This window comes from Pelodictyon luteolum (assembly GCF_001622165.1).
In the GTDB taxonomy this organism is placed as follows: domain Bacteria; phylum Bacteroidota; class Chlorobiia; order Chlorobiales; family Chlorobiaceae; genus Chlorobium; species Chlorobium luteolum_B.
Genome location: NZ_LVWG01000031.1, coordinates 1 through 57,493, shown reverse-complemented (window position 1 = coordinate 57,493; position 57,493 = coordinate 1). Strand labels below are relative to the sequence as shown.

Below are 57,493 nucleotides of genomic sequence, written 5' to 3'. Positions count from 1 at the left end.
AACCGTGAAATCGAAATCTCTAACCGCGTGGCAGACCGCATCCAGCCACCCGGATACTCGAAAAGCATGTTGCTCGAACAGGTCACCAACGGCGTTGCCGTCCGTATGGCGGTACTCCAGACCCTGCTTGCCGATACACCTTAGCAGTACCCACACACACACACAACATTCAACCCTCAACGCCATGAAAACGACACACACACCCTTCAAGGCCGGAATCCTCGCACTCATCACAGCACTATGCATGCTCCCCCTGCAGGCAGAGGCCGCAACCAGCGACTGGCTGCATGAAGCACGGGTGGGCATCCTCGCCCACGACACCGACATCAACCTCTGGGGCGCTGTTCCCTCCGAACAGGGAGTGGATTTCAACGCAGAGCTCATTTTCACACCCGAGTGGGAGTTCTGGGGCGGTTCGGCACGCCCGAATGTAGGACTTTCCCTGAACAGCTCCGGTGACACCAGCCACATCTACGGCGGCGGCCTCTGGGAGTACCAGTGGAAGAACGGTGTCTTTTTTGATGCGGGAGTCGGACTCTCGGCAAACAACGAATCCGGCAAGGATCTCGGAAGCGCCGTTCTCCTCCGGCTCGCACTCGAGGTAGGATACAACCTCACCGACTGCAACAGGGTGTCACTCATGATGGACCATATTTCGAACGCCAACACTGCCGATCCCAATCCTGGCATCGACAACATCGGCATCCGCTTCGGCCATCTGTTCTGAACCGGAAACACGGACCAACATACCCATAACGCAAAAGCCCCTGAACTGCAGGGGCTTTTGTATTGTATAATGCGGACAGGGTGGAAGACTCAGAGCAGTGAATCGAAAAACTCGGGCACGGCACCAGAAAACCCTTCCTTAGCGCCTTTGCGTAAATAGTCAGGAAGGAACGGCGGATAGAGGTCGTAGCGATGAAGGTCCGTAACCGCCAGCCAGTCAACCCGCATGATCATCTGCTGGTCATCGGGGTATTCGGGATCCCTGCCGGTAATGGTTTCACCCCCTGTCACCTCACAGTGGAAGCCGAGAGAGACCGAGTGATGGCGCTCCCCCTGGCCCGCAACACCGGGGTAGGGATAGAGCAGCTCCTTAACGAAAATCAGCCCGCCAACATTGCAGCTGAGCCCTGTCTCCTCCATCATTTCACGCCGAACTGCATCTTCCAGCGTCTCACCTCGTTCAACCCCGCCGCCTGGCAGAATCCAGTAACTCTCCGGTAGAAAAGGGTCTCCGGCAGAAAAACTCTTATGCTCCACAAGCAGGACGTGCCCGTCCCGGATGCAGAGGGCGCTGACGCGCAATGTCACATCTCCCATATTCATATCCCCGTCAATAGTTGGTGCAGCCGCCACGGCGCAAACCTTTATATAATAGTCATATACTCTAAATGCAATACAGTGGAAAAAGAAGACAAAAAATAAATTTGCTCCTTTCCTATTGAAATACTTACATTTAGGGTTAAGTACAAGCACACACGTTCTTTTCTGTATCCGGTTCCGCTGACTTTCAGGGTCACGGGACCATTTTTCTCTGCAACGCACACACACAACCTAACGGAGAACAACACATGAAAAAAATGCTATCGCTTGCTGCAATGCTTGCAGTACTGTCATACGCATCACCTGCTTCTGCCGAGCTGAAATTCGGTGGAGACGCCAGCGTCAGGGTAAGGAGCGAATTCAACGACAGCGATACCGGGACCACGGCTGACGATGTCAAATGGCAGTACAGGATTCGCCTGAAGGGCGCAGCCGATCTCGGTAGCGGCTACTTCTTCAAGACCATGCTGATGAACGAGGAAGGCAACATCGCCGGCGGCTGGCAGACCGTAGGCTACGGTAACCATGAGGCCATCACCGTCGACATCTCGAACTTCTACTTCGGCCGCATGATGCAGGACAGCCACTACATGATGGGCCGCATGCCGCTGAACAGCTTCAACAACCCGATCCTCGACCTCTCGCTCTACCCGATGCAGGCCCTGGATTCCCCGGTCTTCAACATCAACTTCGACCGCGGCTACGGCGTCAACTACGGCACCAAGCTCGGTGACGGCGACCTGAACGCTACCGTTCTCGTGCTCGACAACGAAGCGCCGATAACCCTCATCAACAACAGCGTGAATTCCGACGGCCTCTTCAACGACGGCTACGGCGTGCACCTCTCCTACAAGATGAACATCGGCGACGTCACCATCGAGCCGCAGATGGTCACCGTGATCGGCAACACCGACATCTGGAACCAGACCCTCGTTGGCGCTGCGTTCGTTACCGCAGCAGTTACCGGACATGCTGACCCGACCACCGACGTCACCTTTGCAAAAGACGTCACGCCCTGGACCTTCGGCGCCAACGCATCCATGCCGGTCGGCGACGCCAAACTCTCCTGCAGCGCGTTCTACACCTTCTGCGAAGACAACGGCGCAGACTACCATGCAGCCGTGTACCGCCTGAAGGGCGAGGTCGGACCGTTCATGGCATGGGTCGACTACAACCCTGCAGCGGACAACAAGACCAACACCGACTACTCGAACACCTTCGTGTGGGCACAGTACAAGTACAGCGTCTACGAGTCAGCAGCAGGCACCTTCAGCCTCCAGCCAACCCTCCGCTGGCTGACCAAGTCAACGGAAACCGCAACCACCGACAGCGACACCAGCACCCTCCGTGCCGAGCTGTGGGCAACAGTAACCTTCTAAGCTTACTCGCTACGCCAGAAGCTGGAAAGGGCCGCCTCCTTGGGCGGCCCTTTCTATTTACAGCCCGGTTATGGGCATTTGCCTGAAAAGCGATTTCACCGTACATTGAAATGTATGTACTGTGCAACACGGCACTTCGGCCGGCATCCTCTTCGAACAATCAAAAACGAAAAAAACATGAACAAAGCCGTCACCTTCTTTGCGGGACTCATCGCAGGCATCATCCTCACCGGGCTTCTTGCCATGCGCATGATGCCGGGCTTGATGCTCACCACCCATGAGAGCCGCTACGCGACCGTGGAAGAAACCTGCGCTGCGCTGAAATCCTCAATCGAAGCCAACAACTGGCAGTCACCCGCAACACGCGACATGACCGCCTCGATCGCCAAGCAGGGCATCACGCTTGACAAGCAGGTCAGCATCGTCGAACTCTGCAATGCACAGTATGCCAACGATGTGCTCGCCACCAACCCTGAAGTCTCTACCCTCATGCCCTGCGCCTGGGGTGTTTATGAAGGAGAGGGCGGCAAGATCTATATCACCGGCATGAACATGGGCCTCATGGCCAAGATCTTTGGAGGCAATATTGCCAAGGTCATGGGAGGCAGCGTTGCCGATGACGAAGCAAAAATGCTTGCCCCGGTCATTGCCGAGTAACGCCTCTCAGAAACTATGAACCATCATACTCCCGGAAGCGCCTGGAAATACGCGGCACTTTCGGGAGTACTGCTTCCAGCCCTATCAACAATCGTTTATAGGCTTCCGTCCTAATCATCTTTTTCCGTACCTTACGGATATGTATGTAGTTTAGCACACACCATCACAACCATTAACAAACACCATCCATGGAAAAAGGCAAACTCCAGGAGTACTGGAAAATCAACCTCGGCTACCTCATCGGTCTGCTGGTGGTCTGGTTTGTCGTATCATACGGGTTCGGCATTCTCTTTGTCAACCAGCTCAACGCCATCCAGCTCGGCGGCTTCAAGCTTGGATTCTGGTTTGCGCAGCAGGGCTCGATCTATGTCTTCGTCATCCTGATCTTCGTCTATGTCGCACTGATGAACAAGCTCGACAAGAAATTCGACGTTCGCGAGGACTGAGGGCTTACCTGAAAGAAAAAATCCAGCACACACAACCAAACCTTAACTGTTTACCGCTATGGATGTACAAATGTGGACATACACCATCGTGGGAATCACCTTTCTGATCTACATCGCAATCGCGGTGTGGGCAAAAGCTGGTTCCACGAAAGAATTCTATGTCGCTGGAGGCGGCGTTCCGCCGGTCCTCAACGGCATGGCGACGGCGGCCGACTGGATGTCGGCGGCTTCGTTCATCTCAATGGCCGGTCTTATTTCCTTCATGGGATATGACGGCTCCGTATACCTGATGGGCTGGACCGGCGGCTACGTGCTGCTTGCGCTCCTTCTGGCCCCGTACCTCCGCAAGTTCGGCAAGTTCACGGTTCCCGACTTCGTTGGAGACCGTTACTACTCGAATGCAGCACGCACCGTGGCCATCATCTGCGCCATCTTCGTCTCCTTCACCTATGTGGCAGGCCAGATGCGCGGCGTCGGCGTGGTGTTCTCGCGTTTCCTTGAGGTCGACATCAACACCGGCATCATCATCGGCATGTGCATCGTGTTCTTCTACGCCGTTCTCGGCGGCATGAAGGGCATCACCTACACCCAGGTGGCTCAGTTCTGCGTGCTGATTTTCGCGTACCTCGTGCCCGCAATATTCCTTTCCATCCAGATAGCCAACAACCCGATCCCGCAGATCGGATTCGGCGGCGCAGGCGCTGACGGCATTCCCCTTCTTGAGAAGCTCGACATGCTGCACAAGGATCTCGGGTTCGCAGCATACACCAGCGGCTCGAAGCCGATGATCGACGTCTTCGCCATCACCTTTGCGCTTATGGTCGGTACTGCCGGCCTGCCGCACGTGATCGTCCGCTTCTTCACCGTACCGAAAGTCCGCGATGCACGCATCTCGGCAGGCTGGGCGCTTATCTTCATCGCGCTGCTCTACACCACGGCTCCGGCGATTGCGACCTTCGCCCGTTTGAACCTCATTGATACCGTCAGCAACAAGAGCTACGAGGAACTTCCCAACTGGTTCAAGAAATGGGAGAACACCGGCCTGCTCGCATGGATGGACAAGAACGGCGACGGCTTAATCCAGTACACCGGCAAGAACATCGGCGGCGGTGATGCGTTCGAAGGCTCAAAGCCCGCATTCACCAAAGAAACCGGCGCACACGGAGAACCGCTGCTCAGCAACAAACCCAACGACAACAGCAACGAGCTGTACATCGACAAGGACATCATGGTGCTGGCCAACCCGGAAATCGGCGGACTGCCGGACTGGGTGATCGCTCTTGTGGCGGCCGGCGGCCTTGCAGCAGCTCTTTCGACTGCAGCAGGCCTTCTTCTGGTCATTTCGACCTCCATCGCGCATGACCTTGTCAAAAAACAGCTAAATCCGAACATCAGCGAGAAATCCGAACTGCTGTTCGCCCGCGTTGCCGTTGCCGTCGCCATCGTGATTGCAGGCTACTTCGGCATCAATCCTCCGGGCTTTGTGGCAGAAGTGGTGGCGTTCGCCTTCGGCCTTGCCGCTGCATCGTTCTTCCCGGTCATCATCCTCGGTATTTTCTCGAAGAGGATGAACAAGGAGGGCGCCATTGCCGGCATGCTCGTAGGCCTCATCTTCACGGCGGCCTACATCGTCAACTTCAAGTTCCTGAACCCCGGCATGAACAAGCCCGAGTTCTGGTTCATGGGCGTTTCACCCGAAGGCATCGGAACCATCGGCATGCTCATCAACTTTGCCGTCAGCTACGTGGTCTCCAGATTCACGCCTGCTCCTCCGCAGGAGATCCAGGATCTGGTCGACAGCCTCCGCTACCCGAAAGGCGCAGGAGAGGCCGTGGAACACTGAGGATCTTGAGAGGTCACCATTCACTAAAAAAGGCGCGGAACCAACCGCGCCTTTTTTTGTTTACTTTCATGGGAACCGCTTCACACCCCAACTTCACCTTGAACGCCCTGCATGGCTGCCGAAACTGACACCACGTCCCCCGAACTCCGCGAAACAGTCGCATCACTGCCTACAGGCCCCGGCATCTACCAGTTCAAAAACAGTGCAGGAAAGGTTATCTATGTCGGAAAAGCCAAGAACATCCGTTCAAGGGTTCGTTCCTACTTTCGCGATCCCCGGCAGCTGACAGGCAAAACACAGGTGCTGGTTGGCCATATCACCGATATGGAGATCATCATAACCTCTTCTGAGGTTGAGGCGCTGATCCTTGAAAACAACCTGATCAAGGAGCTGAAGCCCCGGTATAACGTCAACCTGAAAGACGACAAGACCTACCCGTGGCTCGTCATCACCGGCGAACCCTTTCCCCGCGTCTTCATCTCGCGCAACCGCATACGCGACAATTCAACCTGGTTCGGTCCCTACACCGAAGCAGGTCAACTGCGTTCGATTCTCGAGCTTATCGGTTCCATTTTCCCGGTCCGAAGCTGCCGGTACAGCCTCACGCCTGAAAACATTGCCGCAAAAAAGCACAGGCTCTGCCTCGACTACCACATCGGCAAATGCAAGGGCCCTTGCGAAGGGCTGCAGGATGAGGCCGAGTATCTGGAGATGATCGGCGAGATTGTGCGGCTTCTGAAGGGACGCACCACGGGACTCCTCAAGGAACTGCACGAAAAAATGCTCAAGGCTGCCGCAGAACTGCGCTTTGAAGAAGCCGCGGAGCTGAAGATGCAGCTTCAAAGCCTCCGCAGATACGCCGACAGGCAGAAAATGGTTGCCGCCGACGGCATGGACCGGGACGTTGCGGCCATCGCTTCCGGAGATGACGAAGCCTGCGGTGTGGTGTTCCGCATCCGTGAAGGCAAGATGCTCGGGGCACGGCACTTCATCCTCACCAACACCGCCGGTGAACCCGAGAAAAAACTGCTCGGGAAAGTACTCGAGGGGTACTACCTGAAAGCACCCGAAGCAATGCCGGAAGAAGTCCTTCTCTCGGCGCAGCTTGATCTGGACGACACCGAAAGTCTCCAGGCCCTCTCCAGAGAAAGGGCGGAAGAGAACCCGACACGGAAAAAGCCGGTGAAGTTCACGGTACCGCAGATTGGCGAAAAAGCCCAGCTGATGGAAATGTGCCGCCAGAACGCCCGCCACCATCTGGCAGAGTATCTGGTACAGAAACAGAAACGCGGGGAAGCCGCTCGCGAACACTATGGGGTAAAAGCACTCGGAGAATCGCTGCATCTTGAGAGCCCCCCGAAACGGATCGAGTGCTTCGACAACTCGCACCTTCAGGGAACCGACTATGTCAGTTCGATGGTATGCTTCGTCAACGGAAAGCCCCTTAAATCCGCGTACCGGAAGTTCAGGCTCCAGTCACTTGAAGATGCTTGCGGTACAGGAAGTTCCGATGACTATGCCGCCATGGAACAGGTACTCGGACGCCGTTATGGGGGTTCGCTGCGTGATGAGCTCCCGCTCCCGGACCTCATCGTGGTCGACGGAGGAAAAGGCCAGGCCAACAGTGCTAAAAAAGTGCTTGACCGGCTGGGAGTCACGGTCCCCGTCATCGGGCTCGCAAAACGCCTGGAAGAGATCTTTACTCCGGATGCGGACGGGCCGTTCAATCTGCCGAAAACATCCCCTGCTCTCAAGCTTCTCCAGCAGCTGCGCGACGAGGCGCACCGGTTCGCCATAACCTACCATCGCAATATCCGCTCAAAACGGACACTCGAGACCGGACTCACCGCAATCCCTGGCATCGGGGAAAAAACCGCATTCGCCCTCCTGGAGCGTTTCGGATCAGTGGAAGGGGTTGCAGCGGCAAGCGCCGAAGAGCTCTCAGCATTCGCCGGCCACGTCAAGGGGGTGTCAATTTTCAGGCATTATCACCCGTAACTCCCTGTTGATGACCCGGACGAAAAGCCAACCTGCGGTAGTTCGGATATTTCTCTTATATTTATCTATGCATGCTATGACCGTGATGGATGTAAAACAATATATGCCTGCCAATGAACCTGCCTGATTTCTTCGACGATGACCATAGACCCGGAAAAGGACCGTCAGGAAAGGAAAAACCCGATCTTGAGGGTCTCGGTGCACTCTTTGATGCTGAAGAGCTGATTGACAGGATAGCGCAGCTCAATGAAGATGGTTTCACTGCTGAAGCCCTTCTTGTGGCCCGACGCCTTGAAGAGATTGCCCCATACAACACCGAAGCCTGGTTCCACCTCGGCAACTGCCTGACCCTCAACGGCATGTTCGAGGAAGCGCTCGACGCTTTCCAGCATGCTTCGCTCCTCAGCCCGGCAGACAGCGAGATGAGGGTCAATCTGGCGCTCGCCTGGTTCAACACCGGCCATCTTGAGCTGGCACTCGAAGAGATTGAGGGCATAAGAGCAGACAGCTCCGTAGAAAAAGATTACCACTACTACAGGGGAACCATTCTGCAGCGGCTTGACCGCTTCGCAGAAGCAGAGGAAGATTTCCTCCGGACCCTGGAGCTTGACCCGGATTTCGCCGAAGCCTGGTATGAGCTTGCATACTGCAGAGATCTACTGGGAAAGCTTGAGGAAAGCACCACCTGCTACAACAAGAACCTGGATCTGGACCCCTATAACATCAACGCCTGGTACAACAACGGTCTGGTGTTGAGCAAGATGAAGCGCTACGACGAAGCACTCGAGTGCTACGACATGGCTCTGGCGATTTCCGAGGATTTCAGCTCTGCGTGGTACAACCGGGCCAACGTTCTGGCCATCAATGGACGGATTGAGGATGCTGCCGAAAGCTACCGCCAGACCCTCATCTACGAGCCAGACGACATCAATGCGCTCTATAACCTCGGTATTGCCTGCGAAGAACTTGAAGAGTATCAGGAAGCCGCTGACTGCTATCGTAAATGCATCTCCCAGAGTTCTGATTTTGCTGACGCATGGTTCGCCCTTGCCTGTTGCCATGAAGCGATGGATGACTACCCTAAAGCCTTCCATACCGTCATGGAGGCCCTGAAGCTCATACCCGACAGCATCGAGTACCTGTTGCTCAAAGCAGAGATTGAATACAACGTAAACAATCTGGAAGACTCCATCGAAACATACCGCCGGGTGATTGAGCTTGATCCGGAAAGCCCGCAGATATGGGTCGACTTCGCCATGGTACTTAAGGACGCCGGCCATATCAACACCTCGATTGAAGCGCTGCAGCAGTCACTGAAACTCCAGCCGCTCTCTGCAGACGCCCATTTTGAGATCGCCGCCGCTTATTTCGCAATGGGTGACAAACTCAGTACCCTGAAAGCACTCAGCAAGGCATTCAAGATCGATCCTGACAAAAAGCAGCTCTTCCAGAGCGCATTTCCTGAACTTTACCAGCAGGATTCAGTGAGGAGGATGCTGGGGATTTCATGAGTCATGCCAAACTGATTTACGGCCTCATCGGCCGCGCCGTCGATTATTCTCTCTCCCCGCTTATCCACAACACGGCGTTCTCCCTCCTCGGGATAGAGGCATGCTACACCATCTTCAACATTGCCTCAGAAGAAGAGGTTCCGGTGGCCGTCAATGGAATGCGAGCTCTCGGCATTGCGGGCTGCAACGTCACTATTCCCTACAAGGTAACCGTTGTGCCCTCCCTTGATGCACTCTCCGATGACGCACGCTCCATCGGGGCGGTCAACACCATCGTCAACGAAAACGGCAGGCTTACGGGCCACAACACCGATATCGCCGGATTTGCGGCCCCGCTCATGCCACATAAAACCGCCATTCTCGGACGGCCGGCAGTCCTGTTCGGCAACGGCGGCGCTGCCTTGGCAGCCATAGAGGCCCTCACGCGCCACTTCAGCCCATCGTCCCTCACCGTATTCGTCCGTGACCCTGTAACGGCACAAGAGCGCCTTCTGCCTTACATTAAGAGGGGGTTTGTGCAACTTGCCCGCCAGGATGACCTGTTCCGCGGCCAGGAGAGCGCCATGAAAACATGCCGTGATGCCGCTCTCATCGTCAACGCAACACCGAAGGGCACCTACGGTCGACCCGACTCCGGGGAAAGTATCGTCCCCACCGATGCGGGACTGTTCCACAACGGCCAGACCGTCTACGACATGGTATACAACCCCGAACACACCCCGCTTCTGGCCGCAGCAAAAGCAGCCGGAGCCGGCACGATACCGGGCATCGCCATGCTCCTGGCCCAGGCCGCCCGATCCTTCCACCTCTGGACCGGCCACGAGATGCCATCCCGGGACATTGAACCCATAGTACTTCATGAACTGCAGCTGCTGCGCAGCAGGTAACAGCAACCTTACTCTCCATTCCGGCCACATGAAACTGTTCACCATGATCGCGCTGTCTGTCATCGCAGCCGACCAGCTCACCAAACAGCTTGCCGTCTCGTTTCTCCGCGACATGCAGCAAAGCATCACCATTATTCCGGGCTTCTTCTCCTTCACCTATGCCGAAAACCGCGGAGTGGCATTCGGTATGGAGTTCGCCCCTCCCTTCATCCTGCTTATGCTTACCGGCGCCATCGTCCTCGGGGTCCTCGTCTTCGTGGCCCGAAGCAGGAACCGCTCTCCCCTCTTCCTTTCTGCGTTCGCCCTCATCGCCGGAGGCGGCATCGGAAACATGATTGACCGGATTGCAAGCGGCAGGGTCACGGATTTCATTTATTTCGACCTCTACAAGGGAGAACTGTTCGGCCACTGGGTGTCGCTCTGGCCGATCTTCAACATAGCGGACTCTGCAATCACCATCGGTGCCTGCATGCTGGTCCTGTTCTACAACCGGATCTTTCCTGACACCGATGGGACCTGTCATGCTGGCTGACGCACACTGCCATCTTTCGTTCCCCGAATTCGACCCTGACCGGACGGAAGTCATCCTTCGGATGCAGGCGGCAGGGGTCACGCTCCTCATTGATCCGGGAACCGACCTTGCAAGCAGCCGCAGGTCCGTCGAGCTCTCGAAGCAGTACAGCTTCATCAAAGCCAACGTAGGCCTTCACCCGCATGAGGCCGAAGGGCCGGTGGCGGATGCAGTGTACGAAGCGCTCGAGGAGCTCGCAGGCAGCCCTGAAGTGGTCGCCATAGGCGAGATCGGCCTGGACTACCACTATCCCGGCCACAACCCCCGTCATCAACAGGATGCGTTCCGCACCATGCTCCGGATGGCAGCAGAACTCGACCTCCCCGTCGTCATCCATTCGCGTGATGCTTGGCCGGACACCCTCCGCATCCTGGACGAAGAGCGGCATTCAGGCCTCCGGGGGATTATGCACTGTTTCTCAGGCGACACCACGGTGGCTCTGGAGTGCATTCGAAGAGGACTGTTCATCTCCATCCCCGGCACCATCACATTCAAGCGCTCCATTCTCCCCGAGGTGGTTCGCTCTCTTCCGCTTGCAAGCCTGCTTGCCGAAACCGACGCCCCTTACCTTGCCCCCGTGCCATTCAGGGGAAAGCGGAACGAACCCGCTCATGTACGCCTCGTTGCCGAAGCTATTGCTGATGCGAGATCCATCACCCCCGAAGCCGCAGCTGAAGCACTCTATCGAAACACTCTCGACGCATTCGGGATCAGCGGCTGAAACCGTCCTGTCCTTTGCAATTTCCGTCAAACTTGTTTAGGTTCAGAATCAAAACACAGCCGATGGCCGCCAACACGAAATCACATCCATGAACGATAACGACATACAGCCAACACGCACCGAAGGCAAAAAGGCAGCCCTCGACAACCTGCTCTACTTCGCCATCCGCTACAAAAACCTGATATCGGGAGCTCTTATCCTGATTCTCATCGGAGGTGCCGCAGTCTTCTTCTGGACAGAGCGGCAGGCCTCGAGGGAAAAAGAGGCTGCACCGATACTTGCGGCCGCAGCCGTCGCATTCGATCGGGGCGACTTCCAGAAAGCCATCAATGGAGGAGAGAAAGAACCCGGACTGAAAACCATCGCAGAACAGTACAACGGCACCCCCAGCGGTGAAATGGCCGAGCTGCTGCTTGCCAACGCATACTACGCAATTGGGAAACCCGAAGATGCGCTGAAAGCCTTCGATGCTGCATCGCCCGGCAGCCCCGATCTGGCTGCTGCAGCCAGAGCCGGAAAAGGTGCCTGCCAGAACGACCTGCGGCACTACGAGGACGCAGCAAAAAGCTTTCTTTCCGCATCCGATAAAGCAGAAAACAACGCACTCAAAGCACAATACCTGATGGCTTCGGCTGACAGCCACCTTGCCGCCGGGGATGCAGAAAAAGCCGCTGAAATCTTCCACCAGGTCGTCGACCGTTACCCGGGATCGTCGGGAGCGGGAGCAGCCCAGCAGGCTCTCTGGAAGATCTCAGGAATGCAAGAGGTCTCTAAAAAGTAATTCACGAACAACACTCAGTAAACAGGACACACCATGGCCGCATCATACATCATCAAGACAAGCCTCGGGGACATCCAGATCAGCCTCTTTGACGACACCCCGCAGCATCGCGACAACTTCATGAAACTCGTTGGTGAGAAATACTACGACGGGATCCGCTTCCACCGCGTCATTGAAGGGTTCATGATCCAGACCGGCGACCCGCTCTCCCGCCATGACGACAAGCGTATGCTGCACGGCACCGGCGGACCCTCCTACAAAATCCCGGCAGAGATCAGCCATCCCAACAAAAAAGGGACCCTTGCGGCAGCCAGGGACAACAACCCCCAGAAGGCATCATCAGGCAGCCAGTTCTATATCAACCAGGCCGACAACGCATTTCTTGACGGACAGTACACGGTATTCGGGGTAGTGGAGTCAGGCATTGATGTTGTTGACAGCATTGCCGCGGTCAATACCGACCCCAACGACAACCCGCTGAAACCGGTCACCATCGATACAATCCTCGAAGCCCCTAAAGCCTGAGCCTATACCATGGAAGGCATTGCGTCCAACCTCAGGGAGATCCGCCAACGGGTCCATGATGCCGCCCGGGCAGCTGGAAGGGACCCGTCATCGGTCCGGCTCGTTGCCGTCTCCAAAACCAAGCCGGCCGGGATGATTCGGGAGGCGTTCGACGCTGGCCAGACACTCTTCGGCGAAAGCTATCTCCAGGAGTTCCTGGAGAAATGCGATGATGCAGAACTTGAAGGCTGCCGGCTTGAGTGGCACTTCATCGGACACCTGCAATCCAACAAAGTCCGCTCCGTCATCGGCAGGGTCTCGCTCATCCATGGCATCGACAAGGTATCGACAGCCGAAGAGCTCTCAAAGCAGGCCGTGAAGCGCGGCATCAATGCAGACTACCTGCTTGAAATCAACACTTCGGGAGAGGCTACAAAATACGGCATGCAGCCTCTGGAGGCGAAGGCGGCGGCAGAGACACTCTTCCGCCTGCCCGGCATCACCCTCCGGGGCCTCATGACCATTGCCTCCCCTGACCCGGCACAGGCCGAGACGGAGTTCAGAAACCTTCGGCTATTGCTGGATGCCATCAAAACCCAGGCTCCGCACCCCGAAGAGCTCACGGAACTCTCCATGGGCATGAGCGGTGACTTCGAAGCCGCCATTCGCCAGGGAGCAACTCTGGTCCGGGTCGGAACAGCCATCTTCGGCTGGCGCTGAGTTCCCACAGAAAGACATGCCCCCCCCACATCTCTGGCGGGGGATTTTTTTCTGATTGCCGAAGCGGTTATATTGAAGGTTTTCAGCGCGAACTCCACCGTCAAACAAAAAACACACCAACCATGATTGCACAGAAGGCAAAAATCGAGGAAGCCGTTTCGTTCATCAGGAAAAAGACACAGGACGAATACCCGGTGGGCATTGTACTGGGAACCGGACTCGGAGCCCTTGCAAAAGAGATTGATGTCGAATTCGCGCTGGACTATGCCGATATCCCGAACTTCCCCATCTCGACGGTGGAAACCCATCACGGCAAACTGATCTTCGGCACTCTGGCAGGAAAGAAGGTCGTCGCCATGCAGGGCCGCTTCCATTTCTATGAAGGCTACTCCATGCAGCAGATCGTTTTCCCGATCCGCGTCATGAAGCACCTCGGCGTAAAAACCCTCGGCATCACCAACGCCTGCGGCGGCCTGAACCCCGGATTCCAGAAAGGTGACATCATGCTCATCGACGACCACATCAACATGCTGCCGGGCAACCCGCTCATCGGGCACAACGACCCCGAAACCGGGTCACGCTTTCCCGACATGTGCGAGCCGTACTCGAAGCGCCTCCTCCAGATCGCCGAAGAAGTAGCTCTTGAACATAAAATCAAGGTGCAGCGTGGCGTCTACATCGCACTTTCCGGCCCCTGCCTTGAAACCCGTGCCGAGTATCGCATGCTGCGCACCCTCGGCGCCGATGTCGTCGGCATGTCGACCGTACCGGAAGTGATCGCCGCCGTACACCAGGGCACCGAGGTCTTCGGTATGTCGATCATCACCGACGAGTGCTTCCCTGACAACCTGCATCCGGTCAGCATTGAAGAGATCATCGAGGTATCCAACCAGGCGGAGCCGAAAATGACCACCATCTTCAAGAATGTCGTAGCAAAACTTTAATCTGCCACAAAGACCATGATCGACGCACTATCATTCAAAAACGGGACCTTCCGATACCTTGACCAGCGCTACCTGCCTCTGCAGGAGCTGCATGTCGAGACAATGGACCACCGGGAAGCCATCGAGGCCATCAAGACCCTCGCCGTCAGGGGCGCCCCGCTGATCGGCGCATCTGCAGGCTACACCGTCGTGCTCGGAGTGAACAGCTTCAAGGGATCGAAGGAAGAGTTCCCTGCCTATTTCTCGGAGCTCATCAAGGATGTCGAAGCTTCCCGCCCGACGGCCGTCAACCTCTTTTTTGCCACGAAGAAGATGAAAGCGGTCTACGATGCAAACTTCGAAGCTGACTCTCTTGAGACGCTGAAGGTGAAAATGACCGATGAGGCCCACAAGATCTACAATGACGAAGTCGACAACTGCGACCGGATTGCACGCCATGGCGTAGAGCAGATCAAGCGGGACTGCGCCGACATCCTCAAGACCCGCAAGCTCAATGTCCTGACCCACTGCAATACCGGGACGCTGGCCTGCTGCGGTATCGGCACCGCGCTTGGCGTCATCCGTCTGGCATGGCAGGAGGGGCTGATTGAGCGCGTCATCACTGCAGAAAGCCGTCCGCTTCTTCAGGGACTGCGCCTGACGGCCTGGGAGCTCGAACATGACGGCATCCCCTTCATCTCGATTTCCGACTCCTCATCGGCCTTCCTCATGCAGCGCGGCATGATCGATTTCGGCGTCGTCGGCGCAGACCGAATCACGGCCAACGGAGACACGGCCAACAAGATCGGCACCTACGCCCATGCGGTCAGCGCAAACCACCACGGCATTCCTTTCTACATCGCAGCTCCGGTATCGACCATCGACATCACCCTCAAGGAAGGAGCACAGATCCCGATCGAAGAGCGCAACGCCGACGAACTGCGCACCATCTTCGGCACCCAGGTAGCAACCCCGACAACCCCTGTGCTGAACTACGCTTTCGACGTCACCCCCGGCACGCTGCTTCGCGGCATCATCACCGAGAAGAAAGCCGTTGTGGGCAACTACGAAACAGGACTCAGGGAGCTCTTCAACTGACCCGAACCGCTACCCGTTCCGCATGTCAACGAGAAACTGGGCACCACTGACCCGGTTTCTTATTGTTTCAAAATTGGATATTTTCAATCTTGTTTTTCCGGATATCCCCTTATTGTCTTACTTTCCAAAGTGACAGACAGCAAGCCTGTCCATGAGGGCATCAATCCCGCACCCCTCCCCCATCAACAACAGCAGCAGCAACCGTAGCGCACCATGGACATTCTTTTCCTCGCCAGGCTCCAGTTCGCCCTCACCTCGGTATTCCATTTCTTCTTCGTTCCCCTCACCCTTGGCCTCTCGATCTTCACCGCGATCCTTGAAACCGCCTGGGTCCGCACGGGAAACGAGAAGTACCTGAAGCTCGTACAGTTCTGGGGACGGCTTTTTCTCATCAACTTCGCCGTGGGAGTGGTGACGGGCATCGTCATGGAGTTCCAGTTCGGCATGAACTGGTCGGAGTACTCCCGTTTCGTCGGCGACATTTTCGGTGTGCCGCTGGCTATTGAGGCGCTGCTCGCCTTTTTCATGGAGTCGACATTCCTCGGTATCTGGATCTTCGGCCGGGACCGCCTTCCGAAAGCCGTGCACGCTGCATCAATATGGCTCGTGGCCCTCGGCTCGAACCTTTCGGCACTCTGGATCCTCGTCGCCAACTCCTTCATGCAGGCCCCGGTCGGGTTCAAGATGGCAGCCGATGGTTCGCGGGCTGAAATGACCGACTTCGGAGCCCTCCTCTTCAACCCGAACGTCTGGAAACAGTTTCCGCATGTGCTTGCAGGCGGAATCGTTACCGGCGGATTCCTGGTGATCGCCATCAGCACCTGGCACCTCATGAAAGGCACCAGAGACCGCGATGCCTTCATCACCTCGATGAAGTTCGGCACCATCTACGCCTTCATCGGCACCATTTTCGTCACCATGGCAGGCCACACCCAGATGCAGCACATCATGAAAACGCAGCCGATGAAGGTGGCGGCCGCCGAAGCGCTCTGGGAAACGGAAAACCCTGCAAGCTTCTCCCTCTTCACCATCGGCAACGAAGAGAAGCTCGAGGACGTTTTCTCAATCCGCATACCACGACTGCTCTCGTTCCTCGCCTATAACTCGTTTGAGGGCGAAGTGAAAGGCATCCGCGAGCTGCAGGAAGAGTATGAGCTCAGATACGGCCCCGGCAGCTACATCCCCTCCATCATTACGGCTTACTGGAGTTTCCGGCTGATGGTCGGCGCCGGCACCCTCATGCTCCTCGTCTCCATCCTCGGACTCTGGAAAATCGCGAAGGAAGACTACCGGTTTTCGCCCTTCATCGGCGCACTCTTCTTCTGGTCGATGCTCCTGCCCTGGATTGCCAACTCAACAGGATGGATACTGGCTGAAATGGGACGGCAGCCGTGGATCGTTTTCGGCCTCCTGAAAACCGAGCAGGCGGTCACGCCGGCTTCGGTGGTCAGCGCAGGCGAACTCGTCCTCTCCATCACCGTTTTCACCCTGCTCTACCTCATGCTCGCTGCGGCCGACCTGCTCCTCATCAGGAAGTATGCCGCGCGTGGACTTGAGGCTGGCCAATAACCCGCAAAAAAAAGAACCGACAATGGAACTGCAGACACTTTGGTTTATACTCGTAGCCGTCCTCTTCACCGGGTTCTTCTTCCTTGAAGGCTTTGACTTCGGGGTCGGTATCCTGCTCCCGTTCATCGGCAGAGAGGACCGGGAGCGCCGCGCCATCATCAACACGATCGGCCCCTTCTGGGATGGCAACGAGGTATGGCTCGTCACCGCCGGCGGAGCTATGTTCGCCGCTTTCCCGCACTGGTACGCAACCCTCTTCAGCGGCTTCTACCCCGCGCTCATCCTCATGCTCGCCGCCATCATCTTCAGGGGCGTAGCCTTCGAATTCCGCAGCAAGCTTGAGCATCCGTCATGGCGGAACTTCTGGGACTGGAGCATCTTTGGAGGCAGCGCCATTGCCGCACTGCTCTGGGGAGTAGCGTTGGCCAACATCATCCGCGGTGTACCCATCGATGCCTCGATGAACTATGCCGGCGGGTTCCTGAACCTGCTCAATCCATACGCGCTGGCCTGCGGCATCGCATCCCTCTTGATATTCACACTGCACGGTGCGGTGTTCCTCACCCTGAAAACCACCGGTGAACTCCGTCTGCGGTCGATGAGGGCGGCAAAAAACGTCTGGGTGCCGGCCGTCATTCTCTCCGTCGTATTCATGATCTACACCTATGTGGAAACCGACCTCTACCTGCACCTCGGCATCAACCCCGGCATCATTCCGGTATTCAGCGTTCTGGCGCTGCTTTCGGTGAAGACGCTGCTCGATAATAACGCATCGGGCTGGGCTTTCGCCATGACCGGCGTCGCCATCGCATTCTCGACGGCAACCATCTTCATGGGACTCTATCCGAGGGTCCTCGTTTCGAGCCTCAACCCCGACTGGAGCCTGACCATTTACAACGCATCCTCATCGCCCTACACGCTCGGCATCATGTCGATGGTTGCTCTGATATTCGTCCCCCTCGTACTTCTCTATCAGGGTTGGAGCTACTGGGTCTTCCGCCAGCGGGTGACGACCGACAGCCACCATGAATACTGACATGGGGAACGGATGAACGAACAAGGCAGGCCCCGGCATGAATATTGACAGGCGCATGTTCAGCCTCATCGGCGGGCACAGGGCGCCATTCATCCTTTCGATCGCAGCATCCGGCGCTGCGGCCGTGATGGTGATCGGCCAGGCGGCATCCCTCAGCCGCCTCGTCAACGACGCATTCATTGAAAAAGCGCCTCCAGCGGCACTCCTCCCCTCCATCGGTTTTTTTGCACTCTTCAGCATGCTGCGCATGTTTCTCGGCTGGCTGGGGCACGCCGAGGCGAACCGGGGTACGATTGCCGTCCGGAAAGACCTGTTCGGGCGCCTTACCGGGGCCATCGCGCTCCGCGGCCCCCTTTACGCCCGTTCACTCCCGAGCGGACGGCTCAGCACCACCCTCATCAAGGGAGTGGAAGCTCTCGATGCTTATTTCAGCCAGTTCCTCCCGCAGCTGGTTCTCGCGCTTCTGGCGCCGCTCATTATCCTTATTGCCGTCTTCCCCGTGGATCCCGTATCGGGATTCATCCTGCTCGCCACAGCCCCCCTCATCCCGCTCTTCATGGCGCTCATAGGAAAGCGGGCAGGAGCGATGACGGACCGGCAATGGGAGACACTCAGCCGGATGAGCGGATATTTCCTCGACATGCTGCAGGGCCTTCCAACCCTGAAGCTCTTCGCAAGAAGCCGCAGCCAGCATGACGCCATAGCAGATGCCGGCGAACGGTTCAGGACGGCGACGATGAAGGTGCTCCGGGTCGCCTTTCTCTCCTCGCTTACACTTGAGCTGGTCGGAACCATCGGAACAGCCATGATAGCAGTCGCCATTGGCCTGCGCCTCCTGACGGCAGGACTTACGTTCCAGACCGCACTCTTTGTCCTCCTCCTCACCCCGGACTTCTACCTCCCACTCCGCCAGCTCGGCCTCAAGTTCCATGCCGGCATGGAGGGAACAAGCGCTTCGAAGGATATCTTCGCGGTCCTTGATGGTGCAGGTAATGGTTCAATTGATAGATCAATTAATGGCCCGATTGATGGCCCGGAACCTGAAGGACACCAGAAAGTACCTTTTGAAGGGAAGAACACTCCTGAGGCGGCTCCATTCCACCGCTCGGAGATACGATTCGAAGGGGTCTCCTACAGCTACCCCGGAAGCACGGAACCGGCCCTCAGTTCGCTCACCTGCGCCATACCGGCAGGGAGAACCACGGCCGTCACCGGCCCGAGCGGAGCAGGAAAAAGCACCCTCATGAACCTGCTCCTCCGGTTCCAGGATCCCTGCTCCGGCACCATAACTGCCGGCGGCCGCCCGATCGGGGAGTACCCGGTCGAGGCCTGGCGCGAGCTCGTCGCATGGGTCCCGCAGCATCCATTCCTCTTCAACGAAACCCTCCGCCTAAACATCATGATGGCCAACCGCAGCGCGACTGAGGAAACACTCCTTCGCGCTGTCCGTATGGCAGGGCTTGAGGAGCTCGTCGATCGGCTGCCGGCAGGCATCGATACCCCGGTCGGAGAACAGGGCATACGGTTCAGCGGAGGTGAAGCCCAGCGCATAGCCCTTGCCAGGGCGTTCATGAAGGACGCTCCGCTCCTCGTGCTCGACGAACCGACATCGCACACTGATCCGGAACTCGAGGCTACCCTCCAGAGGGCCATTGGGACCCTCATGCAAAACCGCACAACCCTCATCATCGCCCACCGCCTTGAGACCATCCGCTCCGCAGACACCATTCTGGTACTCGAAGGCGGCAGAGAGACGGCAACAGGCACCCACAGGGAACTCATGGAGAGCAGCGCTTTCTACCGGCGCGCTTTCCTGGAGCACGGGGAGAGTGTACAATGAGCATATTCTTCCGCCTCATCCGCATTGTCCGCCCCTGGGCCGGCTGGATGCTGCTTGCAGCCTTCCTCTCGTTTGCCGCAACCGGCAGCGGCATAGGACTTCTCATGACTGCAGCATACCTTATCGCCAAGGCGGCACTGCAGCCACCGCTGGCCGCACTGCAGATAGGCATCGTCGGCGTAAGGTTCTTCGGCCTCGCACGCGGCGTGCTGCGCTATCTTGAACGGCTGGCATCCCACGACACCACGTTCCGGATTCTCACAAGCCTCCGTCTGTGGTTCTATGATGCGCTCGAACCACTCGCCCCGGCACGCCTCATGCAGTTCAGGAGCGCCGACCTCCTGCAGCGGATCGTCGATGACATCCAGAGCCTCGAGAACCTCTACACAAGAGTGCTCGCACCTCCTGTGACCGCCCTTTTGACTGCACTCCTCCTCTGGTTTCTGCTCGGGTTCTGGTCACCGCTGGCCGCAGTGATCCTGCTCTCTTTCCATCTGCTCGCCGGCATCGGCGTTCCGCTCCTCACTGCCAGACTCAGTCGCGGAACGGCAAGCGGAATCCTCCGGTGGAAGGCTGAGGAACAGATGCTCGCCCTTGACTTCGCACAGGGACTCGCAGAGCTGCAGATGTACGGTGGCATTGAGCGGCACCGGAAGCGTCTCGAACATGCAGAGTCGGAGAAACTCGCACTCGAACGCAAAAGCGCCCTCGTCGACGGCATGCAGGAAACCCTCATCGGCCTCATCATGAACGCGGCAGTCCTCGGTGTTCTCTCTGCAGTCCTGCCAGAGGTGTCCACCGGCACCCTCAGCGGCATCGCGCTCTCCATTGCAACGCTGGCAGTCATGGCCTCATTCGAGCCGTTCCTTCCGCTCCCCGGCTCCGTCCGCCACCTTGAAGCCGACATCCATGCCGGCAAAAGAATCTTCGAAATACTTGACGCAACACCTGAAGTAACGGAACCATCCTCCCCACGACCCATACAGGGAGAGCTTCCGATTGAAGCCACAGCGCTCTCGTTCACCTATCCGGGAACCCTCCGCCCGGCTCTGGACGCGGTATCATTCATGATTCTCCAGGGAGCCAGGGTCGCCATCGTCGGGCCCAGCGGATCGGGAAAATCGACCCTCACATCTCTCCTCGTTCGCTTCTGGAACCCCGGCAGCGGCACTCTGAGGATCGGTCGACACCCCATCGAAGAATACAGCCCCGAAGCACTGCGGCGTCATATCGCACTCGTCTCCCAGAGAACCTATGTGTTCGCCGAAACCATCCGGGAAAACCTCCTCCTCGCCAGACCCGGAGCAACGGACCATGAGCTCGGAAAAGCTCTCCGGGCAGCCGGACTCAACCACTTTCCCACACGCCTCGGCGAGTTCGCAGGACAACATGGCATGCAGCTCAGCGGAGGTGAACGACAGCGGCTCGCCATCGCCCGCGCCATCCTGCAGGACGCCCCCGTCGTCATCCTCGACGAAGCAACCGCCAGCCTCGACGCTCCGACTGAACAGGAGGTGCTCCGGCGTATCGAGGAGGCATCAGAAGGAAAAACCATCATCACCATAACCCACCGCCTGCAAGAGATGGAACGGTTCGGGAGCATCCTGGTATTAAAGGACGGGCGGCTCGCCGAAACAGGCACGCACACGGAACTCATGAGGAAGCAGGGCGTCTATCACGCCATGTGGAACAGCCAGCATCAAAGCATCGACGGGCAGCAATAAATCAAAGACAACCATGAACGACAGACAGCAAGAAAACGCCACTGGCGCAAAAATGCGCATCTTCGTTGCAGGAGCAACCGGATACATCGGGAAATTCGTCACCAGGGAACTGGTGGCGCGGGGCCACGAGGTGGTAAGTTTTGCACGACCGCGCTCGGGGGTGAATGCCGCCACGACGGCAGAAGAGACACAGCGGCAGCTTGCAGGCTCGGAGGTCCGCTTTGGCGACGTCGGTGATCTGCAGTCGATCCTCAGGGAAGGAATCAGGGGGGAGCGTTTCGACGCTGTCTATTCATGCCTTACCTCGCGCACCGGCGGTATTGAAGATGCATGGAACATCGACTACCGGGCAACAAAAAACGCTCTTGACGCCGGTCTCAAGGCCGGCATCACACACTTCGTCCTGCTCTCGGCCATCTGCGTACAGAAACCCATGCTGGAGTTCCAGCACGCAAAGCTGAAATTCGAGGCTGAGTTGATGGCATCCGGGGTGGCATACTCGATCGTTCGTCCGACGGCCTTCTTCAAGTCAATCGCCGGACAGGTGGAGTCGGTGAAAAACGGCAAACCCTATGTCATGTTTGCCGACGGAGAGCTGACCCGCTGCAAACCCATCAGTGAAGCTGACCTTGCCCGATTCATGGCCGACTGCATCCTGGATCCCTCGATGCAGAACCGCATCCTTCCGATCGGGGGACCGGGGAAAGCCATTTCGGCCAGAGAACAGGGTGCAATGCTCTTTGAGCTGCTGGGGAAGGATCCGAAGTTCAAGCAGGTTCCAATCCAGATCTTCGACGTCATCATCCCCGTCCTCAGCCTCTTATCGAAGTTCATCCCGCAGCTTCGAGACAAGGCAGAGTTCGCACGCATCGGCAAATACTACTGCTCGGAATCCATGCTCGTCTTCAACCACGAGACCGGACGGTATGACGAAGAGGCAACGCCCTCATACGGCACCGACACGCTCCGCGACTTTTACGCCCGCGTGCTTAAAGAGGGACTCAAGGGCCAGGAACTTGGAGCCCACAGCATGTTCTAGTCTACAGGGGAAAGGGTCGGTTGCCAAGAAGTTGATCGAAATCCACCGGAAACGACGGTTCAATCCGCCCCTCGCTATCCATGCCCTCGGGCATCGGGTGCACCCCGACCGGAAACGCATCGTGGCGCAGCAGGTACTCAAGGAGCCATCCCGTCAACCGGTAGAACCCCGATGGTTTTGCCGTCGGTGAACCGGCCCCGGGGTTCGGCGGCTTTCCAACCGCCCACTCCCCGACGATACCGTCCACCAGTGCCCGGTACCGGGCTTCCCGCTCTGTATGCTCTTCCATCTGCACGCTCCTTTATGGTTTGTATATGACGGCACCGGTTGCCTCCGGCCGCTTACTGCACGCCTGAGGACACGCCGGTCTGGCTGACCTTGCGGATCCGGGATGCATCGAACCCCATCCCGGCCGCTTTTGTCCTGAGCTCTTCAAGCAGAGCAGGCTCCATCACGGGACGGCGTGCAAGGATCCACAGGAGGTCACGGTCATGACCGGAGACAAGCGCCCACCGGTAGCCTTCGTGATCGAGGGCAAGCACGTTGTAGCTCGCGTAGAAGGGGCCGAAAAACGATACCTTCAGTGCACCGCGTTCGACCGGCCCGGCGAACTTCGCCCTCCCGTTGACGCTCTTCCAGCGCTGTCTCTCGGTGTCGAACCCCCGGTTCTCCACCCTGACCGATCCATCGTCGTCAAGACGGTAGGTGGCCGATACCTCTTCGAAGTTTTTTTCGAACGAATTGTCGATACGGGCAATCTCGTACCAGGTGCCGAGATAGCGATCGAGCGAAAAGTCCTCAACGACCTGCAGCCCGCCCGGTACACCGGTGCAGCCGGCAGGCACGAACAACAGCAGGCAGAGCGCCCGTTTCAGCATTGCGGTGATCTTCATGGTGTTTTCTCCTCGTTATCGGTTATACGGCAGACTTCGCCGGGGTATTCAATTTCAACGGTCGAGTGCTCGATGCCATGGCTTTGGACAAGACCGGCTATCCGCTTTTTGAGCTCGATATAGGCGCAGGCATCAAGCTCGCGGTCCACCTGCAGGTGTGCGGTAAATACCTGGTGCATGCCATCAAGCGACCAGATATGCGCGTTATGGACGCCCTCTACGCCTTCAATGCCTTCTGCTTCCCGCACCACCGCCTGGAGACTGATGCCAACAGGCACAGCCTGCAGGAAAACGGGCACCATCGAACGAAGGTTCTGCAGGGCGCCGTAGAGGATATAGAGAGTGATGGCGACAGCAAGGATGGGGTCGAGCACGGGAATCTGCTTGAACATGAGCACCACCGCCACAACAAGCACAGCCACCCAGCCGAGCACGTCCTCAAGCAGGTGGAGGGTTACGACCCGGGCGTTCATGCCGTTTGTTTTCCTGAGGCGGAGCATGGCAAGCATGTTGACCCCGATACCGGCAACAGCAAGCAGCGCCATGCCGCCGGCGTCCGGGGTACCGGGAGCGAAGAGCTTCGGTACCGCCTGAAAGAGAACGAATATGGACCCCCCGAAAAGGATCAGGGCGCTGAGGAGCGCGCCGACAAGCGAAAACCGCCGGTAACCGTAAGAGTACCGCTCGCTGCTCCCCGACAGGGAAAGCCTTTCGAAATACCATGCCTGACCGAAAGCGAAAGAGTCGCCAAGGTCATGGACCGCATCGGCCAGAATTGCCGTACTCCCCGTCAGCCAGCCGCCGACGAACTCCACCAGCGTAAAGGCGAGGTTGAGGAAAAAAGCGGTCCCTATATCACCCGCGGCTTGATGATGATGGTGAGGGTGGCTGTGTCCTGCACTCATGAGGCTCTCCGTTCAGTCAAACACAATGGTCTTGCGACCGTTGAGAAGAATGCGGTGTTCAGCGTGCAGGCGCACTGCCCGGGCCAGCACCATCCGTTCCAGGTCACGCCCGCGGCGGATGAGTCCCTCGAGGGTGTCGCGGTGGGTCACCCGCATGATATCCTGCTCGATGATAGGACCCTGGTCCAGCTCTTCGGTTACATAATGGCTGGTGGCACCGATGATTTTCACCCCTCGCTCATAGGCCTGCCGGTAGGGGTTGCCGCCGACAAACGCCGGGAGAAAAGAGTGGTGGATATTGATAGCACGTCCGTGCCAGCGGCGGGCGAACGAGGGGGAGAGCACCTGCATGTACCGGGCAAGCACGATGGCGTCGATATCATTGGCATCCAGAAGCGCCTGCTCTTCAGCTTCAACATCATGACGGGTATCGGCCCTCACCCGAAACAGGTGAAAAGGAATGCCATACTGGGCGGCAAGAGGCTCAAGGTCGGGATGGTTGGATATCACGAGAGGAATCTCGGCAGAAAACTCACCCATGCTGTAGCGCCAGAGAAGCTCCTGCAGGCAGTGGTCGTAGCGGGAAACGAAAATGGCGAAGCGGGTGGGACGAAGGGTGAAGCGGATGCTCCAGGATGCCTCGAATTCGGTACCAAGCGGGCGGAAGGCATCCTCGAGCGCTGAAACAGGAATGCTGAGCCGGTCGGTGCTCCAGGAGACCCGGATGAAGAACATCCCCTCTGCGGCATCGACATGCTCGTCGAGGTCGATGATATTGCCGCCCCGTTCATAGATGAAATGCGAAATGCGTGAGACAAGGCCGCTCCGGTCGCGGCAGGAAAGCAGCAGAATGGCCGTGGGGCTGGGTTCTTGATGCATGGGTATGGAGAGCATGATTGAGGAGGAGTGCAAAAGAGCTCCATTTCTTGTATATTTATGTTTTTTCAACGCGAGTTCCACCATAAATAAATCCTGCCCTGCGGGGTTTTTCCGGCATGCGGCCCCATCCGCAGTCCCTAGGCCCATGAGCACACGATCCCGATACACCGCCTCCACCGCCATCATCCTTATTGCCAGCGCCCTCTCATTTGCCTTTCTGGACCGGGAAACAGCCCTGTTCTTCCACGCCCTGGACACCCCGCCGTGGCATGACGTTTTCGATACCATCACCCGGTTCGGCCAATCGGAATGGTACCTCGTGCCGGGCCTGCTCCTGTTCGTCATCTTCCGAAATTCGCGTCCACCCCTCTCCTGGACAGGCCTCTTCGTCTTCGCCGTAACGGCCGTATCTGGCATCGCAGCCAACATTGTCAAGTTCATCCTCGGCAGGGCACGGCCGGGACTTTTCTTCCACGAGGGCATCTACGGGCTCGACTGGTTCAACGCCGCACACGCATGGACCTCGTTCCCGTCCGGGCATTCGGCAACGGCCTTTAGCGTCGGCGCCGCTCTTGTCCTGCTCTATCCAGGCGCCGCGCCTCTGTTCTATGGCGCAGCGGCCATCATCGCCTTCAGCCGCATCTTCCTCGGCCAACACTACCTCTCGGACGTCATCGCAGGCTCTTTCCTCGGCATCGCAACCAGCATCTTTCTCTATCATCGATACTTCAAACAGCGCATCCATGCTCCCCAAGAGCTCAAGCCGTGAAACGGCCATCTTCGCCGGGCTTCTGGCGTTCATCCTTGCCATCACCTGCTTTGCAGTGCTCGGCCAGGCACCACTGTTCGACGTGGATGAAGGGGCGTTCAGCGAAGCCACCCGGGAGATGCTCCAGAGCGGCAACTACGTAACAACCTACCTGAACGGAGTCCCCCGCTTCGACAAACCGGTCCTGATCTACTGGCTCCAGCTGCTCTCCATCAAGGCGTTCGGAATCACAGAGTTCGCATTCCGCCTCCCATCGGCCCTTGCGGCGGCCGGATGGGCGTTCGCACTGTTCCTGCATGAAGCACGCCGCAACGGAGCGCGCCGTGCATTCCTGGCCGCAGCCATGCTGGTCCTATCCCTGCAGGTGACCATCATCTCGAAAGCCGCCATCGCCGATGCACTGCTCAACCTCTGCCTTGCCGGCACCATGCTGGCACTCCTCAGCCATTACAGGACGCAGTCGAAAAGCTCGCTTCTTCTGGCCTATGCCGCCATGGGGTTCGGCATGCTGACCAAGGGCCCCGTAGCGATCCTCATTCCCCTTGCCGCGACATTCTTCTTCCATCTCAGCCAGAGGAGCCTCGGCGTCTGGTTCCGGATGGTTCTGAACCCGGCAGGCATACTGCTGTTCCTCGCCATCTCCCTCCCCTGGTATATAATGGAGTACCGGGCCGAAGGGATGGCCTTCATAGAAGGATTCTTCTTCAAGCACAACGTCGACCGGTTCAGCACTTCGTTTGAAGGGCACTCCGGCTCACTTTTTTACTATGTGCCGGTCGTCCTTATCGGCCTGATGCCGTTCACGGGGCTCCTCTACACCGTTGTACGCAACTTCAGGACGCTTGCCGGGGACCCTGAAAACCGCCTGCTCGGCATCTGGACGCTGTTCGTGTTCGTCTTCTTTTCGCTCTCCGGCACGAAACTGCCGCATTACATGATCTACGGTTACACGCCGCTCTTCCTCCTCATGGCAAGGGCCCTTCATATGGCGAAGCGACCGGCCCTCACCCTGCTCTGGCCGCTCCTCCTGCTCGGCGCCCTCGCCGCCCTCCCGCTGGCACTTCCTGTCGCTGAGGAGCTGGCCGGTGATGCCTATGTAAGCGACGTGCTCCTTGCCGCCCGTGAGCTCCTCGACCTCCGCCATATCCAGCTCACCCTGCTTTCCGCAGCTGCAATGGCGGCGCTGGTGCTCATCCGGCCTATCCCCATAGAGTTCCGACTTATCGCTTCAGGAGTGGTGTTCGCTCTCTACATCAACATGCACGTCATGCCGATAGCGGGCCGGCTCATGCAGGAACCCGTAAAAGAGGCTGCACTGCTGGCAAAGGAGAAGGGCTGGGAAATCGTGATGTGGGGGGTCGATTACCCCTCTTTTTTAGTATATTCGGAGTCATTTGCCGAGAAACGGGACCCCGTTCGGGGCGAAGTGGTACTAACCACGTCGAAGCATCTTGACCGGCTGAATAACCCGGTCGTGCTCTTCAGGAAAAACGGCATCGTCCTTCTGAGAACCACCCAATGAATGAAACCCCTGCCATGAAACTCTCAGTCGTCATACCGGTCATGAACGAAGAGGAGAGCATCAAGCCGCTCTTCGAAGCGCTCCAGACGGCACTGTCGGGCGTCGAGCATGAAATCGTTCTGGTCGACGACGGATCCTCGGACGGCACAATCGACGCAATCGAAGCACTCAGGACACCGAACGTGAAGCTCGTGGTGCTGAACAAGAACTACGGCCAGACAACGGCCATGGCTGCAGGCATCGCAGAGGCCGAAGGTGAGCTCATCGCCACCATGGACGGCGATCTGCAGAACGACCCCGGCGACATTCCGATGATGATGCAGTACCTTCATGACCACGACCTCGACGTCGTTGCAGGAAGGCGGGCCGGCCGCAAGGACGGCATGATGCTGCGAAAGATCCCGAGCGCCATCGCCAACGCCATCATCCGCAACATGACCGACGTGCACATCCGCGACTACGGCTGCACCCTGAAGGTGTTCAAGCAGGATGTGGCAAAAAACCTCGGGCTGTACGGCGAGCTCCACCGCTTCATTCCGGTACTTGTCCAGCTTTACGGGGCGAAAATGGAAGAGGTCGACGTGCGCCACCACGCCCGGAAGTTCGGCACATCGAAATACGGGATCGGCAGAACGTTCAAGGTACTCAGCGACCTGCTCTTCATGGTTTTCTTCCAGAAATACAGCCAGCGGCCGATGCACCTTTTCGGGACCCTCGGGTTTCTCTCGCTCTTTATCGGCCTGACGATGAACATCTATCTGCTCACGGTAAAGATTCTCGGAGAGGACATCGGCAGCCGTCCGCTGCTCTCGCTCGGAATCATCCTGACATTCATCGGCATCCAGCTCATCACTACGGGCTTTATTGCCGAGTTCATCATGCGGACCTACTACGAGTCACAGAACAAGAAACCCTACATCATCCGGAAAATCGTTGGCAAACACTAGTTCCGGCATCAAAAAGATGCTCAAGGCGGCGCTCCAGATACTCGTTACCCTTGCCGCCCTCTACCTCGTCCTGCAGAAAACCGATGTCCGCCAGATCGGTGCGGCCATCGGCGGCTCCAACCCATGGTACATCATCTGTGCGGTTCTTTTTTTCAACCTTTCGAAGCTCTTCAACGCCGTCAGGCTGAACAGATTCTTCAAAGCAGTCGGGCTCAACCTCTCCTGGGCCTACAACCTGAAGCTCTATTACCTTGGGATGTTCTATAACCTCTTCCTTCCCGGGGGGGTCGGCGGGGACGGCTACAAGATTTTCGTTCTGCAGAAAAACCACCGGGTCAAGACCATCAACGTCTTCCATGCCGTATTCTGGGACCGGCTGACCGGCATCATCGCGCTCATTTTTCTCGGCCTCATCCTCCTGCTGCCCAGCTCGTTCGCCAGCACCATGCCCGAAGCTGTTCCCTATGCATGGGCGGGGCTTCTGGCCGTTTATCCCCTGGCCTACATCCTGAACCGTTTCGTCTACCGGCAGTTTCTCGACCTGTTTGCCATTACGGCGCTTGAATCCGTCATGGTGCAGGCCGCCCAGGCCGCCACGGCATTCTTCATCCTGCAGGCCCTGGCACCCGGTACCCACAGCATCGACTATCTGGCCATCTTCATGATTTCGACGGTGGCGACAATCCTGCCGATCACGGTCGGGGGCGCAGGCGCAAGGGAGGTTACCTTCTATTATATGCTAAGCCACATCAACCTTGACGCCAGCCTCGGCATAGCCCTTTCGCTGGTGTTCTTCGGGATATCAGCCATATCATCCCTGCCGGGGATACTCCTCAGGATACGGCACGAAGCCAGCATACCTGAAGAAACGAAAGAGTCCTGAACAGTTCCTACTCCTCCCTGATCAGTCGAGGGGAGTCGAAACATCAAGGTCGTACAGGCGGCACTGCAGCTGGGCACGGCCGTTCCACACTCTGTTTTCAAGCGAGTATGCCATGGAAAACACCGCCCGGGGATCGGCCTCCAGAGCATCGAAGACATCTCGGCGATCGAAACCGATAACGTCGAAGAAGCGCCCGCTGCCGTCGCGGACACTGAACTTGACATGCCGCTCCTTCAGGAGCCGCGGCCTGCCGTGAACCCGGAGTCCCTTTGTCATAAACACCGGCTCGCGGTTGCCGAACCCGTGTGGTGAGAACTGCTCAAGCACCCTGATGAACTTCTCTCCGGCATCTTCAAGCCGGAGTTCAGCATCGATCACGAGCTCTTTCTGACGCTCACGGATGCCGAGCCGTGAAGCTGAAGCAGCATCGAACCGTTTCCTGAATGCGGAAAGGTTCTCAGGAAGCAATGTAACTCCGGCCGCCTGCCGGTGACCCCCGAACTGCAGCAGAAGGTCTCGGCATTCCTCAAGCACCCCGTATACATCCAGCCCCTCCACACTCCTGACCGATCCTTTAACCAGGCCGTTCATGCCACCCATGATGACCGTCGGCAGATAATGGCGTTCAAGCATCTTCGAGGCCACGATACCGAGCACGCCGAGGTGCCATGACTCGTCGTACAGGACAATGGAAGAGCAATAGGAGGCGAAATGCCCGTCGAGCATCTTTTCGGCTTTCTCCATGATGTCGGCATCGGTTTGACGTCGCAGGGTATTGAGCTCCTCGAGTCCGTCGGCATGGCGCCGGGCGTCCACAGCCGACTCCGAGAGAAGCCACTCCATGGCCCTTTTTGCCGAACCCATGCGACCCGCAGCGTTGATGCGCGGCGCGATGCCGAAGGCAATATTGAACATGCCGACCTCTGTGGAGGCAACCTTCATGATCCGGAACATTTCCTGAAGACTCTGACTGGGAGCCGACTGTATCCGGACAAGCCCTTCACGGACCAGCACCCGGTTCTCGTCAGTGAGTTCAACCATGTCGGCTGCCGTTGCGATGGCCACATAGGCCAGATACTCCCGCCAGGCTTTTTCACCCTCTCCCGTCTCATCTGCAATGGCCTGTATGAACTTGAAAGCCACACCGCAGCCGCAGAGCTCACGGAAAGGATAGCGGCAACCGGGAACCTTGGGGTTGAGGATCGCAACTGCATCGGGAAGGAGGTCGGGTTCGTGGTGGTCACAGACGATCACATCCATGCCGAGCCCCCGGGCCCGGCTCACGGCATCATTGGCACGGATGCCGCAGTCGACGGTGATGACAAGCCCCACTCCCCTTGAGGCAGCGGCGTCAATCCCCTCCGGAGAGAGCCCGTAGCCCTCCTGGAAGCGGTCATTGATGTACCATGACACTTCGGCACCGAGCCCTCCGAGAAACCGGTGGAGCATTGCCGTTCCGGTCGTGCCATCAACATCGTAGTCGCCGTAGAGCATAATCCGCTCCCCATCCCGGACAGCTTTCAGCACCCGCCTGACGGCGATTTCCATATCACCGAAGAGGAGCGGGGAGTGCAGGCTTTCGAGTGATGCCCTGAAAAAGTTTCTGGCGGCATCAAAGGTGTCGATGCCACGGTTGAGGAGCGCCCGGGCCAGGGGCATAGAGACATTGATGGATTCCATCATGGCGGCAACCGCGGCATCATCTGCGGAAAGAATGGTCCAGCGGAATCGTTTCATGGAGGGTCTCTGGGGAAGGTTGCCTGAAGCATAAAAATTGAATGTAACGCTTCCGCCACTCCCCGCAAAAGGGGAAGGGGCCCCTCCTTGAATTTGGACAGGGATATTTCTAAATTACAGGTTTACGGCCGGGATTATCCCTGTCGCCGTCCCATCAACCATCAGGACCCATAACTCCATGAGCCAGCTCATCACCATCGAACGCCACATCCTCGAGCAGCAGAAAAACTTCCCGGAAGCGACCGGAGAACTCACCGACCTGTTGAGCGACGTTGCGTTCGCCGCCAAGCTGGTACGCCGTGAAGTGGTCCGGGCGGGACTGGTGGACATTCTCGGTTTTGCAGGCAGCACGAACGTGCAGGGTGAAGAGGTAAAAAAACTGGATCTGTTCGCCAATGACAAGATCATCAATGCCATCGGCCAGCACGGACGGTTCGCCATTATGGGATCAGAAGAAAACGAAGGCATCATCATCCCCCCGAAAAACGAAACCGGAAGCTACGCCCTGCTCTTCGACCCGCTGGACGGCTCATCGAACATCGATGTCAACGTCAGCGTCGGCACCATCTTTTCGATTTACCGGATCAAGAGCAGCAACCCCTGCAACGCCAGCATCAGCGACTGCCTGCAGAAAGGCTCAGAACAGGTTGCGGCAGGCTATGTCATCTACGGTTCCTCCGTCGTCATGGTCTACACCACCGGCAACGGCGTCCACGGCTTCACCTACGACCCGACCATCGGCGAGTTCCTGCTCTCGCATGAAAACATCACCACGCCCGAAAGCGGCAAGTACTACTCCATCAACGAGGGATCCTACGCACAGTTCAACGACGGGACCAAGCGCTACCTCGACTACATCAAGGAGGAGGATCCGGCAACCGGCCGCCCCTACAGCACCCGCTATATCGGCTCACTCGTCGCTGATTTCCACCGCAACCTCCTCACCGGAGGCGTCTTCGTCTATCCGCCCACCACGAAGCATCCCAGCGGCAAGCTGCGCCTGATGTATGAGGCTAACCCGCTTGCCTTCATCTGCGAACAGGCCGGTGGGCGCGCAACCGACGGACACCGCCGCATCCTTGAGATCGACCCCTCGGAACTGCACCAGCGTACGCCGCTCTATATCGGCAGCATGGCGGACGTAAAGGTTGCAGAGGAGTTCGAACAGGGTATCCGCTGAGCATCACGCTCTCTTCCAGCGTATCGACCACTAAAAAAGCCGCCTTGCATAAGGGCGGCTTTTTTCATTCCACTGTTTCAGGCACTCACCCTCAGAGACTCCCCTTTTCGAACTCCGGGTAAAAGAAGCGCTGGATACCAACCGTTTTTCCCGTTTGGGCATCAAGCGCCACGATGACTGCAGAGAAATGCACGTCGTCTTCGGCACACTCGTATTTATGAGGGGTCTGATACAGCATGCGGTCTGTGGCCGACTTCGTCTGCATGCCGATGACCGAATGGAACGGGCCGGTCATGCCGGCGTCGGAACAGTAACCGGTTCCTTTCGGAAGAATCCGCTCATCAGCCGTCTGCACGTGGGTATGGGTGCCGATAAGGGCCGATACCCGGCCGTCAAGGTACCAGCCGAGGGCGATCTTTTCAGCCGTTGCTTCGGCGTGGAAGTCGACAAAGACGAAGCGTGCCTGGTCCTTGACCTGCTTCAGAACCCAGTCGGCGGTCCGGAACGGGCAGTCGATGGGGTACATGAAGGTGCGTCCCTGCAGGTTCACCACGGCGATATTGCCGAGCCCCCCGGGAAGCGGATAGATACCGAACCCCCTGCCGTAGGTGCCTTTCGGGTAGTTGAGTGGCCGGAGTACCTTGGGATGGGTTTTCAGGGTATCGAAAAAGTTGAAATTGCTCCATGTGTGGTTTCCTCCTGTGACCACATCGACACCTGACTCAAGCAGCTGGTTCAGTGCATCCAGGCTGAGCCCTTTGCCGTTGTGGGCGTTCTCGCCGTTGCAGATGACGAAATCGATCTGATGGGCATTGATGAACCCCTTCAGCATCAACCCGACCATTTTCAGGCCCGGCGTACCAATCACGTCGCCGATGAACATCACCTTGAGGGTTTTTGCTGCCATGCTGTACCGTCCTTTTGTTTTCCGTTGGGGGTCTCCTCGCCTAGATTCATAAGGTACGAAGGGAAGAGCGGAATCTGAAGGACAGCCTACCCCTGAAAGCAGAAAAACCCGGCTGGAAACCGGGTTTTTCTGCTCCATAGGAGCACTGCTCTCTATCAACGGGGATGATTACATCGCGTCGATGATGGCGTTGAAGGTTGCGCTCGGGCGCATCGCTTTCGTGGTTGCCTCTTCGTTGGGATGGTAGTATCCACCCATGTCGACAGGGCTGCCCTGTGCTGCAATCAGCTCTTCATTGATCTTCGCCTCGTTGAAGGCGAGGTCTGCTGCGACCTGCTTGAAGCGGGCCTGCATGTCAGCATCGGCCGACTGTGCGGCAAGCGCCTCGGCCCAGTAGCATGCAAGGTAGAAGTGGCTGCCGCGGTTGTCGATCTGGCCGACCTTGCGGGCTGGAGACTTCCTGTTGTCCAGGAACTTTCCGATCGCGGTATCAAGGGTGTCGGCAAGAACCTGGGCCTTCGGGTTGCTGAATGCACCGGCAAGGTGCTCAAGCGAAGCGGCAAGCGCGGAGAATTCGCCGAGCGAATCCCAGCGGAGGTAACCCTCTTTCTGGAACTGCTGCACGTGCTTCGGAGCGGAGCCGCCTGCACCGGTTTCGAAAAGACCGCCACCCTGCATGAGCGGGACGATGGAGAGCATCTTGGCGCTGGTGCCGAGTTCGATGATCGGGAAGAGATCAGTCAGATAGTCGCGAAGCACGTTGCCGGTCACCGAAATGGTGTCCTGACCTGCCCTGAAACGCTCAAGCGAGAAGCACATGGCATCAACCGGGTTCATGATGCGGATGTCGAGCCCTGCGGTGTCATGCTCCTTCAGGTAGCGGGTAACTTTTTCAATCAGCTGCACATCGTGGGCGCGGTTGCTGTCGAGCCAGAAGATGGCCGGTGCACCGGTTGCGCGGGCTCTGGAAACAGCGAGCTTCACCCAGTCGCGGATCGGAGCATCCTTGGCCTGACACATGCGGAAAATATCACCGGTTTCCACCGGCTGCTCCATGACGACGTTGCCCGCAGCGTCAAGAACGCGGACGGTACCCGATGCAGGAGCAAAGAATGTTTTGTTGTGGGAACCGTATTCCTCGGCCTGCTGCGCCATGAGGCCTACGTTCGGCACGCTGCCGATGGTTGAAGGATTGAAGGCACCGTTTTTCTTGCAGTCCTCGATCATGGCCTGATACATGGTGGCGTAGCAGCGGTCGGGAATCATGGCCGTGGTGTCATGGAGCTGACCGTCGGGTCCCCACATTTTTCCGCCATCGCGGATGACGACCGGCATGGAAGCGTCGACGATGATGTCGTTGGGAACATGGAGGTTGGTAATGCCCTTGTCACTGTCGACCATGGCCAGAGCCGGACGGGTGGCATAGACTGCCTGGATGTCGGCTTCGATTTCGGCCTTTTTGGCTTCGGGAAGGTTCTGGATCTTCAGGTACAGGTCGCCGAGGCCGTTATTGACGTTGACGCCGAGTTCCCTGATGACGTCGGCATGCTTTTCAAACACGTCCTTGTAGAACACGGTGACTGCATGGCCGAACATGACGGGATCGGAAATCTTCATCATGGTGGCCTTCAGGTGCAGCGAAAGCAGCGAACCGTTCTTTTTGGTCTCGTCGATCTGCTGTGCATAGAAGCTGCGGAGCGCGTTGACGTTCATGACGGCAGAGTCGATGACCTCACCGGCAAGAACCGGGGTGCTCTCTTTCATGACGGTCGTTGAGCCGTCGGCACCAGCAAACTCGACGCGGAGGTTGTCTGCTGAAGGCATGGTGACCGATTTCTCGCTGCCGTAGAAGTCACCCGACGACATGCAGGCGATACTGGCTTTGGAGTCTGCCGACCACGCGCTCATCTTGTGCGGATTCTTCTTGGCATACTCCTTGACGGATAGCGGAGCGCGCCTATCGGAGTTGCCCTCACGGAGCACCGGGTTAACGGCGCTGCCAAGAACCTTGGCGTAACGCTTCTGAATCTCTTTTTCGGCATCGGTGGAGGGTGCTTCGGGGTATTCGGGTAAGCTGTAGCCCTGCGACTGCAGTTCCTTGATGGCTGCCTTAAGCTGCGGAATGGACGCGCTGATGTTCGGAAGCTTGATGATGTTGGCCTCGGGCTTCAGGGCAAGTTCACCGAGCTCGGCAAGGTAGTCGGGGATGCGCTGGGTTTCGGTCAGGCTGTCCGGGAAATTGGCGAGGATTCGACCGGCAAGGGAGATGTCCCTGGTTTCAACCTCGACGCCGGTACCCTTGGCGAAGGCCTTGATCACAGGCAGAAGGGAGTAGGTTGCAAGCGCCGGAGCCTCGTCGATCTTGGTATAAATGATTGTAGCGGTTTTTGCCATCTCTATTGTCGTTTTATTGAATGGTTGGTTACGGGAACTGCAGAAAAAAACACACGCTCCGCCAAGGCTGATGTCACTGTTTTAAACGGTGAAAGCAGCACTGGTGGAAAGCCATCGAAAACGGAATAAAAGACCAACACGGAAGGGACCCTCCCGTGAAGCATGATCAGCTGAAAAACATTGGAATAACTGGAACAAGGGGGGCTGCCGAAACCCGGCGGCCCCCTCAAAAATCACTTGGCAGGCTTGAAATCCTCAAGACCGACCCGTTCGGCGAGTTCCTTGTCGTTGAGTACTTCGTGGGCAAGCTTGATCATGGGAATGGTTGCACCCATGGAGCTGTAGCCGCCGTCATGGAACAGGTTCTGCATGGTGACCTTGCGGGAAAGGTCGCTGAGAATGGTCATGGCATATTCGGCACACTCCACAGCGGAAGCGTTGCCGAGCGGCGACATGAGGTCGCTGTACTCGAACATTTTTTCGAATCCGGGGATGCCGCTGCCTGCCTTGGTGTAGGTCGGGCTCTGCGAAATCGTATTGATGCGGATACCGCGGCGGGCTAGCCGGGGCCCGTAGCTGCGGACGATCGACTCGAGAAGCGACTTTGCGTCGCCCATATCGGAGTATGTCCAGTAGTTGCGCTGCGATGCGATATAGGAGAGAGCCAGTACACTGGCACCATCGTTGAGTACGTCGTTCTTCAGGGCGTAGGAGACTAGCCTGTGGAGCGAAAGACCTGAAACGTCAAGGGTGCGCATGAACCACTCGTAGTTCAGCTCCTCGTAAGGAAGCTGCTTGCGGATGTTCTGCGACATGCCGATGGAGTGCACGATGAAATCAACCTTTCCGAGCTTCTCTTTCAGTTCGCGAAAGCAGCTGTCGACATCCTCGTTCTTGGAAGCGTCGCAGACAATGACCGGGGCGTTGCCGCAGAGAGCCGAAAGCTCATCGGTGTTGCCGAAACGCATTGCTGCGGCAACGTTCGAAATAGCTATGCTGGCACCTTCCCTGTGGGCGTGGACTGCAATCTGCCACCCGATGCTGCTTTCATCAAGCGGGCCGAAAACAATTCCTTTCTTCCCTTTCAAAAGACCATAGTGCGCGTTCTCGGACATGATATAAGCTGGTTCTTTAACAAAAAATGGGGGGAGAGCCCCTTATTTCAATATTTCAAACAATGAAGATACGAGTTTCCGTGTAAAACTTAAAAGTTTCGCTTCAAATTTTATCGCCAGACCCCGGAAACGCCCGTCAGATCTTCATTCTCCGTAGCGAGCGGAGCTTGTCAAGCACGTTGCGGTTGACGTTAAGCTCGGATTCTTCCTTGTCGACCGGAATTTCACGGAAAATGACCCGCAGCAGGCTGTCTTCTCGGACAAACTTCTCCATCTCAAGACTGTAGAGCGCCCTCGGCAGGGTAATTATGCGCTGGGCGCGGTCGATGGCGACGACGATGTCGGTGCCCATACGATCCACCGTCACCTCTTCTGCATCCTTCAGGAAGGGGATCTTGATGCAAAGGATTTCACGGTGGTCCTTGGTGAGCTCGCTACGCTTCGTCTCGATCCAGAAATTCTTTCCCGAGTAGAAGATCTTGTCAGGCGCCTGCTCTCCGAACACCATCTCACTGATGCCGTAGAGGGCATCGGGCCCGATTGGCTCGGTGCGCTGCAGGTGGCAGCGGAAAACCGGTGTGGGATAGAACGAGTTGTCGATTTCCATCAGATACTTGCTGTGCAGGTCGGCCCAGAACTCGAAGTACTCACCGACGGTCCTCGATGTCGGAAGGATCTTGTTGATGACGATGCCGTCGATGTTGATACCGTAAAGATGCACGAAGGTGTATGCCCGTTTCGTCTCCAGAATCGAGAGCTTTTCGGGGTTCAGAACGAGGCGGAACGTAACCTCGGGGCTGAGGATGAACTGGTTGATGTCCTCCATCTGCTTGAGCAGCACATTGACCTCGTTGAAAAAGTCGTCGTCAGGAATGGATGTGCCGGAGAGAGGACGTGCGAGCGAAGACATGCTCTTGTAGAGCTTAAAGAACTGCTTGCCCATGTTGCCGCCGATGATGATCTCGGGATAGGCCAGAAGACGGAGCGTGTTGCCGGTCGGGGAAGTGTCGAGCACGACGGCGTCCCACTTGCCGGACTGTGCCTCGTCGAGAAGACGGCTGAGTGCGAAGATTTCGTCAAGGCCTGGCTGGGTGGTCAGCTCCGAGGCCATTCCGCTGTCAATCCCCTTGTTCTGATAGGAGGTGGAGACGAACTTCTGGAAGCCCGACATGTTCTTCTTCAGCTCGTACACCGTATCGACCTCGAGACCGTAGAGGTTCTCTTCGATTTTCTGGGGGTCGTTGCGGCTGATTCGGAGGTCGAAGACATCGGAGAGCGAGTGCGCGGGGTCGGACGACATGATGAGGACCCGCTTGCCAGACCGCGCAAGAGCCACGGCTGTACAGGAGGATATGGTGGTCTTGCCCGTTCCGCCTTTACCGGAGTATATGATGACCCGGGTTTTAGGCTGGTTTTCTGTTAAATCCCTCGACAGCATAGGCCGCTCCACGGTTTGATGGCGCAAAAATTATAGTCCCGTAAGGTACCACTTTCCCGTCTCAGAGAAAAGCGGTCTTTTTGCGGAGCGCTTCCTCGAGCAGCCGCATGTATTCGTCGTGCGGCACTTCCACAGCCCCGAGTCGATGGAGATGGGGGTTAATGATCTGGGCATCGAGAAGCAGGTATCCTTTCAGCCTGAGATGGCAGACCAGATGCCAGAGCGCCACCTGGGAAGCGTATGAGCGGCGGAAGAACATCGATTCCCCGAAGAACGCCCCCGCGATGGCGATGCCGTAAAGGCCGCCTGCAAGCTCCCCCCGGTAGCGGCATTCGACACTGTGGGCAAGACCAAGCTCATAGAGGCGTATGTAGGTTTCAACGATCTCTTCTGAAATCCAGGTTTCCGGATCATCTTTCCTCGGGGCAGCACAGGCCCGGATTACGGCCTCGAAATCCGTGTCGATGGAGACCGAGTACTCCCCCCGGCGCTGGAGACGAAGAACATCGCGCGAAGGGCGGTAGCTTTCCAGCCGGAAAAGCGCCCGCATCTCGGGACGGCACCAGTAGAGCTGGCCGTCGGAAGAATCAGCCATAGGGAAGAACCCTTCACGATACGCTTTCAGGAGGGCGTCAAGAGGGATCATCGCTGAAATCAAGAAGAATGTCCGCAAGCATCCGCTTCGGTACATGGTGAACCCCGTTCAGGTCCCGGTAGTAGCTGACCGGGTCTCCTTCGCCGATCTGGTCGATCACCACCGTTTCGAGCGGCTTGCCGAGCGCAAGGACCTGCAGTATCTGGTAGCGGTCGGGAATATGGAGCAGGCTCCGGAGGGCGGGCCGGTCAATGGAGGCGATGATGCAGCCGCCGAGGCCCTCTGCGGCAGCACCGAGCATGATGACCTCGGCGGCGATGCCGCTGTCGATGGAAAACTCACTGGCAATTGAGGTATCGCCGAGCATGACGATGCAGGCTGAAGGTCGCTCCCCCGCTTCGGGACCCGGCCAGTCGGCAAGGTAGCCAGCCCATGACAGGAGAGGAAACAGGGCCCTCGAACGGTCGGGATCACTAAGGGCAATGAACTTCAGCGGCTGGAGGTTCTTTGGTGAAGGCACATAGCAGGCCAGCTCCACCAGACCGCGGAGCACCCCGTCCTTGACGGCAACGCTCTCGTCGAATCGCCGGATGCTCCGGCTGCGGACAACGAGGTCCCTGAACTGCATCATACTCACCATCATCACCCCTTGTCGCGCCATGCAGCGCCGGCAAAATGCGAAAGATCATCCCACCGGCCGCCTGAGATCCACTCAGAGATGTAATCGACCGTGCGGGCGTAGCGGAGGGGCTTGCGCCCCGGTTGTTCAAGCCACTCACCAAGTATCTTCCGGTCAAGCGCATGCATGGCCATGCCGTAGCCGAGCTGCTCCATGGCCATAGCGTTCGAACCCTGTTCGATCTGTCCGTCGAGGGGCCTGAGCAGGAGCTTGCGGCCAAGGTGCAGGGCCTCGCCCGGCAGCTCGAAGCCTGCGTTGCATACAACACCGGAACACTCCGTGAGGTCACGGAGGAACCCCTCACGCGAATAGGCCCTGAAATGCAGGTTTCCCCTGTCGCTGTCCTCGGTGACCTTCCCGTAGATATGAAAATCGTAGTCCTCGAACCCGGAAATGAAGGCCGTGACATCGTCAATCTCCTCGAACGGCAGATAGACGAGGATTTTGCCCTTCACGGGTTCCGGTGCAGCGGCACCGTAGAGTGTTGATGGAATGACGGGAGGAAAGATCGGCTGATTGAAATGATGCCAGTGCAGGCCGGCATTATAACGGGCCGGAGCGAAATTAAGGAGGGTATACTTCTCAAAAATATTCCCTCTCGTCTCAGGAATGGCATACCGGAATGCATACTGATGGCCGAAACCCAGCGAAGGAACGTTGCGGATACGCGCCGCCATGGAGGTGATCGGCTCGAAGTCGGTGATGATGAGGTCAAGGCCCGCGGTATCAAGGGTGAGGACATCGGCCATCAGGCGGCTGAAATCAAGCTGGAACATGGTTTCCATGTAGTTCAGCTTTCCCCGATAGGTAACAAGGGTCATCCCCTTCATCACACGGTAGGGCTCGAAAACCTCGATCTCGCGCAGTTCATCCTCTTTGCGGCCGCTGACGATGACCTCGACGTCATGACCGTCTTCCTTCAGCTTTCTGACAAGCTCCCTGCTCCGGCTGATATGGCCGTTTCCGGTTCCCTGGACACCGAAAAGGATCCTCATGGTTCTCGTGCGTTTAGGATTGGGGGCAGAGGAAGTTCCCCGGCCGGAATACTCTGGCAATGCGAGTATGAACAACTACGGTCAATAACTACGATCAATAACGATTAATAACGATCAATAACGATCAATAACGGGAAAGAATGCGTCATATCCATCGTTTATGGAACGATTTTCAGGTTCGCATACTGGACCATAAGCGTCTTTTCCCCTGCGCTCCGAAATGCGATCCTTGCCTTCTGCTGCGAGCCCTTCCCCTGCAGTTCCACGACGGTGCCGGGACCAAAAACCGCATGGTGAACCTTCGAGCCCTTCTGCATCCCGCCGGTTGCGGGGCGCACGGCTGCCGGTGCTGCATGGTTGCCGGGCAGAGCAGGACGCCGGACAGGAGCGGAAGCGGAAGAAGATACCGGTAATGATGCTCCGCCGTGCGACACGGCGCGTCCGCCTTCACCCAGAAGAACCGATTGGTCAATCTCGCCGATAAACTTCGAACGCAGGCAGTGCTGCGGCTGGCCGTAGAGATATCGGCTCTGGGCCCAGGAGAGGAAAATCTTTTCACGAGCTCTCGTAACCGCCACATAGAACAGCCGACGCTCCTCTTCGAGCTGTTCGGGCTCGAAACAGTTGAGCGGGAAAAGCCGTTCCTCGAGGCCGGTGATGAAGACTACGGGAAACTCCAGACCTTTCGAGGCGTGAACCGTCATGAGTGAGACGAAGTTGTCGGACTCCTGAGTCTCGTCGTAGTCGGATGCCAGAGCGATGTTCTCGAGGAAATCGCCGAGTGAGCCCCGATCGGGGTTGTGATCCGAAAAGTCGCGCGCCATGGAGAGCAGTTCCTGCAGGTTCTCATGGCGGGCCAGCGATTCGGGCGTGTTCTCGGCCTGAAGCAGCGAGGGAATGGCTGTAAGTTCGAAAAGTTCGTTGAGCACATCGTAGACAGTACCCTCCATTGCCGTTTCCCTGAGTTTCTCAATCACCGCGGAGAAGGAGCCGAGGGCAGTGAGCAGGCGTTGCGGGAACCCGCCATCAGCGGCAGAGCGTATGGCTTCGTACAGTGTCAGTCCATGCTCATCGGCAAACTGGCGCAACTTTGTGATGCTGACCTCACCGATCTTTCGAGGCGGAAAATTGATGATGCGCAGGAGCGATTCCCCATCGCGGTCGTTCTGGATGAAACGCAGGTAGGCGACGGCGTCCTTGATCTCGCGACGTTTATAGAAGGAGACACTGCCGAAGATTTTATAGGGTATCCTGCTCTGGCGCATGGCGTCTTCGAGCACGCGGGACTGGGCGTTGGTCCGGTAGAAAACTGCAAAGCTGCGGAATTCGAGCCCCTTTTCGCGGTGCATCGAGAGTATCCGCTCCCCTACCTTTTCGGCTTCGTTGCGTTCATTGTATGCCTCAATAAGGGTAAGCGGGTCGCCCTTGACGCCCTGCGCCACCAGCTCTTTTTTGATCTGGCGGCTGTTGCGGCTGATCACGCTGTTGGCCGCAGCAAGGATGGTGGCGGTGCTGCGGTAGTTGTCAACAAGCTTGAAAGTCTCCGACTCCTGGTAATCGTCCTGGAAGTTCAGGATATTGGAAATGTCGGCGCCGCGCCAGGAGTAGATGGACTGCGCATCGTCGCCGACAACGAAAATGTTGCGGTAGCGCTCTGCAAGCTGCTTGGTCACCAGGTACTGCGCGCGGTTTGTGTCCTGGTACTCGTCGATGAGGATGTAACGGAACATCTCCTGCAGTTCACGAAGCACATCGGGGTGCTCCCGGAACAGCTCGAGCGGTTTAATGAGCAGGTCGTCGAAGTCAAGGGCGTTGTTCTCCCTGAGCTTCCTCGTGTAGAGCTCATAGACAAGAGCGGCCTTCTGCTGGTTGTAGTCCAGAGCACTCCGATGGAACTCGGAGGGCAGGATAAAACTGTTTTTGGCGCGGCTGATGAGACCCTGCACCGTGTTGACCGGCACGGAGTCCTGCTGGATGCCGAGCTCCGTCATCGACTGGCGGATCAGGCTCTTGCTGTCGTCGGAATCGAATATTGAAAAACTCCGGCTGTAGCCAAGCCGGTCTATGTAGTCGCGGAGCAGGCGGGCGAAAACGGAATGGAACGTGCCGATCCAAAGCCCGGAAGAAGCACCCGGCCCGAGAAGGGCATCAACGCGGTGGCGCATTTCGCCTGCGGCCTTGTTGGTGAATGTCAGTGCGAGAATGTTCCCTGAAGGGACACCTTTGGTCCCGATCAGGTGTGCAATGCGGTAGGTAATCACCCGGGTCTTGCCGGAGCCGGCACCGGCCAGCACCATGACGGGTCCTTCGGTTGCGCTGACGGCGCTTCGCTGCACCGGGCTGAGATCGCGTAAAAAGTCGGTCAAAACGGTTCGGACGTGTTGTTGATGGAGGCGGACAAGCCGGTGAGGGCGCCGCCCGTTGAAGTTCGTATAAGTATACCCTTTTTACAACTTTTTAGGGCATCCCGGCATAAGGATGTTTTTCACTTCATAAGGAACCTGAATGAGGCAATTCTCTACGGGAGTTGCTGCGGAGTTGCTATATTGAAGTACAGGGCCATGCTCATTTAACACTGCAACAACCGATGTTCCCACTCGTCTACGAAATCAATACACGGATCTGGCTGCAGAAGCTCGGCCGTCTCAACAACCATCCCGTCACCCTCGGCACCGTTCCGGACAGTGAGTTCCGATTCTTCTCCGAATCGGGATTCGACATGGTGTGGCTCATGGGTGTATGGAAACCCAGCGAGTACAGCCGGGCCATAGCCACCTCGCACCCCGACCTCAGGGCCTCGCTGCTCGAGCATCTTCCATCACTCCAGCCGGCCGACATAGCGTCTTCTCCCTATTCCATCCCCTCCTACACCGTCAACGAGGCGCTCGGTGGGCATGACGAACTGCTCCTGTTCCGCGAGAAGCTTGCCCATTACGGCATCCGCCTCATGCTCGACTTCGTGCCTAACCATCTGGCGCTTGACAACCAGTGGCTTCCGGCCCACCCGGAGTTCTTCATCTCCGTCTCGCCGGCAGAACGCAGCCATGACCCCGGCTCCAGCTTCGAATATGCACAGGGAAAATACCTCGCCTATGGCCGCGACCCCTACTTCCCGGCATGGACCGATACCCTGCAGATCAACTACGCCAACCCCGCGACGCATGCGATGATGACAGGGAACCTCCTGAAAATCAGCGAACTCTGCGACGCCGTCCGCTGCGACGTTGCCATGCTGGTGCTGAAAAGCGTGTTCAACACCACATGGAAGAACCTCAGCGGGCATATGAAGGAGGAGTTCTGGGGCCCGGCAATCGCCGCCGTCAAGGCACGCCATCCGAAGTTCACGTTTTTGGCCGAATCATACTGGAACAAGGAGTGGGAACTGCAGCAGCAGGGATTCGACTTCACCTACGACAAGCCCTTCTACGACTACCTCGCCAGTGCTCCGGTCAACGTCGAAAAGCTGAAAGGCCACATGCAGGCCCAGTGGAGCTACCAGCAGCACCTCTGCCGCTTCATCGAGAACCACGACGAACCGAGAGCCGCAGACAAGATGGGGCTGAACAACCGCGCCGCAGCACTCTGGTGTCTCATGGCACCCGGCATGCACCTCGTGCACCAGGACCAGATGGACGGGTACCGCCACAAAATCCCTGTGCAGCTCATCCACCAGGCGCCTGAGCACGCAGACCGGGACCTCGCCGACCTCTACCGGAAACTCTTCATCCTGCAGCGCGACCCTGCGTTTCAGGAAGGACAGATCGAATGGCTCGACCTCCAGGGCTCGAACCACACTCACTGCATAGGGTTCCACCGTTTCACCACGGAACGCCACGCCTTCGTACTTGCCAACTTCGGTTCCACAGGAATCGCCTTCGATGTAACGCACCCCGCGCTCGAACCGGTGGAGCGAAACCAGATCGGCATCCTCAGCACCGCACACGGGAACAGGACCGCAGCGCCCCACCTGTCCGGCCAGGTCATGCAGGTGCGCCTCGCTCCGCACGAAGCAGTCGCGATAACCTTCTAAGCGCAAGAAAACCCGAACAACGCCGGCAACCATCTCCATCATGCGTATCCATAGAACGACACTGGAACTTTGTACCGATAAGCCGATCGAGATCATCGACATCACCCGGGCGGCAGAGGATGCCGTAGCTGCTTCAGGCCTTCAGGACGGACTCCTCACCCTCGTCAGCCGCCACACCACCGCGTGCCTCAACATCAATGAACGGGAAGAGCGGCTGCTGGAGGACATCGAAACGTTCCTCAAGCGCCTTGCGCCGAGAGACGGAAACTATCTCCACAACCTCCAGCCGATTGACGGTCGCGACAACGCGCACTCCCATCTTCTCGGGCTCTTCATGAACACCACCGAAACCATTCCGTTCTCGGAAGGCAAGCTCATGCTCGGCCGGTGGCAGTCGATCTTCTTTGTCGAACTTGACGGGCCGAGGCCCGAACGCAGCGTCCTCATGCAGGCAACCGGCATCTGAAACCCCCAGCGCCATGAACGACACACGCCCTATCCTTGACCGGATCAACTCCCCGCGCGACCTCAAAAAACTCACGACGAAGCAGCTGCAACAGCTTGCCGACGAGTGCCGTCAGGAGCTGATCGAGCTCATCGCCCTGAACGGCGGGCATTTCGCATCCAGTCTCGGCGTCACCGAACTGACCGTTGCGCTTCACCATGTCTATGATACCGAAGAGGACCGGATCGTCTGGGACGTGGGACACCAGGCATATATCCATAAAATGCTGACCGGCCGGCGCAACATGATGCAGACCAACCGGAAATACGGCGGCATCGCCGGCTTCCCTAAAATCCATGAAAGCCCGCACGATGCATTCGGCACCGGACACGCATCAACCTCCATCTCAGCAGCGGCGGGCATGGCGGCAGGAAGGGACCTGAAGGGAGGCAAGGAAAAAATGGTGGCCGTCATCGGTGACGGCAGCATGACCGGCGGCATGGCCTTTGAAGCCATGAACCACCTCGGAGACCTGAAAAGCGACGTGCTCGTCATTTTGAACGACAACCAGATGGCCATCTCACCGAGCACCGGCGGACTCAAGAACCACCTTGTCGACATCACCCTCAACAAGACATACAACAAGGCACGGCGGCTTCTGTGGAACTCAATGTCGCTGCTCAACCACGAGGGCGCGAAGAACGCCCTCCGCCGGCTTGAGGACGGCATGAAAGCAGCGCTCACCCCGGGAGCCTTCTTCGAGGCCCTCGGTCTCCGATACTTCGGGCCGATCGACGGTCATGACATGGGACGCCTCGTACGCGCACTCAAAGAGATGCACGAACTCCCCAACCCCAAACTGCTCCATGTCGTCACAACAAAAGGCAAGGGATTCCTTCCGGCAGAAGAAAATCAGAGCAGCTGGCACGCGCACAGTGGAGGATTTGATACGACAACCGGCGTAACGGCAAAGAAAACGGGCGAGCCCGATCCGCCGAAATACCAGGAAGTCTTCGGAGAGGCGCTGGTGGAAATGGCTCTGAAAGACCCGACCATCACAGCCATCACGGCCGCCATGCCGAGCGGCACCTCGCTCGATTTGTTCCAGAAAGCCGCACCGGACCGGTTTTATGACGTCGGAATCGCCGAAGGCCATGCAGTCACTTTCGCCGCAGGCCTTGCTGTCGAAGGGCTGAAACCGGTCTGTGCCATCTACTCGACCTTTCTGCAACGGGCCCTCGACCAGCTCATCCATGATGTTGCCCTGCAGAGCCTCCATGTGGTATTTGCCATCGACCGGGCGGGCCTCGTCGGTGAAGACGGGCCGACCCATCACGGCGCCTTCGACCTCTCCTACCTCCATGCAGTCCCGGGCCTCACCATCATGGCCCCTTCTGACGCCCAGGAACTGCGCGATATGCTTCATACCGCCCTTTACCACATTGAAGGACCTGTAGCCATCCGCTACCCGAGGGGCAGCAGCGGCGGAGGACCGCTCCAGAAAGACTTCACCCGGCTCGACACAGGCAGAGGACGGATCATCAGGGAAGGAACCGGCCCGGTTCTTTTTGCCATCGGCTCCATGGTGCAGGCGGCAGTTGAGGCAGCGGCGCTGCTTGAAGCGGAGGGCATCAAACCCGACATCATCGACATGCGGTTCCTCAAGCCGCTCGATACCGCCCTCATCGACCGGCTTGCTGCATCGGCAACCCATATTGTCACGATTGAGGAAAACAGCATCCTCGGTGGACTCGGCAGCGCTGTCAGCGATCATCTGGCGTCATCACCGAAAAAGACTCCACTCCTGAAAATAGGCCTGCCCGACCGGTTCGTGACCCACGGCAGCATGCGGGACCTCTACCGGGAGACCGGCCTTGATGCGGCGGGGATAGCTGAAAAAGTGAAAGAGTTCTACAGGAAGCCCGCCCACTGAGCCGGCACAAGAAGAAGGACCAGCCGGACAGAGACATTGGCAAAAAGGCCTGCAAGAAGGTCATCGGCCATGATGCCCCATCCGCCGGGAAGACGCTGGGCCATGTCGACGGGCCCGGGCTTGAGGATATCGTAGAGACGGAAAAAAAGAAACGCGAGCAGGGCGGGGACAGGCCCTGCCGGCAGAAGAAGAAGCGCAAGCCACTGGCCGGACAGCTCGTCAATCGTCACCTCGGAAGGATCCAGGCCGGCTGACTCTTCCATGAGGCCACCGGACCATACACCGAGCACCGCTGAGAGGAGCACTCCCCCGGCCAGAACAACCGGATCCTGCAGAACGGGAACAAAGAGATAGAGCAGAACGGCAAGAGCACTGACGAGCGTCCCGGGAGCAAGTGGAAAATACCCGACAAAAAAACAGGTCGAAAGCACCCGGGCGACCCGCAACAGTGTCCCCTCAGCTGCTTTATTCATGCTTTCCGGTAATGACCTGCCAGTTGTCTATAAGGTAGGACACGCCCGTTGCAACCGTCACCACCGTCACGGCAAACATGATCCAGTCGAGGGCGTTGGAGGAAAGAAAGCGGAGAATCGCCTCAGAGGATCCTCTGCCGAAGAGTGCCGCCTCTTTCAGAAAGATCAGCACCATCACAAGGTAAGCGAACAGATTCTGGAAAAGCGTCTTGTACTTGGCCTGCCTGGAGGTCACAACAGGATGGTCCCGGAACTCCGCCCAACTCCTCAGCGCCGTCACCACCACATCGCGCACGATGACAAGCACCACCATCCAGAGGGAGATGTAACCCATCCACACATAAACGAGGAAAGCCGCCGTAATGAGCAGTTTGTCGGCGAGCGGATCAAGAAACGCGCCGATCCGGGTCACGACATTGAACCGGCGGGCATGCCATCCATCATAAAGATCGGTCAGGCTGGCCACCGTGAATGCAATCACCCCGAGAAGCTTGAGGAACGCATCATCCTGCAAGAGAAGCAGGACAAACACGGGGACAAGCAGTATACGAAGGACCGTCAGCTGGTTCGGTATGGTGAGGAAGCTCTCCTGCTGTGCTTTCAAGGGATGAAATCGGTTGAATCAGTGGATACCACCGGAAGGACAGGCGGCAATGACAATAGTTGCAATCAAGATACCAAAATTTAATTCTTTTCGGAAGAAGGGGTTCCGGCCCGTTTTTCCCTTTTCAGGCGAGCGTGACGACAGTCACTCCCGAACCCCCTTCACCCTGCCCTCCCAATCGCCAGGAATGGACATGGGGATGGTCGTGAAGCACCTCTTCGGTGCGTCGGCGGAGAGCACCGGTACCCATGCCGTGGATGATGGTAGCGCGCGCGATGCGGTTGAGCCGGAGGGCGTCGAGGAACCGCTCGATTTTCGGGGCGGCTTCGTCGCCGGTCAGGCCCCGCAGGTCGAGCGTGGTGGATTCGACAGGGGAAGCAGTAGCGGTCCATCCCACGGAACGGGGGGCCGGGGCGACGACGGCCTTGCGGACCTGCCGCTTCGATGTTTTCTCGAGGTTCGCCAGTGATGTGGTGAGACGGAAGGTACCGCAAAGTACGACGGCCATGTCACCCCTGAGGCTTTCGACCTCCCCGGATGCCGAAGTATCCAGGAGCCGGACAAGGTCCCCGGGACGGATGCTCCGGTCGAGGGGCGGGGCGGCGGCCTCCCGGAGCAGGGCATCTTTCTTTTCAGCCTCACTGGCTCTTGAGGCCAGCCTGCGACGGGCCTCCTGCACGGCACGCGGATCTCCAGCCGCCGCTTTTGCTTCAGAAAGGATATCGCGGATTTCGCGGCGGGCCCGCTCAAGTTCCCGTTGGAGTTCCCTCGAGGCCTTCTGTTTCTGCTCCCGATCCCGTCGCCGGAACATGCGTTCGGCTTCGGCGACATCCTGCTCCCTCAAAAGAATATGTGACGACTGCGCCTCAAGCTCCAGATGGCGCAAGCGGTTGGAGGCCAGGAGCTCCTGCAGGTCCTCGAGCAGTTCCTCCAGGCCCCGGTGCCCATCGCCGATGGCGGATTCGGCCTCCCGAACCATGGCCGGTGGAAATCCCATCCGCTGCATCATGGCAAATGCGAAACTACTGCCCGGCACGCCCTTGATAAAGCGGAAAGTCGGCTCCAGAGCGCGTCGGTCGAACTCCATAGCGCCGTTCACCACGCCTTCACGGCTGTGGGCGTATGCCTTGAGCTCACCGAGATGTGTTGTGACGATGGCCTTCGTACCGCGCCGGAGAAGCTCTTCGATGATGGAGCGGGCAATGGCGCTACCCTCTTCAACGTCAGTGCCCGAGCAGAGTTCGTCGATCAGCACCAGCGATCCCCGTCCAGCTCCATTGAGGATACGGCGTACCTCCCGAAGGTGAGAACTGAAGGTCGACAGATCGTTCTCTATGGACTGCTCGTCTCCGATTTCAATACCGATGCTCGTGAACAGCGGGAAAACGGAGCTTTCGCTGCAGGGAACAAGGTACCCGTGCAGGAGCATGAATGAGAGCAGGCCGGCTGTTTTCATGGCCACCGACTTGCCGCCGGCGTTCGGGCCCGAAATGATGAGTACCTGTTCATTTGGACCAAGCTCCAGATCAAGAGGCAGGACTTCGCGATCACGGTGGGAAATGAGTAGCCAGGGATGATAACCCCGCTTAATGCTGAGCGCCCCGTCACGGGAGAGAGCCGGCAGGACAGAATGTGTTTCCAGGGCAAAACGGGCACGGGCGTAAAGAGAATCGAATGCAGCCATGAGGGCCGCACCCGACAGAAGGGCCGGCAGTTCCGGGCGAATTCTGGCTGTCGTTGCCCTGAGAATCCGCTCAATCTCCCGCCGTTCCTCGATCTCTCCCTCAAGAATGGCGTTGGTAATCTCCATGCACTCGGCAGGCTCCAGGAATACGGTCTGGCCGCTCCCCGAGTAGTCCTGTACGAACCCCGGAATGCGGTGGCGGTACTCGAGACGCATAGCGAGACATTGGCGGCCGTTGCGGATGGTGAGGGTATCCTCCATCAGCCAGCCGCTTGAGCGGCATCCGGCCAGAATCCGATCCAGCGTTCGCCCGAGCGCCTGGCGCCGGTCGGAAAGGGCACGACGGATCCTGGCAAGCTCCCCGCTGGCCGAACTCCTTACAGATCCCTGTTCATCAATGACCTCCCAGATAACCGGCCTGACAAAAGCATCCTCCGGAATCCCTGCACTGAAGGCGGCAAGGCGGGGCCGCAGCTCGGCCTCCCGGACCATTCGGCGCCGGAGCCCGGCGGATGCATCAAGAAAACGGTGAAGATCCTGCAGTTCGACTGGCTCAAGAACACCCCCATGCATTTCGAGCGTGGCAAGCAGGGGGCGCATGTCCGCAAGAGTATTGAATGGAAGCGAGGAACCCTCTTCGAGAAAACCCTTCAGTTCAAGTACCCGCTCAAGCTCCTCCTGCAACTCCCGGTACCCGGCAAAAGGACGGGAGGAAAACAGTGTGTCGCGTCCGTAGGCTGAGAGGGCGTAGCCCGACGCATGGGTGACGACCCTATCAAATTCAAGTTTTCTGGCGGTACCCTCTGCCATGTCGTCTCGGTTCCCGTATGGTTTGTGGTTGGAGGGCAAGATACGCGATGGGCCGGAGAGTTTTGACGCTTTGCGCATTTTTTCATTACTTTCGCAATGCAGGATAAGCGTCGTCTCCCCTGAATCATCATATGAATGCACCATGCGCCTCGCCGTCAACATCGACCATATAGCAACCCTCCGCAATGCCCGCAATGAAGGTGAGCCCGATCCCGTCGCAGCAGCGCTGCTTGCAGAGGAAAGCGGCGCAGCAGGCATTGTCTGCCATCTGCGCGAAGACCGCCGCCATATCCGCGACAACGATCTCAAAGGGCTCCGCCGTTCAGTGAAAACCAAGCTCGATCTGGAGATGGCCATGACGGACGAGATGCAGCGGATAGCCATAGAAACAGTACCGGAACTCATCACCCTCGTGCCGGAAAAACGTGAAGAGCTGACAACCGAAGGAGGGTTCGACATCGAGCGGCACTTCAAACGGCTCGCCCTTTTCATCGAGCCTGTCCGTGCTGCAGGCATCGAGGTCAGTCTTTTCATCGAACCCGACAACCGGGCAATCGATCTGGCTGCCGAAGCAGGATCGGACCTTGTCGAGCTCCATACCGGCTCCTACGCCCTGAAAAGCGGAGAGCTGCAGAAGGCGGAATTCGAACGGATCCGGAGTGCAGCGAAATATGCCGTAAGCCGGGGGCTCAAGGTAGTCGCAGGCCACGGACTCAACTACCGCAACATACAGCCGTTCCGCCAGATTTCCGAGATTGAGGAGGTCAGCATCGGCCACGCACTCATAGCTCGGGCGGCCTTCGTCGGCATCCCCGAGGCTGTCCGTGAAATGCTCGACCTTATCGGCTGAAATGCAGACCCCACAGGATATAACGACCATCGTCCTCGCCACCGCCAACAGGGACAAAGTGCGGGAACTACGCCCGCTTCTGGAAGGCATTTCACCCCGGTTCAGGGTAACAACCCTCATGGATGAGGGCATCGACGCCGATATCGATGAAACGGAGGATACCCTGGAAGGGAACGCCATCCTGAAAGCCCGGACCGTCTTCGAGATGCTTTCGGCAAGATTCCCTTCCATGATCGCATTCGCCGACGATACCGGTCTTGAGGTCGACATGCTCGGCGGACGCCCGGGAGTCTATTCTGCGCGATTTGCCCCGATGCCCTTGGGCGAAAAGCCCACATACAGTGACAATGTCCGTCACCTCCTTCAGGAAATGGAGGGGAAGTTTAAACGCAGCGCCCGCTTCCGGACGGTGATCGCCCTTAAGGGAACCATCCCCGGCCATGAGGGCGGCAGGGTATTCGAGCATATCGAGGAGGGTGTGGCAGAGGGAAGCATCACCACGGAACCCGAAGGCGAAGGAGGATTCGGCTACGACCCGGTATTCAGGTCGGAAGCCACAAAAAAAACCTTTGCGCGGATGACACCTGAAGAAAAAAACACGATCAGCCACCGGGCTCTGGCCGTCAAGCGAACCATCTTCTGGCTCCACACCATCACCGAAACCCAACCATGACACTCATCCAGGCGATCCTGCTCGGCATCATCCAGGGACTGACGGAGTTTCTGCCCATCAGCAGCACAGCCCACCTCCGCATCATCCCCGCCCTTGCGGGATGGGAAGACCCCGGCGCCGCATTTACGGCCATCATCCAGATCGGGACGCTCGGAGCCGTCCTGATCTATTTCCGGCGCGACATCTTTTCTATAGTAAAATCCGTCATTACCGGCCTCTGGAAAGGACAGCCGCTCCATGACGGAGATGCGAAAATGGGATGGATGATCGCCGCCGGTACCCTCCCGATCGTCGCATTCGGACTGCTTTTCAAGCATGAAATCGAAACGACCCTCCGCTCGCTCTACTGGATCAGCGGAGCTCTCATCATCCTTGCACTCGTGCTCTCTCTTGCAGAGTGGAAGATAAAACAGCGCCTGGAAAAGGGACTTCCACTCAAATCGATGGAAGACATCGGATGGAAAGAGGCTCTCCTCATCGGACTTGCCCAGGCCATCGCCCTCATACCGGGTTCGTCACGCTCCGGCACCACCATCACCGGTGGTCTCCTCCTCAACCTCTCACGCGAAACCGCAGCACGGTTCTCCTTCCTGCTTTCACTTCCGGCCGTCTTTGCCGCAGGCGTCTTCGAGCTCTACAAGACCTGGGAGCTCATTACTGCCGACCCGGGCAACATCATGAACCTTGCTGCCGCGACCATAACATCCGGCATTGTCGGCTACCTGTCCATCGCGTTTCTATTGAACTACCTCAAGAACCACACCACCAGCATCTTCATAGCATACCGTCTTGCCGCCGGCGCAGGACTCCTCCTGCTGCTCGCCGGTGGCACCATCGTGCCCTGAACCGGCCTGGTCACTCTGAACGCCTGGAGATGCCCGGAATGCAACTTTTTAGGGCGCAGAATAATTCTGTTTTCTACCAGACAGTAGTGAATTTTTCTTATATACAGAGATAGAGACATTAACCCTTTAATACCATACAGCCATGCCTCCGAGCTCATCCGGCGCAGGGCATAATGGCTTTGAAAAAGCAGACTTACACATACACACCAAATGTTCGGACGGGATCCATACACCAGAGGAGATCGTTGATAAGGCAGCCGCAGTAGGGCTGTCAGCAATCAGCATCACAGACCATGATTCCGTCGCAGGTATTGACAAAGCAAAGCCATCAGCCTCAGCCAAAGGCATAGAGCTCATTCCCGGTGTGGAGATGAGCTCGACATACAAGGGCTACGACATTCATGTCCTTGGATATTTTTTCAACCACCGGCACCCGGCCCTCACGGGGTATCTGGACCACTGCCGCCACCTGCGTACAGAACGGGCTGAGCGCATGGTGGGCAAACTTGCCAAAATGGGCGTCAAGATCGGGCTTGACCAGATCATTCTCAAGGCCCAGAACGGCAGCGTCGGCAGGCCGCACATCGCGGCGGTGCTGCAGGACGGAGGATATGTCAAAAGCTTCAGCGAAGCGTTCAGCAAGTACCTCGGAGCCCATAGCCCCGCTTACGTCAAAAGCATCGAAACGCATCCGGCGGAGGTCATACGGCTCATCAACGAAGCCGATGGACTGTCTTTTCTTGCGCATCCGGCCCAGAGCGCACCCGACGAAATCCTCAAGCAGCTGATCACCGTGGGACTCGACGGCATAGAAATCGTACACCCCTCGCACGACAGCTATAAGCAGAACTACTACAGGGAAATCGCCAACGAGTACTTCATGCTTTTTTCGGGAGGATCGGACTACCACGGACTCAAGGACAGGGACGACGACACCTTCGGCAGGATAACGATTCCGGGTGACTGGGTAGAGAAAATGAAAAGCAGGCTGGTAAAGGCCTAAGGGACCGCTGATTGGTGAATTGCCCGATTTTTACTATAATCCGGACTCATTTTACTGGCGGCACCGCTCCGGCGGTGCCTGCCTCATTGTACCATTAGCCATGCCAGCAACCCACATACGGAACATGGGGCACCACCTGACCCTGCGGCTCAAGGGGTTCTTCCTCACCATGCAGGAGTTCCTCTTCTTTTCCGTGCGGGCGTTCGCCACCATGCCTAAAATCCGTCGTTACTGGAGGGATTTCCTCGACCAGGCGGCCATCTGCGGCGCAGACTCCATTCCCATCGTGCTCGTCAGCGCCATTTCGATCGGCTCACTGCTTGCCATCGAGGTAGGCAACCTCCTCGAAGACTTCGGCGCCAAAACAATGCTCGGCCGCTCCACATCCATTTCCGTCATCCGCGAACTCGGCCCCCTGCTCATGGGCCTCATGCTCTCCGCGCGGTTCGGTTCGCGCAATGGAGCAGAACTCGGAGCCATGCAGATATCAGAGCAGATCGACGCGCTCAGGGCATTCGGCACCGATCCTGTGGCCAAACTCGTGATGCCGCGCCTTCTGGCCGCACTGATCATGTTCCTCCCGCTCACAGCGCTTTCAGACTTTGCCGGACTGCACAGCGCGGCATATATGGCCGAGCACTATCATCATCTTGATCCCGGCATCTTCTGGAACTCTGTCTACCCGCGCCTCGCAATGAAAGACTTTGTCGTCGGCTTCGCAAAAGCCCCGGTGTTCGCCGTCATCATAACCCTCGTCAGCAGCTTCAACGGATTTTCAGCCAGCGGCGGAACCTCCGGCGTAGGCCGTTCGACCATCAAGGGAATCGTCGTCTCATCGGGACTGGTGCTCGTCGCCAATTTCTATGTTTCGAAGATCGTCCTGGAAAACATGTAACGGCATGATTGAACTACGCAATGTCAGCCTGAAATACGGTGAAAAAGAGATTCTGAAAAACGTCTCCCTCACCATCGAAGACAACACCATCAAGGCCATACTCGGCCCGAGCGGTGTCGGCAAGAGCACCATTCTGAAACTTATGCTCGGGCTGATTAAACCGACCTCCGGCCAGGTGTTTGTCGACGGCACGGACATTTCCACCATGAAGGAGTCGGACCTCTACCCGATCCGGAGGAAAATGGGTATGGTGTTTCAGGGAAACGCCCTGTTCGACTCGATGACCATCAGCCAGAACCTCGGGTTCTTCCTCCGTGAAAACCTCAACCTCCCTGAACAGGAGATCCAAGAGAGGGTGACTGAGCAGATTCAGTTCGCCGGACTCGAAGGCTACGAAGAACAGTTACCCGAAAGCCTCAGCGGGGGAATGCGCAAGCGCGTTGCCATCGGTCGGGCGCTGATCTTCAAACCCCACATGATCCTCTTCGACGAACCGACCGCAGGACTCGACCCCGTCAGCTCGAAGAAGATTCTTACCCTTATCAGTTCACTTCGACACCACAACAACCTCGGAGCGGTGATCGTCACCCACATCATCGACGATGTCTTCAATGTCGCCGACTGCGTGGCGGTGCTCTACAAGGGCGGAATCATTTTTGACGACGTCACCGGAAAACTGCAAGGGTCGGACCATCCATTCATCCGGTCCATCCTCTCCGACAAGATTCTTGAACTGTAACACCAAACGAACAAGCGGGCATGAGAAATCCCAACGCACTGAAATGGAGCGACCTGAAAACCGGCATTTTTTTCATCTTCGGCATAGGCTTTGCCGCCTATCTCGGGCTGGTCATCGGGAAAAACAGCAGTCTGTTCACCGGAGTGACCACCGTGAAGGTGCAGGCCGGCAACATGCAGGGACTGGCTGAAAACAATTTCGTTTCGGTATCGGGCAAGAAAGTCGGAACCGTCTCGAAGATGGAATTCAACATCCTGAATGACTCGCTTCTCGTGGTAGCCGATCTCAGGATCCGCAACGAATACGCAAACCTCGTCACCAAAGACTCAAAAGCGACCATACGCTCGCTAGGCGTGCTCGGTGACAAGTACGTGGATATCATGACCGGAAAAGGCGAACCGGTCCGGGACGGCGACTTCATTGCACTTGATGCCAACGACGGCATGTCGGGGCTGACCACAGGAGCGTCAAAGGCACTGGAGAACATCAACACCCTGCTCGAACAGCTCCAGAGCGGAAAGGGCGTTGCAGGAAGGTTGATTTCCGATGAAAAGATGGGCAGCGAACTTGCCGCCACCATCAGCAGCCTCCGCAGCACAGCCGACGAGCTTGCAACGGTTTCACGCAAAGCATCAAGCGGCAACGGCCTGCTCCCGAAACTCATCAATGACCCGAAGCTGGCAGACAACACCACCGATGCAATCGCAAAGATCCAGCATGCGGCAGCAACAACCGACTCCCTCATGACTGCCATCAACAGCGGCGAAGGGACCCTCGGACAGCTGCGCCGGAACCCGGAACTCTACGACAACCTGACCAAGGCGCTCTCATCGCTCGATACCCTCATGGTGGACCTCAAAAAACGGCCCGAACGGTATGTCCGCTTCACGCTTTTTTAGGCCTGTCACACTCGCATTTCTACTCCTCATGACAGTATGCCCGGCAGCGTTTCCGCTCCGGGCTGAAGAGTTTGATTTCACTCCTGTGCGCCGCCTCATGCAGGAGGGAGTAGATGAAAACGTCTTTCCAGGAGCCTCCATCGCCGTCATCTACCGAGGCAACACAATCTTCCATGAAGCTTTCGGCACCATCGGATGCGGACTCAGCCCCAAGCCAGCCTATACTTCCACCGTCTACGACATCGCCTCCCTTACAAAAGCCGTCGCCACAACGGCCACCATCATGCAGCTCGTTGAGCGCGACTCGCTCAATCTCGACCATCCTGCAGCCCGATACGTTCCGCAATTCGGCCGGAACGGCAAGAACGGCATCACCATCCGCCAGCTCCTCAACCACACCTCCGGACTGCGGCCACATGCATGGTATATCAAAACCTGCTCCACCCCGCAGGAACTGATTGCAGCAATCTGCAACGACACGCTCCTGACCAAACCCGGAACCGCCACCGCCTACAGTGACAACGGGTTCATCATCCTCGGCACGATTGTGGAGCAGATTACGGGAAGAAGCCTCGAAGAGAATTTCCGCGCCCGTTTCAGTACGCCGCTCGGTATGCAGTCGACATCCTTCAACCCATCCGGCGAGATGCTGCGGCGGATAGCGCCGACCGGACGCGACAGCACATGGAACACAAAGATCGGGCCCCGTCCGCTCGTCAATGACCAGAATGCAGCAATCCTCGGAGGTGCGGCAGGCCATGCCGGACTCTTCTCCAGCACCGGCGACCTCATCCGATTCACCCTGATGCTCATGAACGACGGCAAGCAGGACGGAGTTCGCTATTTCCGGGAATCAAGCATCCGGCAGTTCACCAGGCGAAATGGCAACGATGAAAGAGCACTCGGCTGGGACCTCCGTTCACTGGAAGGCTATGCATCCACCGGAAGCTGCTTCTCAAAGGACTCATGGGGCCATCTCGGCTTCACGGGCACCAGCCTCTGGATTGACCCCCGGAAAGACCTGGCAGTCATCATGCTCAGCAACAGGGTATGCCCCAGTTCCGAAAACAGGAAAATCAGGAAGTTCCGCCCGAGGCTGCACACCACGGTTGCCGAATGTTTGGGATTCAGCTGCAGGAAAGAATAACCAGTCAAACCAACACAGGGGCAACTGAAACCACTGAGTCCATCAGCACCCC

54 protein-coding genes (1 of these 54 cut by a window edge) are annotated in these 57,493 nt (G+C 57.6%); 37 read left to right on the top strand and 17 right to left on the bottom strand.

The window, feature by feature from the left end; translation table 11 throughout:
* Positions 1-144, top strand: the 3' portion of a protein-coding gene (locus A3K90_RS06160; protein WP_303681724.1) for an aspartate carbamoyltransferase catalytic subunit. Its footprint begins 789 nt before the window's first position; only the last 144 of its 933 coding nucleotides appear in the window; its start codon lies off the left edge, out of view; the stop codon is at positions 142-144.
* A 40-nt stretch (positions 145-184) separates the two neighbouring features.
* Positions 185-727: an acyloxyacyl hydrolase gene (locus A3K90_RS06155; RefSeq protein WP_303681701.1), complete on the top strand. Its 543-nt coding sequence runs from the start codon at positions 185-187 to the stop codon at positions 725-727.
* An 89-nt stretch (positions 728-816) separates the two neighbouring features.
* Here A3K90_RS06155 and A3K90_RS06150 read toward each other — a convergent pair whose 3' ends face one another.
* Positions 817-1,323 (bottom strand): NUDIX domain-containing protein, encoded by a 507-nt coding sequence (locus A3K90_RS06150; RefSeq protein WP_303681700.1) that lies wholly within the window; start codon positions 1,321-1,323, stop codon positions 817-819.
* A gap of 251 nt (positions 1,324-1,574) precedes the next feature.
* Between A3K90_RS06150 and A3K90_RS06145 the strand changes: the two genes are divergently transcribed.
* The 19 genes from A3K90_RS06145 to A3K90_RS06055 all read left to right on the top strand — a co-directional run bounded on the left by A3K90_RS06145 (position 1,575) and on the right by A3K90_RS06055 (position 22,573).
* Positions 1,575-2,705 (top strand): hypothetical protein, encoded by a 1,131-nt coding sequence (locus A3K90_RS06145; RefSeq protein ID WP_303681699.1) that lies wholly within the window; start codon positions 1,575-1,577, stop codon positions 2,703-2,705.
* Between the two features lie 177 nt (positions 2,706-2,882).
* The gene (locus tag A3K90_RS06140) at positions 2,883-3,362 is read left to right on the top strand and encodes a DUF302 domain-containing protein (RefSeq protein ID WP_303681698.1); all 480 of its coding nucleotides are present in this window, start codon (positions 2,883-2,885) and stop codon (positions 3,360-3,362) included.
* Positions 3,363-3,550: 188 nt separating this feature from the next.
* Positions 3,551-3,808 (top strand): DUF4212 domain-containing protein, encoded by a 258-nt coding sequence (locus A3K90_RS06135; RefSeq protein WP_303681697.1) that lies wholly within the window; start codon positions 3,551-3,553, stop codon positions 3,806-3,808.
* Between the two features lie 58 nt (positions 3,809-3,866).
* A complete protein-coding gene (locus A3K90_RS06130) occupies positions 3,867-5,651 on the top strand; it encodes a sodium:solute symporter family protein (protein ID WP_303681696.1) in 1,785 nt (594 codons plus the stop codon).
* 111 nt (positions 5,652-5,762) lie between these two features.
* Positions 5,763-7,649, top strand: coding sequence for an excinuclease ABC subunit UvrC (gene uvrC / locus A3K90_RS06125; RefSeq protein ID WP_303681694.1), 1,887 nt, complete (start codon positions 5,763-5,765; stop codon positions 7,647-7,649).
* A 113-nt stretch (positions 7,650-7,762) separates the two neighbouring features.
* A complete protein-coding gene (locus A3K90_RS06120; RefSeq protein WP_303681693.1) occupies positions 7,763-9,160 on the top strand; it encodes a tetratricopeptide repeat protein in 1,398 nt (465 codons plus the stop codon).
* Entirely contained in the window at positions 9,157-10,047 is an 891-nt protein-coding gene (gene aroE / locus A3K90_RS06115; protein ID WP_303681692.1) for a shikimate dehydrogenase, read from the top strand. The genes A3K90_RS06120 and aroE overlap by 4 nt, the downstream gene beginning before the upstream one ends.
* Before the next feature lie 28 nt (positions 10,048-10,075).
* Positions 10,076-10,579, top strand: a complete 504-nt coding sequence (gene lspA, locus A3K90_RS06110; RefSeq protein WP_303681691.1) for a signal peptidase II — start codon at positions 10,076-10,078, stop codon at positions 10,577-10,579.
* Positions 10,569-11,339: a TatD family hydrolase gene (locus tag A3K90_RS06105; protein WP_303681689.1), complete on the top strand. Its 771-nt coding sequence runs from the start codon at positions 10,569-10,571 to the stop codon at positions 11,337-11,339. The genes lspA and A3K90_RS06105 overlap by 11 nt, the downstream gene beginning before the upstream one ends.
* 88 nt (positions 11,340-11,427) lie before the next feature.
* On the top strand, positions 11,428-12,120 hold the full coding sequence (locus A3K90_RS06100) for a tetratricopeptide repeat protein (protein WP_303681688.1): 693 nt from the start codon (positions 11,428-11,430) through the stop codon (positions 12,118-12,120).
* Between the two features lie 33 nt (positions 12,121-12,153).
* Positions 12,154-12,645 (top strand): peptidylprolyl isomerase, encoded by a 492-nt coding sequence (locus A3K90_RS06095; RefSeq protein ID WP_303681687.1) that lies wholly within the window; start codon positions 12,154-12,156, stop codon positions 12,643-12,645.
* Between the two features lie 9 nt (positions 12,646-12,654).
* Positions 12,655-13,344 carry a YggS family pyridoxal phosphate-dependent enzyme gene (locus A3K90_RS06090; protein WP_303681686.1) on the top strand — a complete coding sequence of 230 codons (690 nt, stop codon included), beginning with the start codon at positions 12,655-12,657 and terminating at the stop codon, positions 13,342-13,344.
* Positions 13,345-13,466: 122 nt separating this feature from the next.
* Positions 13,467-14,288 (top strand): purine-nucleoside phosphorylase, encoded by an 822-nt coding sequence (locus A3K90_RS06085; RefSeq protein WP_303681685.1) that lies wholly within the window; start codon positions 13,467-13,469, stop codon positions 14,286-14,288.
* A gap of 15 nt (positions 14,289-14,303) precedes the next feature.
* Positions 14,304-15,365 carry an S-methyl-5-thioribose-1-phosphate isomerase gene (mtnA, locus tag A3K90_RS06080; protein ID WP_303681684.1) on the top strand — a complete coding sequence of 354 codons (1,062 nt, stop codon included), beginning with the start codon at positions 14,304-14,306 and terminating at the stop codon, positions 15,363-15,365.
* 213 nt (positions 15,366-15,578) lie between these two features.
* Positions 15,579-16,934, top strand: a complete 1,356-nt coding sequence (locus A3K90_RS06075; RefSeq protein ID WP_303681683.1) for a cytochrome ubiquinol oxidase subunit I — start codon at positions 15,579-15,581, stop codon at positions 16,932-16,934.
* A 22-nt stretch (positions 16,935-16,956) separates the two neighbouring features.
* Positions 16,957-17,970, top strand: coding sequence for a cytochrome d ubiquinol oxidase subunit II (cydB, locus tag A3K90_RS06070; RefSeq protein WP_303681682.1), 1,014 nt, complete (start codon positions 16,957-16,959; stop codon positions 17,968-17,970).
* Positions 17,971-18,007: 37 nt separating this feature from the next.
* Positions 18,008-19,810 carry a thiol reductant ABC exporter subunit CydD gene (gene cydD, locus A3K90_RS06065; protein ID WP_303681681.1) on the top strand — a complete coding sequence of 601 codons (1,803 nt, stop codon included), beginning with the start codon at positions 18,008-18,010 and terminating at the stop codon, positions 19,808-19,810.
* Complete coding sequence (gene cydC, locus A3K90_RS06060) at positions 19,807-21,534, top strand: thiol reductant ABC exporter subunit CydC (protein ID WP_303681680.1); 1,728 nt, start codon at positions 19,807-19,809, stop codon at positions 21,532-21,534. Before cydD ends, cydC begins: the two co-directional genes overlap by 4 nt.
* 13 nt (positions 21,535-21,547) lie before the next feature.
* Positions 21,548-22,573: an NAD(P)-dependent oxidoreductase gene (locus tag A3K90_RS06055; RefSeq protein WP_303681679.1), complete on the top strand. Its 1,026-nt coding sequence runs from the start codon at positions 21,548-21,550 to the stop codon at positions 22,571-22,573.
* A 1-nt stretch (position 22,574) separates the two neighbouring features.
* Here A3K90_RS06055 and A3K90_RS06050 read toward each other — a convergent pair whose 3' ends face one another.
* Genes A3K90_RS06050 through purU form a run of 4 tightly spaced genes read right to left on the bottom strand, consistent with a single transcriptional unit; the run spans position 22,575 to position 25,250 of the window.
* Positions 22,575-22,862, bottom strand: a complete 288-nt coding sequence (locus A3K90_RS06050) for a hypothetical protein (protein WP_303681677.1) — start codon at positions 22,860-22,862, stop codon at positions 22,575-22,577.
* Positions 22,863-22,914: 52 nt separating this feature from the next.
* Entirely contained in the window at positions 22,915-23,466 is a 552-nt protein-coding gene (locus A3K90_RS06045) for a lipocalin family protein (protein WP_303681676.1), read from the bottom strand.
* Positions 23,463-24,371, bottom strand: coding sequence for a cation diffusion facilitator family transporter (locus A3K90_RS06040; RefSeq protein ID WP_303681675.1), 909 nt, complete (start codon positions 24,369-24,371; stop codon positions 23,463-23,465). Before A3K90_RS06040 ends, A3K90_RS06045 begins: the two co-directional genes overlap by 4 nt.
* 12 nt (positions 24,372-24,383) lie before the next feature.
* A complete protein-coding gene (gene purU / locus A3K90_RS06035) occupies positions 24,384-25,250 on the bottom strand; it encodes a formyltetrahydrofolate deformylase (protein WP_303681674.1) in 867 nt (288 codons plus the stop codon).
* A 145-nt stretch (positions 25,251-25,395) separates the two neighbouring features.
* On the opposite strand from purU, the gene A3K90_RS06030 reads away from it, so the two are divergent.
* From A3K90_RS06030 to A3K90_RS06015, 4 genes are read left to right on the top strand one after another with little or no spacing between them, the layout of a single operon-like run.
* Positions 25,396-26,019 (top strand): phosphatase PAP2 family protein, encoded by a 624-nt coding sequence (locus tag A3K90_RS06030; RefSeq protein ID WP_303681673.1) that lies wholly within the window; start codon positions 25,396-25,398, stop codon positions 26,017-26,019.
* Complete coding sequence (locus A3K90_RS06025; protein WP_303681672.1) at positions 25,994-27,541, top strand: glycosyltransferase family 39 protein; 1,548 nt, start codon at positions 25,994-25,996, stop codon at positions 27,539-27,541. Before A3K90_RS06030 ends, A3K90_RS06025 begins: the two co-directional genes overlap by 26 nt.
* Positions 27,542-27,555: 14 nt before the next feature.
* Positions 27,556-28,488, top strand: a complete 933-nt coding sequence (locus tag A3K90_RS06020) for a glycosyltransferase family 2 protein (RefSeq protein WP_303681723.1) — start codon at positions 27,556-27,558, stop codon at positions 28,486-28,488.
* A gap of 16 nt (positions 28,489-28,504) precedes the next feature.
* Complete coding sequence (locus A3K90_RS06015; RefSeq protein WP_303681722.1) at positions 28,505-29,371, top strand: lysylphosphatidylglycerol synthase transmembrane domain-containing protein; 867 nt, start codon at positions 28,505-28,507, stop codon at positions 29,369-29,371.
* A 21-nt stretch (positions 29,372-29,392) separates the two neighbouring features.
* On the opposite strand, the gene recJ is transcribed toward A3K90_RS06015, so the two are convergent.
* Entirely contained in the window at positions 29,393-31,108 is a 1,716-nt protein-coding gene (gene recJ, locus A3K90_RS06010; protein WP_303681670.1) for a single-stranded-DNA-specific exonuclease RecJ, read from the bottom strand.
* A 178-nt stretch (positions 31,109-31,286) separates the two neighbouring features.
* On the opposite strand from recJ, the gene fbp reads away from it, so the two are divergent.
* Positions 31,287-32,288, top strand: coding sequence for a class 1 fructose-bisphosphatase (fbp, locus tag A3K90_RS06005; RefSeq protein ID WP_303681668.1), 1,002 nt, complete (start codon positions 31,287-31,289; stop codon positions 32,286-32,288).
* A 91-nt stretch (positions 32,289-32,379) separates the two neighbouring features.
* Here the strand turns inward: fbp and A3K90_RS06000 are convergent, their stop codons facing one another.
* The 8 genes from A3K90_RS06000 to A3K90_RS05965 form a co-directional block, all read right to left on the bottom strand.
* Complete coding sequence (locus A3K90_RS06000; RefSeq protein WP_303681667.1) at positions 32,380-33,195, bottom strand: TIGR00282 family metallophosphoesterase; 816 nt, start codon at positions 33,193-33,195, stop codon at positions 32,380-32,382.
* Between the two features lie 168 nt (positions 33,196-33,363).
* Positions 33,364-35,589, bottom strand: a complete 2,226-nt coding sequence (locus tag A3K90_RS05995) for an NADP-dependent isocitrate dehydrogenase (protein ID WP_303681666.1) — start codon at positions 35,587-35,589, stop codon at positions 33,364-33,366.
* Between the two features lie 233 nt (positions 35,590-35,822).
* A complete protein-coding gene (locus tag A3K90_RS05990; protein WP_303681665.1) occupies positions 35,823-36,704 on the bottom strand; it encodes an enoyl-ACP reductase in 882 nt (293 codons plus the stop codon).
* Between the two features lie 136 nt (positions 36,705-36,840).
* Positions 36,841-38,142, bottom strand: a complete 1,302-nt coding sequence (locus A3K90_RS05985) for an ArsA family ATPase (RefSeq protein ID WP_303681664.1) — start codon at positions 38,140-38,142, stop codon at positions 36,841-36,843.
* Positions 38,143-38,203: 61 nt separating this feature from the next.
* Entirely contained in the window at positions 38,204-38,788 is a 585-nt protein-coding gene (gene aat, locus A3K90_RS05980) for a leucyl/phenylalanyl-tRNA--protein transferase (RefSeq protein WP_303681663.1), read from the bottom strand.
* A complete protein-coding gene (locus A3K90_RS05975; protein WP_303681662.1) occupies positions 38,775-39,368 on the bottom strand; it encodes a nitroreductase family protein in 594 nt (197 codons plus the stop codon). The genes aat and A3K90_RS05975 overlap by 14 nt, the downstream gene beginning before the upstream one ends.
* An 11-nt stretch (positions 39,369-39,379) precedes the next feature.
* Complete coding sequence (locus A3K90_RS05970) at positions 39,380-40,411, bottom strand: MJ1255/VC2487 family glycosyltransferase (RefSeq protein WP_303681661.1); 1,032 nt, start codon at positions 40,409-40,411, stop codon at positions 39,380-39,382.
* A gap of 158 nt (positions 40,412-40,569) precedes the next feature.
* On the bottom strand, positions 40,570-42,777 hold the full coding sequence (locus A3K90_RS05965; RefSeq protein WP_303681660.1) for an ATP-dependent helicase: 2,208 nt from the start codon (positions 42,775-42,777) through the stop codon (positions 40,570-40,572).
* A 221-nt stretch (positions 42,778-42,998) separates the two neighbouring features.
* Here A3K90_RS05965 and A3K90_RS05960 point away from each other — a divergent pair, with 221 nt between their 5' ends.
* From A3K90_RS05960 to dxs, 3 genes are read left to right on the top strand one after another with little or no spacing between them, the layout of a single operon-like run.
* A complete protein-coding gene (locus A3K90_RS05960; protein WP_303681659.1) occupies positions 42,999-44,441 on the top strand; it encodes an alpha-amylase family glycosyl hydrolase in 1,443 nt (480 codons plus the stop codon).
* Positions 44,442-44,481: 40 nt separating this feature from the next.
* Entirely contained in the window at positions 44,482-44,907 is a 426-nt protein-coding gene (locus A3K90_RS05955) for a secondary thiamine-phosphate synthase enzyme YjbQ (RefSeq protein ID WP_303681658.1), read from the top strand.
* Positions 44,908-44,920: 13 nt separating this feature from the next.
* Positions 44,921-46,819, top strand: a complete 1,899-nt coding sequence (gene dxs / locus A3K90_RS05950) for a 1-deoxy-D-xylulose-5-phosphate synthase (protein WP_303681657.1) — start codon at positions 44,921-44,923, stop codon at positions 46,817-46,819.
* Here the strand turns inward: dxs and A3K90_RS05945 are convergent.
* From A3K90_RS05945 to A3K90_RS05935, 3 genes are all read right to left on the bottom strand, one after another.
* A complete protein-coding gene (locus A3K90_RS05945; protein WP_303681656.1) occupies positions 46,798-47,292 on the bottom strand; it encodes a phosphatidylglycerophosphatase A in 495 nt (164 codons plus the stop codon). The two genes, dxs and A3K90_RS05945, sit on opposite strands and share 22 nt — an antisense overlap.
* Entirely contained in the window at positions 47,285-47,896 is a 612-nt protein-coding gene (gene pgsA, locus A3K90_RS05940) for a CDP-diacylglycerol--glycerol-3-phosphate 3-phosphatidyltransferase (RefSeq protein WP_303681655.1), read from the bottom strand. The genes A3K90_RS05945 and pgsA overlap by 8 nt, the downstream gene beginning before the upstream one ends.
* A 124-nt stretch (positions 47,897-48,020) precedes the next feature.
* Positions 48,021-50,390, bottom strand: a complete 2,370-nt coding sequence (locus A3K90_RS05935) for an endonuclease MutS2 (RefSeq protein ID WP_303681654.1) — start codon at positions 50,388-50,390, stop codon at positions 48,021-48,023.
* A gap of 142 nt (positions 50,391-50,532) precedes the next feature.
* Here A3K90_RS05935 and A3K90_RS05930 point away from each other — a divergent pair, with 142 nt between their 5' ends.
* The 8 genes from A3K90_RS05930 to A3K90_RS05895 all read left to right on the top strand — a co-directional run bounded on the left by A3K90_RS05930 (position 50,533) and on the right by A3K90_RS05895 (position 57,441).
* A complete protein-coding gene (locus A3K90_RS05930; RefSeq protein ID WP_303681653.1) occupies positions 50,533-51,240 on the top strand; it encodes a pyridoxine 5'-phosphate synthase in 708 nt (235 codons plus the stop codon).
* Position 51,241: 1 nt separating this feature from the next.
* Entirely contained in the window at positions 51,242-51,913 is a 672-nt protein-coding gene (gene rdgB, locus A3K90_RS05925) for an RdgB/HAM1 family non-canonical purine NTP pyrophosphatase (RefSeq protein ID WP_303681652.1), read from the top strand.
* Positions 51,910-52,758 carry an undecaprenyl-diphosphatase UppP gene (gene uppP / locus A3K90_RS05920; RefSeq protein WP_303681651.1) on the top strand — a complete coding sequence of 283 codons (849 nt, stop codon included), beginning with the start codon at positions 51,910-51,912 and terminating at the stop codon, positions 52,756-52,758. Before rdgB ends, uppP begins: the two co-directional genes overlap by 4 nt.
* A 142-nt stretch (positions 52,759-52,900) precedes the next feature.
* Positions 52,901-53,761: a PHP domain-containing protein gene (locus A3K90_RS05915; protein ID WP_303681650.1), complete on the top strand. Its 861-nt coding sequence runs from the start codon at positions 52,901-52,903 to the stop codon at positions 53,759-53,761.
* A 100-nt stretch (positions 53,762-53,861) separates the two neighbouring features.
* Positions 53,862-54,656, top strand: coding sequence for an ABC transporter permease (locus tag A3K90_RS05910; protein ID WP_303681649.1), 795 nt, complete (start codon positions 53,862-53,864; stop codon positions 54,654-54,656).
* A 4-nt stretch (positions 54,657-54,660) separates the two neighbouring features.
* Positions 54,661-55,395 carry an ABC transporter ATP-binding protein gene (locus A3K90_RS05905; RefSeq protein ID WP_303681648.1) on the top strand — a complete coding sequence of 245 codons (735 nt, stop codon included), beginning with the start codon at positions 54,661-54,663 and terminating at the stop codon, positions 55,393-55,395.
* A 20-nt stretch (positions 55,396-55,415) separates the two neighbouring features.
* Complete coding sequence (locus A3K90_RS05900) at positions 55,416-56,294, top strand: MlaD family protein (RefSeq protein WP_303681647.1); 879 nt, start codon at positions 55,416-55,418, stop codon at positions 56,292-56,294.
* A 28-nt stretch (positions 56,295-56,322) separates the two neighbouring features.
* Positions 56,323-57,441, top strand: coding sequence for a serine hydrolase (locus A3K90_RS05895; protein WP_303681646.1), 1,119 nt, complete (start codon positions 56,323-56,325; stop codon positions 57,439-57,441).
* Positions 57,442-57,493: the final 52 nt, after the last annotated feature.

What these genes read in the sequence shown, in the direction of transcription:
- A3K90_RS06155 (WP_303681701.1), top strand. Translation starts at nt 185, where the DNA reads ATGAAAACGACACACACACCCTTCAAGGCCGGAATCCTCGCACTCATC.
- A3K90_RS06150 (WP_303681700.1), bottom strand. Translation starts at nt 1,323, where the DNA reads ATGGGAGATGTGACATTGCGCGTCAGCGCCCTCTGCATCCGGGACGGG.
- A3K90_RS06145 (WP_303681699.1), top strand. Translation starts at nt 1,575, where the DNA reads ATGAAAAAAATGCTATCGCTTGCTGCAATGCTTGCAGTACTGTCATAC.
- A3K90_RS06140 (WP_303681698.1), top strand. Translation starts at nt 2,883, where the DNA reads ATGAACAAAGCCGTCACCTTCTTTGCGGGACTCATCGCAGGCATCATC.
- A3K90_RS06135 (WP_303681697.1), top strand. Translation starts at nt 3,551, where the DNA reads ATGGAAAAAGGCAAACTCCAGGAGTACTGGAAAATCAACCTCGGCTAC.
- A3K90_RS06130 (WP_303681696.1), top strand. Translation starts at nt 3,867, where the DNA reads ATGGATGTACAAATGTGGACATACACCATCGTGGGAATCACCTTTCTG.
- uvrC (WP_303681694.1), top strand. Translation starts at nt 5,763, where the DNA reads ATGGCTGCCGAAACTGACACCACGTCCCCCGAACTCCGCGAAACAGTC.
- A3K90_RS06120 (WP_303681693.1), top strand. Translation starts at nt 7,763, where the DNA reads ATGAACCTGCCTGATTTCTTCGACGATGACCATAGACCCGGAAAAGGA.
- aroE (WP_303681692.1), top strand. Translation starts at nt 9,157, where the DNA reads ATGAGTCATGCCAAACTGATTTACGGCCTCATCGGCCGCGCCGTCGAT.
- lspA (WP_303681691.1), top strand. Translation starts at nt 10,076, where the DNA reads ATGAAACTGTTCACCATGATCGCGCTGTCTGTCATCGCAGCCGACCAG.
- A3K90_RS06105 (WP_303681689.1), top strand. Translation starts at nt 10,569, where the DNA reads ATGCTGGCTGACGCACACTGCCATCTTTCGTTCCCCGAATTCGACCCT.
- A3K90_RS06100 (WP_303681688.1), top strand. Translation starts at nt 11,428, where the DNA reads ATGAACGATAACGACATACAGCCAACACGCACCGAAGGCAAAAAGGCA.
- A3K90_RS06095 (WP_303681687.1), top strand. Translation starts at nt 12,154, where the DNA reads ATGGCCGCATCATACATCATCAAGACAAGCCTCGGGGACATCCAGATC.
- A3K90_RS06090 (WP_303681686.1), top strand. Translation starts at nt 12,655, where the DNA reads ATGGAAGGCATTGCGTCCAACCTCAGGGAGATCCGCCAACGGGTCCAT.
- A3K90_RS06085 (WP_303681685.1), top strand. Translation starts at nt 13,467, where the DNA reads ATGATTGCACAGAAGGCAAAAATCGAGGAAGCCGTTTCGTTCATCAGG.
- mtnA (WP_303681684.1), top strand. Translation starts at nt 14,304, where the DNA reads ATGATCGACGCACTATCATTCAAAAACGGGACCTTCCGATACCTTGAC.
- A3K90_RS06075 (WP_303681683.1), top strand. Translation starts at nt 15,579, where the DNA reads ATGGACATTCTTTTCCTCGCCAGGCTCCAGTTCGCCCTCACCTCGGTA.
- cydB (WP_303681682.1), top strand. Translation starts at nt 16,957, where the DNA reads ATGGAACTGCAGACACTTTGGTTTATACTCGTAGCCGTCCTCTTCACC.
- cydD (WP_303681681.1), top strand. Translation starts at nt 18,008, where the DNA reads ATGAATATTGACAGGCGCATGTTCAGCCTCATCGGCGGGCACAGGGCG.
- cydC (WP_303681680.1), top strand. Translation starts at nt 19,807, where the DNA reads ATGAGCATATTCTTCCGCCTCATCCGCATTGTCCGCCCCTGGGCCGGC.
- A3K90_RS06055 (WP_303681679.1), top strand. Translation starts at nt 21,548, where the DNA reads ATGAACGACAGACAGCAAGAAAACGCCACTGGCGCAAAAATGCGCATC.
- A3K90_RS06050 (WP_303681677.1), bottom strand. Translation starts at nt 22,862, where the DNA reads ATGGAAGAGCATACAGAGCGGGAAGCCCGGTACCGGGCACTGGTGGAC.
- A3K90_RS06045 (WP_303681676.1), bottom strand. Translation starts at nt 23,466, where the DNA reads ATGAAGATCACCGCAATGCTGAAACGGGCGCTCTGCCTGCTGTTGTTC.
- A3K90_RS06040 (WP_303681675.1), bottom strand. Translation starts at nt 24,371, where the DNA reads ATGAGTGCAGGACACAGCCACCCTCACCATCATCATCAAGCCGCGGGT.
- purU (WP_303681674.1), bottom strand. Translation starts at nt 25,250, where the DNA reads ATGCATCAAGAACCCAGCCCCACGGCCATTCTGCTGCTTTCCTGCCGC.
- A3K90_RS06030 (WP_303681673.1), top strand. Translation starts at nt 25,396, where the DNA reads ATGAGCACACGATCCCGATACACCGCCTCCACCGCCATCATCCTTATT.
- A3K90_RS06025 (WP_303681672.1), top strand. Translation starts at nt 25,994, where the DNA reads ATGCTCCCCAAGAGCTCAAGCCGTGAAACGGCCATCTTCGCCGGGCTT.
- A3K90_RS06020 (WP_303681723.1), top strand. Translation starts at nt 27,556, where the DNA reads ATGAAACTCTCAGTCGTCATACCGGTCATGAACGAAGAGGAGAGCATC.
- A3K90_RS06015 (WP_303681722.1), top strand. Translation starts at nt 28,505, where the DNA reads ATGCTCAAGGCGGCGCTCCAGATACTCGTTACCCTTGCCGCCCTCTAC.
- recJ (WP_303681670.1), bottom strand. Translation starts at nt 31,108, where the DNA reads ATGAAACGATTCCGCTGGACCATTCTTTCCGCAGATGATGCCGCGGTT.
- fbp (WP_303681668.1), top strand. Translation starts at nt 31,287, where the DNA reads ATGAGCCAGCTCATCACCATCGAACGCCACATCCTCGAGCAGCAGAAA.
- A3K90_RS06000 (WP_303681667.1), bottom strand. Translation starts at nt 33,195, where the DNA reads ATGGCAGCAAAAACCCTCAAGGTGATGTTCATCGGCGACGTGATTGGT.
- A3K90_RS05995 (WP_303681666.1), bottom strand. Translation starts at nt 35,589, where the DNA reads ATGGCAAAAACCGCTACAATCATTTATACCAAGATCGACGAGGCTCCG.
- A3K90_RS05990 (WP_303681665.1), bottom strand. Translation starts at nt 36,704, where the DNA reads ATGTCCGAGAACGCGCACTATGGTCTTTTGAAAGGGAAGAAAGGAATT.
- A3K90_RS05985 (WP_303681664.1), bottom strand. Translation starts at nt 38,142, where the DNA reads ATGCTGTCGAGGGATTTAACAGAAAACCAGCCTAAAACCCGGGTCATC.
- aat (WP_303681663.1), bottom strand. Translation starts at nt 38,788, where the DNA reads ATGATCCCTCTTGACGCCCTCCTGAAAGCGTATCGTGAAGGGTTCTTC.
- A3K90_RS05975 (WP_303681662.1), bottom strand. Translation starts at nt 39,368, where the DNA reads ATGATGCAGTTCAGGGACCTCGTTGTCCGCAGCCGGAGCATCCGGCGA.
- A3K90_RS05970 (WP_303681661.1), bottom strand. Translation starts at nt 40,411, where the DNA reads ATGAGGATCCTTTTCGGTGTCCAGGGAACCGGAAACGGCCATATCAGC.
- A3K90_RS05960 (WP_303681659.1), top strand. Translation starts at nt 42,999, where the DNA reads ATGTTCCCACTCGTCTACGAAATCAATACACGGATCTGGCTGCAGAAG.
- A3K90_RS05955 (WP_303681658.1), top strand. Translation starts at nt 44,482, where the DNA reads ATGCGTATCCATAGAACGACACTGGAACTTTGTACCGATAAGCCGATC.
- dxs (WP_303681657.1), top strand. Translation starts at nt 44,921, where the DNA reads ATGAACGACACACGCCCTATCCTTGACCGGATCAACTCCCCGCGCGAC.
- A3K90_RS05945 (WP_303681656.1), bottom strand. Translation starts at nt 47,292, where the DNA reads ATGAATAAAGCAGCTGAGGGGACACTGTTGCGGGTCGCCCGGGTGCTT.
- A3K90_RS05935 (WP_303681654.1), bottom strand. Translation starts at nt 50,390, where the DNA reads ATGGCAGAGGGTACCGCCAGAAAACTTGAATTTGATAGGGTCGTCACC.
- A3K90_RS05930 (WP_303681653.1), top strand. Translation starts at nt 50,533, where the DNA reads ATGCGCCTCGCCGTCAACATCGACCATATAGCAACCCTCCGCAATGCC.
- rdgB (WP_303681652.1), top strand. Translation starts at nt 51,242, where the DNA reads ATGCAGACCCCACAGGATATAACGACCATCGTCCTCGCCACCGCCAAC.
- uppP (WP_303681651.1), top strand. Translation starts at nt 51,910, where the DNA reads ATGACACTCATCCAGGCGATCCTGCTCGGCATCATCCAGGGACTGACG.
- A3K90_RS05915 (WP_303681650.1), top strand. Translation starts at nt 52,901, where the DNA reads ATGCCTCCGAGCTCATCCGGCGCAGGGCATAATGGCTTTGAAAAAGCA.
- A3K90_RS05910 (WP_303681649.1), top strand. Translation starts at nt 53,862, where the DNA reads ATGCCAGCAACCCACATACGGAACATGGGGCACCACCTGACCCTGCGG.
- A3K90_RS05905 (WP_303681648.1), top strand. Translation starts at nt 54,661, where the DNA reads ATGATTGAACTACGCAATGTCAGCCTGAAATACGGTGAAAAAGAGATT.
- A3K90_RS05900 (WP_303681647.1), top strand. Translation starts at nt 55,416, where the DNA reads ATGAGAAATCCCAACGCACTGAAATGGAGCGACCTGAAAACCGGCATT.
- A3K90_RS05895 (WP_303681646.1), top strand. Translation starts at nt 56,323, where the DNA reads ATGACAGTATGCCCGGCAGCGTTTCCGCTCCGGGCTGAAGAGTTTGAT.